The organism is Cyanobium sp. BA5m-21 (genome assembly GCF_024346235.1).
Taxonomy (GTDB): domain Bacteria; phylum Cyanobacteriota; class Cyanobacteriia; order PCC-6307; family Cyanobiaceae; genus Cyanobium_A; species Cyanobium_A usitatum.
This window is the reverse complement of the sequence record NZ_JAGQCO010000006.1, coordinates 1-55,987: the sequence shown is the minus strand read 5'-3', so window position 1 is coordinate 55,987 and position 55,987 is coordinate 1. Positions and strand designations below refer to the sequence as shown.

Here is a 55,987-nt window from a genome sequence, read left to right as displayed (position 1 = left end):
GCCGGAGAAGTTCGCTGGCCCTGGATGCTGGCGATGCTGCTGTGGCTTTCGGGCCTCTTCTGGGCCGCCTGGTGTCTGCCTGGCGCCTTGCTGGGCTGGCCTCTGGTGGGGACCCACGCGATCGGCCCAAATGCATTGATCTATGGCGCCTTTGCCGTGCAGTTGCTGCTGCTCAGCCGCCGGGTAGGGCGCTTCCATTGGATCAACCTGATCTTTCCGATTCCGGTGCTGTTCTTTCTAGGGGTGTTCATCCTCGCGATCTTCAAGCTCGAGCAAGGGCATGTTTAGTGGAAGGGAAGGCGATTCAATACCCGCTGAGGGGCCTTGGGAGGCGTGATCTACGGGTTGATACAACCTTGCGGGTCTGCTGAGGCAGCTCGTACAAGGTTGCTGTGGCTGCTCGATTAGTGGGTATTCAAAAGAGGGCTGATCACACATCTGCTGCCGATCCGCTGATAAAGCTGAATCCCAGCAATTTGATGAGCATCATAGAAAAAACGAGCAGTTTTAATGTGCAACCACATGACTTGACAGGGGAAGATGTCCAGCCTGGATGAGCATCCAGGCACCAAGACAATTTTAGCCAATACTTCAAACCACAACACAAGTTTTAAACCGGCAAAGGAGAAATCACGCGGCATTTCTCGCATCACTTGTCATCACCCTCATTGCTGCTGGAGCACTGCCATGGCCCATCAATAACTACATTCAGATGGACTGAAAGACGAAGCGCATCTTGAACATGACTACGGTCGCCGTGGTCGCCCCATGGATTCTCAATGTAATGGGATTAATTGACTCCATCCGCGGGATACGTTTTGGCAGGCAATAACTTCGCGTGACCGAGTATTGATTAAATCACAGCAGAGCATTCAACGAAGAAGGATCAGCAAAAGCATAACCGTGCCTATAGAGTCCTAGGCGGCCATCATGTAAGTTCGCATACTTCTTCGTCGAGCCTCCTATATCCACGGCGCCTCGCCGGCAACGAAGAGGTCGTGTCTCGAGCGCTGGCTGTAGCAATTGACTACCGAAAGTTGCGCGTACCAGTGCATTGGTCAGATACTATAGCTAGATTACTGGCCTCTTGTGTACTTAGCGATTTTTGACTAAGAGCTAACATGGGAAAAACTGCGGCGCTGTGCCTCACACCCTGCAGCAGATTACAAAAATCCGCACAAACTTGAGGCTATGGGTAGCTTAAATACTCCAAATAAGTGCAGATTCTTCCAGTGATAAACGAATATGATCATTTCACCACTCGCAAGAGTGCGGCTTCTGCTTAATTTTGCCCCCAGATCGATAAAGTACTGCAATGAACGATAAACTACGAATTCTTCAGCGCCAACCACGCAGGATCTCAATTACATTAAGCTACAATGTACACGAGGCTTTGATAAAAAGATCAGACGAAGAGGGCCGCTCTGTTTCCAACCTTTGTGCATTCCTACTTGAAGATGCTTTAAAGGATCAGAGAGATCTGATAGGCATACACGTCCGAGAAAATATAGTGGATGGGTTGGCCAGTAAAAAGTTGATGCTTAACGGTGATTCCGTGTCTAATGGATTTTCTCGACGACCGTAGAGCATGCGGCAATTCCAGCCAAGCAGCTTATGCAAGGTACAGGGCTCACTCAATTGCCCTCCTTAGCTTATTAGGTTCTCGCCACTCTACAGACTGAATATGTTGCTTTGCATTACCCGTTGATTTTGCAATATCGACAAAAGCCATTCGCTTTTCAATACAAGATCGGTGGCTAATCACTTCTTGCTCGTCAGGAGAAAGCAATCTCAGGCATTGCTGAATCTATCATTGCCCTGAATAAGCCTAATCGTAGATTGCTTAATCCCTCAACATCTATAGGTAGAAAAGCGATAGCCCCTGGTCGGATCAAATCTTTCCACGGCTCGCATAAGGCCCAAATTACCTGCCTGAACAAGATCAATCTTGCCAACTTGGTTACCCCTAATTCGAAATCCATATTGCTTGACAACACTAACAATGAGCCTAAGGTTACAATTCATTATCCGGACGAAAGCACGGCGCCCCCTTCGCTGTTTGACACTCGCGATGTTGTCAAAGTCTCGCCATTTTCTATTCATTCGCCCAAGCTCAACCCCCTCCCCTTCACGCAGCAGTGGAATGCCACCATTCGCCTGTTGATAATCACTCAAGCAATCAGCCATGGAGACCAGCGAAGCAACTGCGGCCATACTCCTCCAGAAGACTCAACTTTAAAATTAAATCAGCACATATGCTTACTTAGTGCCGCGTTGCGCAGCCCCCTGCAGCATTAAATTGACAAGCAGCTGCGGGTATTTTTGGCATACTTCTCACGGCAATGCGACTATTCAAGCACTTCAAATCTAGCAGCTAAATATAGCACTAAAATCCACTAAAACTTATCATCGGGCGAATCAGGCGAGGATTAAAAGCCAGCAACCATCGTGGGTTCTGGCCGACAGGTAGTCAGCCAGATATGGCCGCCACCATGGAGGCCTGATCCATACCGATCAAGGCAGCCACTACATGCCGACAAAATACCGGCAATTGCTGGAGGACCACAAGATCAGCCGCAGAATGTCGGCCAAGGGATGCTGCTGAGATAACGCGTGGTGGAAAGATCACAAGCAGCAGTTCATCTCTGCCCGCACACTCTCCACTACGTGGCCCTGATCACTGTCCAACCAATCGGGGTAACCCCACTCCGTAGGGCTCAAGGGTTGCATTTGCAACTACTTTAAGCCAGGTTAGCCGGCCTCAAAGACTCCTGAAAAGCCTCATCTTTAATGTATAGAAACGACGCAGTAGCTGCGCGCAGGAATGCTCATCACTTACCAGAATGAACATCAATTTGCGTCAACTTTGGCTAAAACAGGGGTTGGCCGTCCAGTAAAGCCATAGTAACTCAGGCAATGACTAATGTCGCCCATTAATTATAAACTTTTAGCTCTTGCCATTGCCATCGATCAACCAGGGCCCTCACGCAGCTCAGAGCTTTGGAGGATTCAGTTTCACCTAGGGGCGCTTGACCTAGGGGCGCTTGTTATGACTGTAAGCATCAAGAAAATATGTTTCTGACCCTGAATGCAGGCCCAGATCAAGAATGGGTCGCCTGAGATTCGAACTCAGGACCAATCGGTTAAAAGCCGAGTGCTCTACCGCTGAGCTAGCGACCCGCGCCCTAAGGCACTTACGAACGTATCACCCAGGGGCGACCTCCTCCAAGGGGAGCGAGGCAACCGTGAGAATGGCCTAACAACTGGCCACAGCGGATGAGCGTCTTTCCCTGGCCCAAACCCCAAATCCACGCCGAGGCCTGGGTGGCCGAAACGGCCGTGGTAATCGGCGATGTGCAGCTAGCGGTAGGAGCAAGTCTCTGGCCCACTGCCGTCGCCCGCGGCGACCTCAGTTCAATCGTGGTGGGTGAGGGCAGCAACGTGCAAGACGGAGCAGTGCTGCATGGCGACCCCGACCAGCCTGTGACCATCGGCTCCGATGTGACCATCGGCCATCGGGCTGTGGTGCATGGCGCCACCCTTAAAGACGGCTGCCTGATCGGCATCGGCGCCATCGTGCTCAATGGCGTCACCGTGGGAGAGGAGGCCCTGGTGGCCGCCGGATCGGTAGTGACTCGCGACGTACCCGCTGGAGTCCTGGTCATGGGATCCCCGGCCCAGGTGAAACGAGAGCTCACGGCTGAGGCCCGGGCCGAGCAGCGCCAGCACGCCCGCCGCTACCGCCAACTCGCCGATGCCCATGCCCAGTCCCATGCCCAAGCGAACGGATGACGACATATCCGGGTCTAGACAGGCGAATCCTGAGGTTCAGTCCGTAAGATCCTTAGATCTCGTTTGACTTCCCATGGACGGTCGGCTGATTTTGGTGGTTGCTCCGATCCTGCTCGCCGCGAGCTGGGCCGTCTTCCATATCGGTCGTGCCGCCGTAGGACAGCTGCAATTGCTGCTGAAGCGCGCCCGCGCCTGAGCATTTGAGCTCTGAGCTGCTCGTTATCGGTGCTGGCCTGGCGGGTACGGAAGCCGCCTGGCAAATCGCTCAAGCTGGGCTGGAGGTGCGGTTGGTGGAAATGCGGCCAGTGCGCCGCAGCCCAGCCCACCACAGCTCTGAATTTGGCGAACTTGTATGCAGCAACAGCTTCGGCGCCCTAAGTAGCGATCGGGCCGCAGGCCTACTTCAAGAGGAATTGCGGCGCCTGGGTTCGATGGTGATTCGCACGGCTGACGCCCACGCCGTGCCTGCAGGCGGAGCCCTGGCAGTAGATCGCGGCCGCTACAGCGCCGCCCTCACCGCCGCCCTCGAGCAGCACCCGTTGGTGACGGTGGAGCGGCGGGAGCACACCGAGCTGCCCGGCCCCGGTGAGATCGCCGTGCTGGCCACCGGTCCGCTCACTAGCGAGCCCCTGGCGGAGCAGCTGCGGGAATTCACGGGCCGGGCCGACTGCCACTTCTTCGATGCGGCCAGCCCGATCGTCGAAGGCGAGAGCATCGACCTGGGCGTGGCCTTTCGCGCTTCCCGCTACGACAAGGGCGATGCCGACTACATCAACTGCCCCATGGACCGGGAGCAATTTCTTGCTTTTCGGCAGGAGCTGCTAATTGCCGAGCAGGCCGAGCTAAAGGACTTTGAAAAGGAGAGCGCTCACTTCTTCGAGGGCTGTCTCCCCATCGAGGAGCTGGCCCGCCGCGGCGAAGACACGATGCGCTATGGCCCGCTCAAGCCAATTGGCCTCTGGGATCCCCGCTGGGGCGATCTCAATGATCGCGATGTGCGCCGCGCCAAGCGGGCCTACGCGGTGGTGCAGCTGCGCCAGGAAGACAAGGACGGCCGCCTTTGGAACCTGGTGGGCTTCCAGACCAACCTGAAATGGGGCGAGCAGAAACGGGTATTGCGGCTGATCCCGGGCCTGGAGAACGCCGAGTTTGTGCGCTTTGGTGTGATGCACCGCAACACCTTCCTGGAATCGCCCCAGCTGCTCGATGCCACCTTGCAGTTCCGCCAGCGCCCCAGCCTGCTGGCCGCGGGCCAGATCACCGGCACCGAGGGCTACGCAGCCGCGGTAGCTGGTGGCTGGCTGGCTGGCACCAACGCCGCCAGACTGGCCCTGGGCCTGGAACCCCTGAGCCTGCCAAAAACCACGATGCTGGGCGCCCTCAGTCACTTCATCGCCGAAGCGCCCAGCAAGAAGTTCCAGCCCATGCCGCCCAACTTCGGCTTACTGCCCGAGCTAGCCGAACGCGTCCGCGAGAAACGGGCCCGCTACGGCGCCTACCGCGACCGGTCCCTAGCGGATCTTGAGCCTTTCACTCGGCCCCTACAACTGCACGACGACAGCGCCGCTGCCTAAGGTCGCTTCAGCATCTCCAGCCCAACGTTGACCAGCAACCCTGCCCCCATCTGGGATGTGATCGTGATCGGTGCCGGCATCGGCGGCCTGGTCACCGCTTCCCAGCTGGCTGCCAAGGGGGCGAAAGTGCTGGTGCTGGAGAGATACCTCATCCCGGGAGGCTCCGGCGGCAGTTTCAGGCGTGATGGCTACACATTCGACGTGGGCGCCTCGATGATCTTCGGCTTCGGCGAGCAGGGGCACACCAACCTGCTCACCCGGGCCCTGGCCGATGTGGGCCAGCACTGCGACACCATCCCCGATCCAGCACAGCTCGAATACCACCTGCCCGGCGGACTCAACGTGGCTGTGGACAGGGATTACGAGCACTTTCTCAGTGATCTTAGTGCCCTGTTCCCCCACGAGGCCAAGGGCATCCGCGCCTTCTACGACGCCTGCTGGCAGGTGTTCCGCTGCCTCGATGCGATGCCGCTGCTGTCTCTGGAGGATCCGGCCTACCTAGCCAAGGTGTTCTTCAAAGCACCCTTGGCCTGCCTGGGCCTGGCCCGCTGGCTGCCGGTGAACGTGGGCGATGTGGCGCGGCAGCACATCAGCGATCCGGCCCTGCTCAAGTTCATTGACATGGAGTGTTTCTGCTGGAGCGTGATGCCGGCCGATCTCACGCCAATGATCAATGCGGGCATGGTGTTCTCCGATCGTCATGCCGGCGGCATCAATTACCCCAAAGGGGGCGTTGGCGTGATCGCGGAAAAGTTGGTAGCGGGATTGGAGAACCATGGCGGCGCGATTCGCTACAAGGCGCGTGTCACCAAGGTGCTGCTGGAGAACAACACTGCGGTGGGGGTGAAGCTGGCAAGTGGTGAAGAGCTGCGGGCCCGCCGCGTAGTGAGCAACGCCACCCGCTGGGACACCTTTGGCGCTCTGGTAGATGCCGCCCACACCCCCAAGGCCGAAACCACCTGGCGACGCCGCTACAAGCCCTCCCCCTCCTTTCTCTCCCTGCACCTGGGCATCGATGCCCAGATCGTGCCCAAGGGTTACCACTGCCACCACCTGCTGCTGGAGCACTGGGAGGAGATGGAGGCCGAGCAGGGGGTGGTGTTCGTATCGATGCCGACCCTGCTGGATCCGGAGCTGGCCCCGGCAGAGCGCCACATCGTGCATGCCTTCACCCCCAGCTCCATGGAGCACTGGCAGGGGCTCACGCCAGCTGCCTATCGCGCCAAAAAACAGGCGGATGCCGACCGGCTGATCGGCCGACTCGAAGTGATCCTGCCCGGCCTGAAGGGGGCTATCCGTCACCGCGAAGTCGGCACGCCGCGCAGCCACCGGCGCTTCCTGGGCCGCATGGGCGGCAGCTACGGCCCAATCCCAGCCCTGCGCCTGCCGGGGCTGCTGCCGATGCCCTTCAACCGCACCGGCCTCACCGGCTTATATGCGGTGGGGGATTCCTGTTTCCCAGGTCAGGGCCTCAATGCGGTGGCCTTCAGTGGCTTTGCCTGCGCCCACCGCATCGGCGCCGATCTGGGGCTCAATCCCTGGAGCCTGCCTGACTAAGGTGACTAGAGAGGGAAAAGGCGGCCCAGTGACGGTCGGCACAACCAACGAGCTCTCTCAGCCTTATGCGGGGGTAAGGCGCCAGTCCGCGCGAATGCTGTGGCGCTCATGGGCCAAAGAAGAGCGCATCAGCTGGATCAAGCGTGGCCATTCACGGTCGGCCCTGATCCTGTTTTTGATAGTCATCCTGGTTGGGATTGAAGCGGTCCGGAGGATTCAGCTGACCAAGGGCCGAAGCGTCACCAACCAGACGATCGCCCTGGAAAAACTCGAAGCCGAATTCCGGGACGCCCAGCGAATTGCAAGCGACTGGGGCTGGTGGGATGACAGCTATGCCTTCATCGAGGGCAAGAACCCCTCCTTCCCCTCCCAAAACCTGGCCACCAGCAGCCTCTTTGATCAAGGGGCCGCCATGGCGATCTACGACGCCCAAGCCCAACGCCGGGCCCTTCAGGTGGGCCTGAGCAGCCCGAACCGGCCCCCTGATCAACGGCTGGTGCGCTGCCTGGACTCCACCGCCCGCACCCGCCGCCAACTGGGCCTCGCCGGCATCCGGGTGATCTGCTCAGACGAGACCAACAAACTCTACGTCGGCTTCGCCACCACGATCGGCACCAGCGACAACAGCCGTTCCACAACAGCGACCCTCATTTTCCTCAACCCGCTGGTCGAACCCCAGTTCGGCACCCACTTGAAGGAGGAGCTCAACCGCATCCAGGTTCAGCTGCAGCCCATCCCCCCAGCTGGAGTCATCGCCACGGGGGAGCCCTTGGCTGCGCTTAAACCCAAGACCTTCGGCGAGGACGGGCGACTGATGGGCGTCAAACCCGCCAATAGCCAGGCAGAGCAGCGCAGGGAACTAAACCATCTGCTGCTGCTGCTAACCGGCGGGGGACTGATCGCCCTGGCCATGCGCTTCAGCTGGAAACTGGCCGAGCGCCGACAGAGATTGCTGCTGCGCAAGAAGGAACGCTGGGCCACCCAACGCATCCGCCGAAGTCACCGTGCACTGATTGAAATCCTTGATTTCAAAGCCCCCAAGTCGCTCCCTTCAGCAGATCACAGCCCTGCCAGCCCACCCCCTAGCAGCAACTTCATCTTCAGGGGGATGCTGCAGAAGGATCGGCGCCACCATGCCTCGCCACACGCAAGCCAACCGATCGAGGGGTCGACCACATCCGGCAGCGAACCCGCTGGTCGCCAACGAGTAGACATCCATTTGATTGCCAATCGGTTTGAACAGATTCTGGGCACCGCCCGCGATCTGGCTATGCACGATGCACTCACCGGCCTGGCCAACCGCCGCTATTGCATCGAACACCTTGAAAGAGAAATCGATCGCCTTAAGGAAGAGCAGACACTTCTTGTCCTGCTATTTATCGATCTCGATAAATTTAAAAGCATTAACGATACCTATGGCCATCGCATCGGTGATCAAGCCCTGCGCAAGGCAGCCAACCAACTCAAGGCCCTCTGCCGCCAGGGTGATTTCCTGGCGCGCTACGGCGGCGACGAATTCATTCTGATTCTGGGAGACTCTCAAAACGCCAGCAATGAAGATGATCTAGCCCTCCATGCCAAACAGGTAGCCCACCGGATCCTTGAGTCCTTTGAGAAAAGTCAAGTTGACTCCGCCTCGCCCTACCGACTCAGCCTGAGCATTGGGATCACGATCAGCGATCCACACCACTTCAGTAGTGAAGACATCATTCGAAAAGCAGACCTGGCAATGTACAAGGCAAAGTCATCCCAAGGGGAACACATTCACCTGTTCACAGCGGAAAATGAGTCCAATCCGCTCAGTGACTATCGGCTATTTACTGCGCTCCAACAGGCTTGCGAAGCATCACTTGAGCCATCGCAGCCCGACTCCTTCCGGATTTTATTTCAACCGATCGTCAACGCCGCAGGCGAAGTCCTAGCCGTTGAGGCTCTCGCCCGCTGGGATCACCCAGACCTAGGGGAAGTTCCCCCAACTCTATTTATCCCGGTAGCGGAACACTATCGAATCATGGGTCGCGTTGGCTGGCAGCTCATCGAAGCCACGTTGAAGACCTTCAAGCAGCTGATCCAAGCTCTAAAAGTAACCCCCAACCAGCTCAACCTAGCGATCAATATCAGCCCATCCCAGCTCACAGACGCATCTTTTTCAGGCCAATTAACCGACGCCATTGCAGCCCATGGAATCTCTTGCAACAACATCAATCTTGAACTCACCGAAACCGCGATCTTCAACTCCACTGCAGAGGTTAAAACTAATCTGCGCCAGTGTCGAGAAGCGGGAATGCGGATTTCACTCGATGACTTTGGAACGGGCTTCTCCTCCATGGGCCTGCTGCTATCGCTAAAACCTGACGAACTGAAGATCGATCGCAGTTTTGTAATCGGAGTTCTCAACGATTCCTATGCGGAACAAATCGTGGAACTGCTCCCTAGGCTCACGAACTCCGTATCGATGACCCTCGTCGCTGAAGGGGTGGATACCGAGGAGAGCTTTCAGCGGCTGCAACAGATGGGGGTGGCCCGATTCCAGGGCTATCTATTCTGTGAGCCCCTAAACATCGCCGCCCTGGTTGAGCTTGTGGGTGGAAAGCGACTCACAATCCCACTTCCCGCTGCATAGCCTGGGCCCAATAGCCCTAATGCAAGGAATGCCCGGCTCCCCTACCCCCAGCTCCGCCGAGCTGGCCACTTACCTCGAGCAACGCGGCGAGCTCAGCAAGCCCTGGATGCTGCAGCTACTACGGCTCACCAAGCTCAAGGAGGCCAAGGACAGCATGGACCCGGATGCCTACATGGCCAGTCTGCAGGAGGCCCACGCCGATCTGATGCGACTTGGCGAATTCTGGAAAGGTCGCGAGCAGGAAGTTTTCAGCGGCCGCTACCAGCCAGAGACCCTGATCGAACCCCTACCCGGCTCCCCCGAAGATCGATGACCGGCGCCTTGGCCGTCAGCAGCGACCGCTACCCGATGGCCGCGCTGATCCGCTTCACCCTGATCGCTCTCTACTTGGCAATGGTGGCGCCCCTGCCCCTACTGGCACCAGCAGAGCTCAAATTGCTGCTTTGGCTGGCTCTACCCCTGGGGCTGGGCTTGGTAGTGGCAGCCACCAGTGAAGCCGTTGAGCTAAGTGCCGATGGCATTCGGGTTGGCCATCCCAGCTGGTGTGCCTGGCTGCTGCGCCGCGGCTGGAGCCTGCCTTGGCAATCCATCAACGGGCTCACACCAGTAGCCACAAGCCAGGGGGGCCGGGTCTTTTACGTGAGGGGAGAAGACGGATCGGCATACCTGCTGCCGCAACGGGTCGCAGCCTTCGAGCAGTTTCTGGGCCGCTTCAGCCAGGAAACGGGCATCAACACCAGCTCAATCGGCCGCATCAGCCCACCTTGGACCTACAAACTCCTAGCCGGCCTGAGTGCCGCCATGTTGCTTGGAGAGTTGGTTTGGGCTCTTAAACCAATGAGTTGAGCTGCTGACGCGCTGGCTCTTCCTCGGCAGCAGCTTCGGGCAGGGTTTCCAGGCTGAAGCGATAGCCCTGCTGGCGCATCGTTTCGATGCCGCCTCCTTCACCCAAGCCAGCCTGCTCTAACTTGCGACGCAAGGTGAGCACTTGGGTGTCAACCGAGCGGGGACCGCCGCTGAAGGGAGGCCAGGCCATACGCAGTAGCTCCTGGCGACTGCGAACAACCCCAGGGGGCATTAGCAGGGCACAAAGCAGGGCAAATTCCCGTGGACTCAGCTCGACTGGCTGGTCGCGCAGGGTTACCTGGCGTAGCAATACGTGAACTTCAAGCGGACCAACACAGACCCGTTCCTGCAGACCGGTGCCGCCACGGCGCAGCAGGGTGCGGCAGCGGGCGGCGAGTTCTTCCAGGCCAAAAGGTTTGCGCAGCACATCATCTGCACCCGCATCAAGCAGGCTCACCACGGGCTCCGAACCGGTGCGGGCCGTGAGCACCATCACGGAGCAGCGCAGCTGGGCCGCCAGGCGCAGGGCGGAACTCTCATCGAGTAGTTCTGCGCTGATCAGCAGATCGGGAGATTGGTCCTGGCACACGTCCAGAGCTTCACGAGCCGTAGCAACCGCCGCCGCAAGATGGCCGTCCTGCCGCAGGCGCTGGGCCAGCACCGTGCGCAGGGTCGCGTGGGGATCAACCACCAAAACCCGCTGGGGCTGGCTTCCGGCCTGATTGGCGGCCCCAGAGGCCGGCAGTGGCGGGTTAGAGGAGTTGATGGAGTCCACAACTGTGTTGAATTCACCTTAACGGCAGCCGCCAGGGGATCCGCGTATCAGTCGATGCGTTTGTGTGGACACCACCAACTATGCGGAGACCACCCAATCGCGGCTTCTGCCTCCAAGGGGCAAAATAGATAAAGGTCCCACGACCCCATGACTTCGCTTCAACACCCAGACGCCATCCGCCACTTCCAGTCGCTGTGCGATGCCTGCCAGGAACTGGCCCATCGCTTCCACAGCCCTGCTGAATTGCGGCTCTACGCCGATGGCTACATCCACGCCCTGCGCCGCACTGCGGTGCTTGATCCGATCTCCCAGCGGCGACTTGAGGAGCTCACCGACCGCTGGATTCGAGATCCTTCCAGCTTTGTGGGTCCCGATGGTGACCCGCGCAGCCTTTACGAAAGCGAGCGCTACTGACTCGCTGAATTGCTAGCTGCCGCTTCAGCTAGCCAGAGCCACTTCCAGCTTCTCGCGCAACTCACCAGAGTTGTACATCTCGATCAGGATGTCGGAGCCACCGATGAATTCCCCTTTCACATACACCTGGGGAATAGTGGGCCAGTCGGAAAATGACTTGATGCCATTACGGATCTCAGCATCCGAAAGCACGTCGAAGGTTTCAAATGGAACCCCAACTGAGTGCAGTATCTGCACCACGTTGTTGGAGAAACCGCACTGGGGCATCAGCTTGTTGCCCTTCATAAAAACGAATACCGGGCTGGTGGCCAGGAGTTCTTCGATGCGTTGGCGGGTAGTGGCGTCCATGGACTCAGGCGGGAGTGGATGTTTGCAGGGCTAGGGCGTGGATTGCCTCACTGGCCAATTCCTGGCGTAGGGCGCCATACACGAGTTGGTGCTGCCTGACCTTGGTCAGGCCGTCGAACGCTGTGGAGACCACCGTGACCTGCAGATGGTCGCCGCCACCGGTGAGGTCTTCAACCTCCACCAAGGCATCGGGCATGGCCAAGGTGATTGCGGCCTTCACCTGGTCTGGATGCACCATCGAAGCGAAGAGGCAGCGAACAGGGCAAATCTAGTGGTCAGCTTCCAGGGGTTGCCGCGGCCCCTGCTGTGTAGGGAGTGGCGGCGAAGCCAATCTCGACCAGGCTCTGGAAAGCCTTGCGACCCTCCGGGCTGGCCGGGGTCATCACCTTGACCACCTCGACCAGCAGGGGCACCGCCACCTCAGGCTGGTTCTGGCGACGGAACAAGGCCGCCAAGCGCAGGTTCGCCTGAGCCATGGTTTCCAAAGCTTCCCGCCCCTTCTGGTCCATTTCACGGGGGATGCGGGCATCGAGTCCGCGGAAGGAGCCGCTCAGGTCGCGATAAAAGCCGAGCAGGCGGCGACAGGCATCGCGGGCCTGGTCGTAGAGCTTGCGGGCTTCGGCCAGATTGCCCTTAGCAACGGCGGCGTCACCGCGCACCAACAGGGCGCGCACACCCTCAAGATTGAACGGACTGCCGGTGGACTCCAGGGCCTTTTGGGGCTCCTGCTGAGCTTGCACCTTGGCCGGAGCTAGGGGCGCAGCGAGGGCCATCAAGGCCAAAGCGGAGCCACAAATCAAGCGGGATGGCCTACGCACAACCAGCAAACAAATATGCAACAACTTTAGGGGGCCAGACCCAGGGCTCCCTGGGCCTGGCCTTCAACCACCGCCATGGCGGTGGCGAGGTGGGCGGTGAAAGCACTCGCAGCCTGCCTTCCCTGGCCCTCCAAGCTGAGAGGTGGGCCGAAACAGAGCACGGCCCCATCCCCGCGGCGGGGGGGGCGATGGCCATAGGCGATGCCCACGGGCACCACCGGTACCGCCACGCCTTGGCCGGCGGCCAGCATGGCCAGGCGGGCGAGGCCCTGGTGCAGCCGCAGGGGAATCTCTTCGCGCACGATGCGCCCCTCTGGAAAAACCACTAGCTGCTCACCGGCAGCCAGTAGGTCCACGGTGTAGCGCAGGCTGGCCAGGGAGGGGCGCCCCTGACTCACAGGAAAGCAGCCCAAGCGGTGCAAAAACCAGCCCTGCAGCCCACGCATCTCATCAACCGTGACCATGAAGCGGCAATCCCGCCCCGTAATGCGGCGGCCTGCGGCGTGGGTCAACAGCAGGGCATCCCAGCGGGCCCGGTGGGTCGGAGCTAGCAGCAGCGGCCCACTGAGAGGCAGATTTTCGCTGCCAAGCACCTGGACGCTACGGAAAAAAAAGCGGAGGCCAATGTCCTGGCTAGCCACCATGGCGAGCGGTGCCAGCCAGGGGCTGATGCCATTGCAGAGCCCCTTTTCCCGGGAGGAGGGTGCCTGGGTGGACAACGCCGATGGGCCGGATTGAACCGCCAACAACCCGTTAAGTGCGACCAAGCTCAAAGCTAGGGGCTAGGCAAAGGAGCTCGGCTCGAGCGCGGGCAGTTGAACTGGCGTCCTGAGCCGGCGCAGGTTGCGGTATCCATAGGATTTGGGCGGGATCACCGCCTGCCACCACTCCCCAGCCATGGCCAGCCTCGGCGTCAACATCGACCACATCGCCAATGTGCGCCAGGCCCGCCGCGCGGTGGAGCCCGATCCAGTGAGCTATGCCCTGCTGGCCGAGCTGGGGGGGGCTGACGGCATCACCGTGCACCTACGGGAAGACCGACGCCACATTCAGGACCGCGATGTGGAGCTGCTGCGTCAAACCGTGCGCAGCCGGCTCAATCTGGAGATGGCCGCCACGCCCGAGATGGAGGCGATCGCCCTGCAGATCCGGCCCGACATGGTGACCCTGGTGCCGGAGAAGCGTCAGGAGGTAACCACCGAGGGCGGCCTCGATGTGGCGGGCCAGCAGCCAGCTCTCAGCGCTCTGGTGGGTGCGCTGCAAGATGCCGGCATCGGCGTGAGCCTGTTTGTGGACGCCGAGGCGAGCCAGCTGGAGGCCTGCCGCGCCACCGGCGCCCGCTGGGTGGAGCTGCACACCGGCGCCTACGCCGAAGCCAGCTGGAGTTTGCAGCCAGCCGAGCTGGCCCGGCTCACGGAGGGGAGCTTCATCGCCCGCAGCCTCGGGCTGCGGGTAAATGCCGGCCATGGCCTCACCTACCAAAACGTGGAGCCCATCGCCGCCATCGAAGGCATGGAGGAGCTCAACATCGGCCACACAATCGTGGCCCGGGCCCTGGCGGTGGGACTGGAAGAAGCTGTTCGGCAGATGAAGGCGCTGATACAGAATCCGCGCCGCGACCCCCTGTTCGGCAGCCGCCAGCTATGAGCACCTATCACTTCATCGCCGCCAGCGAAGCGTTCCTCACCGTCGAGGAGCCCCTTGAGGAGGTGCTGCGCGAAAGGGTGCGCCACTACGGAGAACAGGGCAAGGAAATCGACTTCTGGCTGGTGAAACGGCCGGCCTTTCTCGATGCACCCCAACTCGAACCGATCGGCAGCGCCGTGCCGAGGCCGGCGGCGGCGGTGGTGTCCACCGATGAGAAGTTCATCACCTTTCTGAAGCTGCGCCTGGAATTCGTGGCCACGGGCCGCTTTGAGGCTCCCAGCACCTCAATCCCCGACGCCCTCGCCAGCGCGTCCTAAAACAGCCCCAAAAAGCGTTTGCGCGGCCCGTCATCGGAGGCTCCCTGACCGCCATCCTGCTGGTAGCGAGGCTTGTTATCACCAATAGTGAGCAAGGCCTCCTTGTTTTTCCACCACACCCAGTCGCGGATTGGTGGGGTGTTCGCCAGTTGCTGGCGGCTGAGCCCTAGGCCGAGCTTGGCGGAGGCATCGAGCAGAACGTCGAGCATCTCCTCACCGTTGCCGCAGCGGGCCAAGGCCTCATTGGTGCGCTTAGCGCCATTTAGGGCTTTTACCAGGGCGTTTACCCGCTGGACCACCGACAACGACGCTGGATTCATCTGACTGTCACTGGGTGGGGCGACCGTACCAGCGCTGGCCGGTCGACATGAATCGCTGGGGGGCTGACAAGTGGCCGTCAGGCAGGCAAGACTGGAACTAACGCGATGGACTGATGACGTCCCCTTCACGTTCCTGCCACCACTGGGTGATCGGGGACGTCCACGGCTGTGCCGACGCGCTTGAGCAGCTGGTAGCTCGCCTACCTGCAGGCGACAAGCTCGTGCTTTGCGGTGATGTGATCAACCGCGGCCCCGAGATCCGCCGCACCATGGAGCTGGCCTGGGGCTTGGTGAGCTCCGGCCGGGCCATCTGGCTGATGGGAAATCACGAAGCCGACCTAGTGGCCGCCCTGCGGCAAGGCGACTGGACCGCTCAAAGGGCCTTGGCCGGCTGCGACACCTATCGCCAGCTCGGCGATAGCCACTGCCGCATCTGGCAGGAGCGGCTGGAGCAGCTGCCCCTCACCTACTCCGGCAAAGGCTGGCTCGCCACCCACGCTGGCTTCAATCCCGACACCTGGGAACCCGACCTCAGCATCCGCATGCCCTTCTGGCAGGCCTACGACGGTCGCTTCGGTGAGGTAGTGATCGGCCACACCCCCGGGCCCCAAGTGCGTCGCCTCGGCCAGATCGTGATGGTGGATACGGGCGCCTGCTACGGCGGCGAGCTTTCGGCCTACTGCCCCGAGACCGGAGCTATTCACGCCGTTTACGGCTTGCAAGAGCGCCGGCTCTCCTCCTTCAGCCAGGAGCTGGCAGGCTGCCTGCCATGACGACCCACAGCTGAGCATCCTTTGTGCTCACAGTTTTCCGGGGCAACCGGGCCGAACACCTAGCCGAACTCCTGGCCGCCCAGTTGCTGCTCACGCCGCCCGGGCCGCTCGAGACGGTGCAGGTGGTGGTGAATACCTGGCCCACCAGCCGCTGGCTTGGTGAACAGCTGGCCGTGGGACTCGGCGGCATCGCCGCCAACATCCGCTACCCATTTCCTGGCAGCCAGCTGCGCCAAATCGTGAATGGGGTGCTGGGCGAAAACGGCGCAGACCAGGATCCCTGGCGTGCCAGCCAGCTGGTGTGGCCCGTGCTGGAACTGCTCCCCCACCTGGTGGAGCAGCCAGAAGCTGCCTCGCTTAAGCACTGGCTAGGCCGCTACCCGCAGCACGGCAGCAACCTTGAGTTGGCCCAATGGCAACTGGGCCGCAGCATCGCCGACGCCCTCGACGACCTAGCCCTGTATCGCCCTGAGCTGCTGGCAGCCTGGTGGTGTGGGGAGGACGGCCCACCCCTGCCGCCGGAGCAGGAGTGGCAGCGGCTGCTGGTGGGGCGGCTACGGGAGCGCCTGGGGGTGAAGCCCTTCGGCCTGCAGGTGCTGGAGGCCATAGCCCAGCTGCAGATCAAGGCACCGCCGGCCGGCAGCCTGCCCGATCCCCTGCGCCTGTTTGGGCTCAGCAGCCTGGCGCCGATCCAGGTGCAGCTGCTGCAGGCCCTGAGCGTGCACACAAATGTGGACCTCTACCTGCTCACCCCCTGCCGCGACCTGTGGCAGCGCTGCACCAGCCGCCGCCAACTGCTCAGCGATGCGATCGCGCTGCAGCAGCCCCTTGATGGTGACTGGCTACTGCAGGCCCCTGGCCTGGAGGCCCGCTTCGGCCGACTCGGCGGCGAGTTTCAGCAGTTGCTCGAAGGCAGCGGCGAGAGCCTCCAGGGCCAGTGGCAGGAAAAGGATTTGTTTGTGGCCCCAGCCAGCAGCCATCGGGGCCAGGGGCCAGCGCCCCTGCTGCATCAGCTGCAGCAACAACTGGCGGATCCGGCTGCCCAACCCCTGCTGCAGCGGGCACCGGCAGACAGCTCCCTGGAGTTCCACCGCTGTCCCGGCCCCCTGCGCCAGGTGCAGGTCGTGCGGGACCGCATCCTGCAGCTGCTGGCCGCCGATCCCACGCTCCAGCCCCGCGATGTGCTGGTGATGACGCCTCAGGTGGATGGCCTAGCGCCTTTGGTGGCGGCCGTATTTGGCGATCAAGAGGCCACTGGGGTGCCCCTCAATTGGCGCCTCACCGACCGCAGCCAGCAAAGCGAAGCCAGCCTCAGCCGCAGCTTGCTGGAGCTGCTGCGGCTGGCGGGGGAGCGGCTCACCGCCTCCGCCCTGGAAACCCTGCTGGAGAGTCCGGCGCTGCAGGGGCATTTCCAGCTCAGTGGTGTCGAGATGGCGGCCCTGCATCCCCTACTGCAGCGGGGGGGCTTCCACTGGGGCCTCGATGCAGAGGAGCGCGGCGGCCTGGACAGCGGCAGCCTCAGCTGGGTGATCGATCGGCTGCTACTAGGCCTGGTGCTGCCCTGCGACCCCGGCCTGGCCCCGGCCGCCACCGCCCCCCTGGCCAGTGGCGAGAGCATCGAGCTGTTGGGCCGCTGGCTGCACCTGCTCACCCGGCTGCGCCACTGGCTGGTGGAGCTGCGGCGACCCCGCTCTTGCCTGGCCTGGAACACCTGCCTGCGGGCCCTGCTGAGCGACCTGTTCGGCGACGGCGACCAGGCTGGCGGGAGTGGCCAGGACTGGGAGCTGCCCCTGGTGCTAACCGCCATTGACGACTGGCAGCAGGCCGCCGCCGGCTGCAACCTGGAGCTGGCCGCACCCGTGGTGGCTGCCGTGCTCGATGAGCGCCTGGCTGCGGATTCGGGCCGGTTTGGCCACCGCAGCGGCGCCCTCACCATCAGCGCCCTCGAGCCGATGCGGGCGATTCCCCACCGAGTGATCGTGCTGATGGGCCTGGATGCAAACGCCTATCCCCGTCAGAGCAAGCGGCCCGGCTTCCACCTGCTGGAGCAGCAGCGCCACCTCGGCGATCCCAACCCGGCCGACCAGGACCGCTACGTGCTGCTGGAGGCCCTGCTCTCAGCCCGCGACCATCTGCTGGTGACCTGGAGCAGCCGCGACCCCCGCAGCGGCGAAGAGCTGCCACCGGCCACACCGGTACGCCAGTGGCTCGAGTGGCTGCAGGGGCAGCTGCCTTGTCGCGGAAGCGAACTGGTGATTAGTCACCCTGCCAACCCCCTCGACCGGGCCAATTTCCAAGCCAGCGGCGAGCGGCCCCCCGGCAGCTGCGACGAGCGTCTGCTGAAGGCCCGTGAGCTGCTCGATCAACCACGCCAGCAGAGCGGAGCACCGCAACCGCCCCGGCCCCTGGCGGCCAGCGAACCCCCTAGCGCGCCCCCGGCCCAACCCAGCGATGCCTATGGGGATCTGCGTGACTGGCTGCTTGCTCCCCAGGCCAGCTGGCTGGCTGAATTGGGGCTAAGGCCGCGGGAATGGGCCGACAGCCTCGACGACCTCGAGCCCCTCAGCCTCGATGAGCGCGAGCGGGCGCTGCTGCTGCGCCAGGCCCTCGAAAGTCCCACCGACGCATCTCTCCTCGATGAGCCCGCTGGATGGCTGGCTCGCCACCGCGGCCAGGGCTTGCTGCCTCCTCTAGCGGCAGGCGAACTGGAGGCCGGCGGGCTCAGCCAGCGCTGGCGCAGCCTGCACACCAGCCTCGAGGCCCTGGGTCCTGAGCGCCGCCAGCTGGCCCTCTGGCAAAACTGGCAGCAGGAGCTGCAGTGGCGGGGGAGCTCGGTGCTGGTGCTGCACACCGCCCGGCCGCGCAATCGCCACCGGCTGGAGCTGTGGCTGGCGCTGCTGCTGGCCGCCGCCGCCGACCAAGGGCCGCTGGATGGGGTGCTGGTGGCCCGGGGTGCCAAGGACTTCGGCGTGCAGTTGCGGCTGCAGGCGCCCCAGGTAGATAGCGCCCGGGCCGAACTAATGCGGCTGCTGGAGTTGCGCCAGCAATGGCGCCGGAGCTGCTGGCCGGTGCCACCGGAAACCGGCTGGGCCCTGCTCGATAAGGGTGAAGCACGGGCGATCGAAACCTGGGAAGGCGGTTTTCAGCGGCGCGGCGAGCGGCTTGATCCGGAGCAGGCCCTCTGTTTCGGATCTGAACTCAGCGGCACCGCCCTGGTGGCCAGCGGTGAGCTAGCCGCCCGGGCTGAGGAGCTGCTTGGTCCCCTGCGGGAGCGGTTGATATGAACCTGTCTGCCGGCAGCGATCAGGCTTTGGCATCTGAACAAGCCCTGCCACTCCCACAACCATTTGAGGCCAATGCCTTTCCCCTGGATCCCGGGCTGCGGCTGCTGGAGGCCAGCGCCGGCACCGGCAAAACCTTCGCCCTGGCCCAGTTGGTGCTGCGCTACGTGGCCGAGGCCGAACTGGGGCTGCGCCAGCTGCTGGTGGTGACCTTTACCGAGGCCGCCGCCGCCGAACTGCGCGATCGCATCGGCCAGCGCCTGCAGCGGGCCCTGGCAGGCCTGGAAAATCCAGATCTGGAGCCGCCCGATCCCACCCTGGCCGCCTGGCTGGAGCAGCAACGACCGCGGGCCGAAAAGTTGCGGGCCCGGTTGCTGCTGGCCCTAGAGGAACTAGATGCCGCCGACATCACCACCATCCACGGTTTCTGCCGCCGCACCCTGCAGCGCCACGCCCTGGAAGCGGGCCTGCCACCGGAGCTGCAGCTCGAAACCGACAAGGGCACCCTGGTGCGCCAGGTGGCACACGACTACTGGCAACAGCAGGTGCTGCCCCTGCCAAGCCACCTGCTGGCCGGGCTGCAGCAACAGGTTGGCGGCCCCGAAACCCTCGAGGGCCTGTTGCGCCAGCTAGATGGCGATCCAGCCCTAGGCCTGGATTCCCTGCCGGCAACCCTGCGGACCGACGCCCCCTTGGCGCCCCAGCTCGAGGCCCTATGGAACGAGGCGTGGCACAACTTCCAGCAGCTCTGGGCCAGCCACGGCCAAGCCCTGGAGGCCGGCTTTTGTGCCGCCGCCAGCCAATGGCGCGGCCAGGGCTTCAAAACCACCAGCCCCTACGTTCCCAAACCCACCAAGGACCGCTGCGCTCTATTGCGGGGCTGGATCGCTGCCCAGCCCATCGGCGGCGACTACGGCGCCACGGCAGGCAGCCAGGGCGGAGGCCAGGGCCTGCTGCGCGACTACTTCCACCCCGGCGCCTTTCTCAAAGTTGCCCGCAGCCTCGAACCTGGCGATGGGAAAGGCCCCGGCCCCTCCCTGCCCGAACGCCCCTTGCAGGAGGCGATCGCCCAGGTTTTGGATGGACCGGCCGAAGCCCTAGTGCTGCACGCCTGCCACTGGGGTCGGGCCGAACTGGGCCGGCGGCGGCGCCAGAGCGGAAGGCTGGGTTTCGCCCAACTGCTGGAGGGTCTTGATCCAGGCGAGCAGGCCAGTACCCCCCTGCTAGAGGCGGTGGGAGCCCGCTATGCGGTTGCCCTAATTGATGAATTCCAGGACACCGATCCGATCCAGTGGCGCATCCTGTCGCGGGCCTTCCAGCCTGAGCGGCACCGACTGGTGATGGTGGGTGATCCCAAGCAGGCGATCTATCGCTTCCGCGGCGGCGACCTGCGCACTTATCTGCTGGCCCGTCAGGCCGCCGCCAGCTTCGGCGGTATCAGCAGCCTTCGCGATAACTACCGCTCTAGCGAAGCCCTGGTCGCCGGCCTCAACGGCCTAATGGAGCCGGGGCTGCGCCGCAGCGACCTGGCCGTACCGGCGGTGCGGCCCCAGGCGAGCGACACCAAACTGCGCCTACCCGCCGGCCAGCACCCCCTGCAGCTGCTCTGGCTCGGCGGCAGCCGCCTGGCTGGTGAGAAACCACCCAGCCGCAGCGCCCTGGAGCGGCAACTTCCCGACCAGATCGCCTGCTTCAGCGCCGAATTGCTCAACCAGGGGCTGATGCAACAGCGGGGCGAGCAGCGCCAACCCCTAGGCCCCAACGACCTATGTGTGCTGGTGGGCACCCACCGTCAGGCTGAAGCGCAGCGCGCCGCCCTCGATCGCTGCGGCATAGCCAGCAAGCTAGTGAGCCAGGGGGATGTGTTTGAAAGCGCCGGCGCCTCGGCACTGCAACGGTTACTCGATGCCCTTGCCGAACCCGGCCGATCCCAGCGCCTGCGGCTGCTGGCCGCCTCTCCCCTGCTGGGCTGGAGCGCCCAGCAAATCGCCTCCGCCAGCCCCGAAGCCTGGAGCAACCTGGCTGCGCGCCTAGCCCAGCTGGCCGTTGAACTACCCCGCCGCGGCCTGCTTGGGGTGCTGGCGAGCCTGCTGGAGCAAAAGGGGCTGGCCCAGCTATCCCTCGGCGGCCGGCTGCTGGCGGATTTGCAGCAGTGCGGTGAATTGGTGGCCGTGCGGCTCCATGCCGACCAACTGGGTCCCGCAGCCGCAGCCGACTGGCTGCGGCGTCTGCGGCTCGATCCCGACCGGGACATCCCCGACGCCCACCAGCCCCACAGCGACGTGGTGGATGAGGCCGTATCGGTGCTGACGGTGCACCGCAGCAAGGGCCTGGAATATCCAGTGGTGATCTGTCCCTACCTTTGGCAGGCCGGCGCTGAGAGCCGCAGCGGCCAGTCCATCGGCGTGCGCTGGCACCCGGGCGGCCCTGAAGGCGGGCAGCCCGAAGCCGTGCTCGACCTGCACCTGAACAACAACTGGGGCCCGGGCCAGGGCGCCAGCCAGCAGCAGCTTGGGGCCGAGCTGCAGGAGCGGGAGCGACTTGCCTATGTAGCTGCCACCCGGGCCAAGCTGCTGCTGGTGCTGGCCTGGGGCCCGGCCTTGGGCCAGCAGGGCAATCCGCTGCACCCCTGGCTGTTCGACCAGGAGCAGCCCCCCGCAAGCGACCACGACCCCTACATCGGCCGCAGTGATGCGGAGTGGCGCCAGCGGCTGGAGCAAGCAATCGCTTGCCGCCAGCTGCCCCTCACCCTGGTGCAGCCCCCCGCCAGCGGCCAGCGCAGCCAGCTGAAACCAGGCCCGGCAGCTGCTGGCCTATCCCTGCAGCGAGGCCCCGTACCCAGCCATGGCTTCGACAGCAGCTGGGGCCGCAGCAGCTACACCAGCTGGACCCAGGGCAGCCACAGCGCCGCCCCCGCAGCCGTGGAGGAGGGCCGCGAAACCGATGCCCTGGTGACCGAACTAGAGGCAGCAACGGCGGCCAACGCCATGGGCGCCGATTCCCAGGACAGCCCTCTGGCCCCCTTCCCCCGGGGCGCCCAGGCCGGCGACTGCCTGCACCGCATCCTTGAGCAGCTCGACTACTGCCAACCCTTGGCAGCCCAGGCCGAGCTGGTGGGCCGCGAGCTGCAGCGGGCCGGTATCGCTGCGCAGCACGGCGAAGCGGTGCTAGTTGGGCTTGAGCAGCTGCGGCATACGCCCCTGGGCGGCCCCTGCAACGACTTCAGCTTGGCCCAGCTTGAGCGCGGTGCCCGCCTCAATGAGATGAACTTCGATCTGCCCCTCGGCCTGGTGCGCACCCCAGACCTGGCACGCCCCTTTGCCGACCATCATGAAGGGTGGTTTGGCAGCGCCTACGCCGAGCAGCTTGCCCAGCTGAAAGTGGAAAGCCGGGGCTTTCTCACCGGCTCGATCGACCTGGTATTTCGACAGGGCGAGCGCTGGTGGGTGGCCGACTGGAAGAGCAACTGGCTGGGCGAGCGCGACGACCAGGGGCAGCCGCTGCACTGCGGTCCACGCCACTACGGAGCAGCAGCCATGGCAGAGCTGATGGCCGCCAACCACTACCCCCTACAGGCCCACCTGTACCTGGTAGCCCTGCACCGCTACCTGCGCTGGCGCCTGCCCGGCTACCGACCCGAGCAGCACCTGGGCGGCTACGTCTACGTGTTCCTGCGAGGGGTGCCCGGACCCACCACGGCCAGCGCTGTGCCCGGCATGTTTGTGGAGCAGCCGCCCTTGGCCCGCCTGCTCCAACTGGACCAGGCCCTAGGGGGCACTCCATGAGCGGCCCCACCCCCCTGGAGCAACCTCGCTGGCTCCAGAGCCTGGCAGCGGCCCTGGCTGAAGCCCTGCCGCGGCTGCATGGCAGCAGCCCCGATCCATTGCTGGCGGAACTGATCACCAACCTGGCTGCCGCCCTGGCGGAGGGACGCCTGGAAATCAGCCTGCCCAGCACCGAACATCGTCGCGCCCTGGAGGCTTCACCCCTGGGCGCCGAGCCGGATGGTCCCCTGGTGCTGGAGGGCGACCGGCTGATGTGGCGCCGCTGGCAGCGCCAGCGCCAGCAGGTGCTGCAGGCACTGATCGAGCGGGCCCAGTTTCAGCTCCCAAATGCGAGTCCCGGCGCAAGCTGCAGCGACGGGCTGGATCCTGACCAGCAGCGGGCCGTCACGGCGGTGCTGCAATACGGCCTGGTGCTGCTTGAGGGCGGTCCGGGCACCGGCAAAACCAGCACCGTGGCTCGCATGTTGGCTGCGGTGCTAGCCCAGCAACCAGGCAGCCGCATTCAGCTAGCAGCCCCCACGGGCAAAGCGGCGAGTCGGCTGCGGGCAGCCCTAGCTAGCAGCAGCCTGCAACTTCCCTGCAGCACCCTGCACCGGCTGCTGGAGAGCCGCGGCGAGCGCTTCGGCCGCAACCGCCAGCACCCCCTTGCCCTCGACCTGCTGGTGGTGGATGAGATGTCGATGGTGGATCTCCCCCTGATGCAGGCCCTGCTGGAGGCCCTGCCCCCCAGCTGCCGGCTGGTGCTGGTAGGGGACGCGGCCCAGCTGCCACCGGTAGGCCCCGGACCAGTGCTGCTGGAGCTGCAGGCTCCCGAACGCCGCCAGGCCCTGGGCGGAGCCGCCATAGAGCTGCGCACCACCTACCGCAACAACGGGGCCATCGCTGCGGTAGCAGCGGCCCTACGGGAGGCTGAGCAGCCCCTCGAGGCCCTGCTCACACCACTGAACTCTGACGACAACCTGCGCTGGCTGCAGGCCAACCCACGCCAGCTGCCAGCAGAGCTGCTGCAACGACTGCGGCAGCACCAGCACCAACTGCAGCAATGCTGCCTGGCGGGCGATCTGGACGATCCCACTTTCACCGCGAGCCTGCTGGCGGGCCTGGATAACTACCTAGTGCTGACACCAGTGCGCCAGGGCCGCTGGGGGGTGGAAGCTATCCACCAAGCGCTGCTGGGGGAGGCTGCCGCCCGCTCGCCCCAGTTTTGGCCAGTGGGCACGCCCGTGCTGTGCCGCCACAACCTCAGCGAACTGGGGCTCGCCAATGGCGACGTTGGGCTGGTGGTGGAAAGGGAAGCCAAGCGGGGGCGGGAACGCCGCCTGCTGTTTGCAAACCAGGGCGGTAGCGAGCCTCTCTGGATTCACCCGGCCCAGCTACCCAAGGCCGAGCCAGCCTTGGCCCTCACGGTGCACAAGGCCCAGGGCAGTGAGGCCCAAGAGGTATGGGTGCTGATGCCCGACACCGGCAGACCCCAACGGCGCCTGCTCTACACAGCCCTGACCAGGGCCAGAGAGCGGGCCTGCCTGATCACCCCGTTGCGCGGAGCGGCGGCGGCTGTCAGCCTGAAATCGTGAAAATCCCTGAGCCCCTAAGTCCCGCCGGCCGGGTGCAACGCCCTTGGGGCTGGTTTGAACAGCTGGCCAGCGGAGATCAATACCTGGTCAAACGCCTACTGATCCGCCGCGGCCAGCGGCTGAGCCTGCAGCGCCACCAACACCGCTGTGAGCACTGGGTGGTGGTGGCCGGCGACGGTGAACTGCAGGTAGGGGAGGAGGCCATCACCGCAACGGCAGGGACCAGCGTCTTCATCCCCCAAGGGGCAATTCACCGGGCCCAAGGGGGTCTGGCGGATCTGGAGATCGTGGAGGTGCAGCGTGGTGACTGGCTGAGCGAAGCCGACATCGAGCGCCTTTCGGACGACTTCGGCCGGAAGTGAAGCGGACCGAGGGGTGATAAAATTTGTTTTCAGCCTTTTTCAAGGGCAGGGCAGTTTTGTTAATTGCGGGTCTGAACAACTGAACATCGGGTAAAGCAGTGCAGCTTCAGTTGCCCCGCAACGGCCCATCCGTTCAGTATTTCTTGGCTCAATTGGGTTTCTGCCGGCCTGCGTTCAAGGACTTCACCAAGCCCTGATCAACCAGGCCATTTTCATCCCGTGACCGAACACGCCAACGGCGGCAGCTTTGCTTGCTCCGTCGACATTGACGCGCCCGCCCAAACAACTGAAAAGAACGCATCCGAAAACAACACCGCTGAGATCAACTCAGCCGAGATCAATTCAGCCGAAAACAACTCAGCTGAAATCAAGACAGAAGCAACCTCTGCCTCGGGCTTTGCCCGCTTCGGCTTTGCCCCAGAACTGCTGAAGGCCCTTGAAGCCATCGGCTATCAGGAGCCCTCACCAATTCAGAAGGCCGCCATCCCCGAGCTGATGCTCGGCCGCGACCTGGTGGGACAGGCCCAGACAGGCACCGGCAAAACCGCTGCCTTCGCCCTGCCAATGCTGGCGGCCCTCGACCCCGAGCAGCGCAAGCCCCAGGTGTTGGTGCTCGCCCCCACCCGGGAATTAGCGCTGCAGGTAGCCGAGGCCTTCAACAGCTATGCCAGCCACCTACCCGGTGTGCGCACCCTGGCGATCTACGGCGGCGCTGATTTCCGCGACCAGATCCATCAGCTCAAGCGCGGCGTACAGATCGTGGTGGGCACCCCCGGCCGGGTGATGGACCACATGCGTCAAGGCACCCTCGATCTCTCCAGTCTTCGCGCCCTGGTGCTGGACGAGGCTGATGAAATGCTGCGCATGGGCTTCATCGACGACGTCGAATGGGTGCTCGAACAACTACCTGAGCAGCGTCAAGTGGTGCTGTTCTCTGCCACCATGCCGCCCGAAATCCGGCGCATATCACAGAAATATCTCAACGCGCCCGCTGAGATCACGATCAAGCAAAAGGCCGCCGATGCCACCCGCATTCGTCAGCGTTTCTTGATGGTGCATGCGCCCCACAAGCAAGCAGCCCTGGAGCGGGTACTGGAGGCAGAGACCAGTGAGGGTGTGATCATTTTTGCCCGTACCAAGGCGATCACGCTCACCGTGGCCGAATCGCTTGAACAGCACGGTTACGACGTTGCCGTGCTCAACGGCGACGTGCCCCAAGCCCAGCGAGAGCGCACGATCGAGCGGCTTAAGAGCGGCCAGGTGGACGTACTGGTAGCAACCGATGTGGCTGCCCGCGGGCTCGATGTAGAGCGGATCAGCCTGGTGATCAACTACGACATCCCCTTCGATTCGGAGGCCTATGTCCACCGCATTGGCCGGACCGGTCGAGCTGGCCGCAGCGGCGACGCTATCCTGTTCCTGACCCCGAGGGAGCGCCGTTTCCTGGGCGGCATGGAGCGGGCCGTGGGCAAGCCGATCGAAGAGATGGAGGTGCCAAGCAATGCCACCATCAATCAAAACCGGCTCGACCGGATGCGCACCAAGCTCACCAACTGCTTGCAAACCCCAGCCAGCAGCGAGCAGGAACGGGCCTTACTCAGTGAAATCCTGCAACGGGTTGCTCAGGAGCAGGGCTCCAGTCCTGAGCAGCTAGCCCTGGCGGCCCTAGAGCTGAGCCTGGTGGGCAAACCCCTGCTTTTGCAGGGCGAAGAGAACTTCCAACAAGTGCGTCAGAACGGTCCTGGCCGCGATGGAGGCCGCGATGGCGGTAGGGATGGCGGTCGCGACTTCGGCCGGGACCGGGGAAGGGGCCGGGAAATGGGTCGGGAGGTTGGCCGTGATGTAGGCAGGGGAGCTCCCAGGGGCGAACGCCCCGTGGGTCCGCCAGAGGACAACATGGAGCGCTTCCGGGTGGAACTGGGCTGGCGCGACCGCATCAAGCCCGGCAACATCGTGGGAGCCATTGCCAATGAGGCTGGTCTGAACGGGCGATCCATCGGCCGTATCCAGATTTTCGACACCCACAGCACCGTGGACCTACCCAAGGGCATGCCCGAGGATGTTTTCCAGGGTCTGCGCCAACTTCGGGTGATGAACAAACCCCTGCAGCTTTCCAGGTTCCAGGGATGAACTCCTCGGGCTTCCGCCCTTTTGCTCCATGAACCCCAGCCCCCCGCGCCCGGTTCTAATCGGACTGCTTTGCCTGGGGCTGGTGTCCTTGGTTCCCGCCAGCCGCTCTATCAGCGTTGCCGAGGTAGTGAAAGCCTTCTGCCTGTCGGCTTACCAGGCGGACCTGCAAAGGGAGGGCAAAGTTGCACCCGCTGCCCAACTCGACCGCACCTGCGCCTGCGTTGGTGAGCGAGTTGCAAAGGGCAGCGACGTGGAGGAAGCCCATGACGCCTGCGGGCGAACCCTGGACCAGCGCTCCGTGAGCAAGCCCAGCACCTAGCTCCGGGCGATGATCCGCCAGGCCAAAGCGCTTCAGGCGCAAAGGCTGGTTACGCCTCCCACACTCAGGCTGGTCAAATCAGTAATAGACAACCGTTCCACGGCGGCGATCAACGTCGATTGAACCTCTGCACTTTCGCAAGCAACCAGGCTCTGCAGCAGGTCAAAACGATCCTGGGTGGCAAGTTCGCCATCCTCACGCCAGGCGAGGCTCCAAGGCACAGGTGCTGTGATCATGGGTCCGCGTTGATCAGAGTTTGCTGACATTGGGACGACATCCGGGATCACCGGTTGAACCTCAGAGTCTCTTCAGAACCGCTTTACGGTTCTCCATGAAACGCCCCGCGAGTGCTAGCTGGGGGCCTGGCCACCCGGTATCATTTGCCGTGATTCAAAGGGTACGGCCTCTCTTTTGGCACCCCTAGTTCCCACTAGGACCACTAAGAACCGCAGCTTCGACCGAATCAGTTCCAGGATTTGCTCCAGTAATGACTATCTACGTTGGCAATCTTTCGTTCCAAGCTGAACGCGAGGACTTGCTTGATCTCTTCGGCCAATACGGAGAGGTGCGCCAGTGCAGCCTGCCCCTAGACCGAGAAACCGGTCGCAAGCGCGGTTTCGCTTTTGTCGAATTAGCCGACGATGCGGCCGAACAAAAGGCTATTGACGACCTTCAGGACGTCGAATGGATGGGGCGCATGATTCGTGTCAACAAAGCCACTCCCCGTGAAGGCGGCGGTGGCGGTGGCGGTGGCAATCGTGGTGGCGGCAATCGTGGTGGCGGTGGATATGGCGGCGATGGCGGTGGTGGCGGCAACCGCTGGTAAATCCAACCCCATCAGCCTGTACTGCAAGCTCTCTAGCTCCGCCCTGAGCGACACCAACCCTGCCGCGGAAGCGCCACGGCAGGGTTATTTTTTGCAGAGCGTCTAGCGGTGAAAGCGGTTGAAGACTCTGCTCTGCTCCATGGCATTTCCTGCAGGCCTGCGTCAACAACTTCATTAACTCGTTCGAGCCCGGCCACTCTAGGCAGCGGCAAGCCCCCATTTGTGAAAGGTTCGCTTGGTGCAATAGCTTTCAGGGGATGAGAACCCCTCCGGCCAAGCGGCCCCGCAAGCGGAGTAAACGCGGTGCCATGCTCCTGGCGATCGGAGTCGGCATGGGCGGAGGCCTGTTGCTGGCGGGGCCCCTCTCCGAACTGCTCAGCGACACCGCCTCAGGAGCAAATAACGCCATCACCAATCCGTTCGCGGCCTGGAGCGGCATCACCACCCAAGACATCCTGCTGCTCGGCACCGATGTGGGAGGTGGCAACACCGATGTGATCGCCAGCCTGCGAGTGGATGGGGGCATCACCCGGATCACCCAGATACCTCGGGACACCTACATCGAGGCAGAAGGCTACGGTCCCCACAAAATCAACTCCCTCTACAGCCTCGGGGGCACCGATCTGCTCAAACGGGAATTGGCCCGCAAGTTGGGTCGACCGATCACCCACCACCTAGTGGTGAACTTGTCTGCGATCCGGCGCATGGCCGACGCCCTCGGCGGCATCGAGGTGGACGTGCCGAAACGCATGGCCTACACCGACAACAGTCAGGGCCTATACATCGACTTGCAACCCGGCCTGCAAAATCTCAAAGGCCAAGACCTAGAAGGCTTCCTGCGCTTTCGCCACGATGAGATGGGCGACATCGGCCGACTGGAGCGCCAGCAAATAGCCCTACAGGCCCTCTTTCGCAAGCTCACCAGGCCAGAGCATCTGGTGCGCCTGCCAATCCTGCTGGCTGCAGCAGGTAAGGATCTGAAAACCGATCTGGGCCCCATGGAGCTGGGTGGCCTTATCACCGCCATGGGCACGACCCAGCTTGAAACCAAGCGACTGGGCGGACGGCCCTTCTATCGCGATGACATCAGCTATTGGGAAGCGGAGTGGCCCCAGCCGGTCCTGGATGGCTCCAACGAAGCTGAAAGCAGCGGCGATGGCCGCTATCGCTTCCTCTTCTGATCTGCTGCAGGATCAATGTCTGGCCGCGACTCGCCGTTGCTCCGCTGAGACAGGGTGATCAGGGCCAGAACCAGGGCCACCCCGGCAAGCAAGGGGGTGGAGGCGGCTACGGTCACCCCGAGGGCAGCCGTAAACCAGATCGAAGCCGCACTGGTGAGTCCGCGCACCTCAGGCAGGCCCCTCTTGTCAGCAGCAGGAGGCACCAGGATCTCGCCCGCCCCCAAGAAGCCAATTCCGGTGGCTACCCCCTGAATCACCCGGCTGCGGGCCTGGGGGTCGTCACCTGCCGCCAGCACCATCAGGCAGGCACTGAGACCGACCAACACATGCACCCGCAGGCGGTTGGGATGGCTGGTATTGCCGTGGTGGGCGCGGTTGATGCCCACGGCCAGGCCGCAAAGCACCGCCAGACCCAGACGCAGCAGGATCTGAAAATCAAGGGTGAAAGGCAATGATCCGGATCCAACCACCCCAATCATCGATCGCACTGGACGGGAACGCCAGAATCACCGCAAGGCTGTGATCCCTGTCCCGCGTGCTGAGCCACCCCGCCCTGCGCGCCGCCCTCAAGATCGGTTTGGCCGCCGCCCTCGCCGGCGCCTGGGCAATCAGCTTCCGCGATGTGCGCTTCGTCTGGTATCCGCTGTTGGCGGTGGTGATGTGTATGGACGAGACCGATACCCGGGTCCTGGCAGCGGCCCAGGGCCGGGTGCTGGGCACGATCGCCGCCGGCATCGTCAGTTTTCTGGTGCACACCCTTCTAAGTGGCTGGGTGGGGCTGACGGTGTCGTTGCTGGTGGTGGTGCCCCTGCTGCGGCTGATGCGCTGGCAGGCCGGCCTCGCCACCGGAATCGTGATGTGCTCGATGCTGTTTCTGGTGGCCGATTACGCCGAGCTCAACTGGCTCTACGTCGTCAACCGCACGGCCGACACTCTGGTGGGAGTGGCGGCCACCCTGCTGGTGAATGCCCTGTTCTGGCCCATCAACCGGCTCGCGGAGATGGGCCAACTGGAGCGGCAGCTGCGGAGTCTGCTGGGCCAACGCCTGGAGGCGATCCGCCGCCAGCTCAAAGATCCAGCAGCCGGCGACGGGCGAGCCAGTCAGCCGATCGTGGGTAGTCGCCTCTGCCAGCAACTCAACCAGCTGGTGAACGATGAGTTGCGCAGCAACCCCCGCGGCGCAGCCAAGCAGCATCACTGGCGCCAACGCAGCCTGCTCTGGGAGCGCATCAACCACCACAGCCTGCAGCTGCAGCGTCTTGGGCAGCTGTTACCCCCGGGGGCCCTGGCCTCGACCGCGACACCGTGGCTGGAGCGGCTGCCGGCACTGCTCGGCCCAAGCCCGGCGCCAGAGGTGCTGGGCCTGCCGGAACGGAAAAGCCTGCAGGAGCTCGCCCTGGCGCAGGGGCTTCCCCCCTTGTTGTTGCTGGCCCTCGACGATGAGTTGCAACGGCTCACCCGCAGTGCCCAGAGCCTGGCCCTGGCCAGCCGAGGACATGGAGTCCGGCCATGAAAGCTCCTCCCCTGATCACGCGAACCGACTTGCGGCTGGCCCTCACCGCCGGGCTCTCAGCTGGATTCGTGATCGTGCTGGGCCTCACCGATCCGTTCTACGCCCCGTTGGCTGTGGGGGCGGCCCTGGGAGGCACCGTGGGCGCCACCCGCTTGCTTGGAACCCAGCGGGTGCTGGGCACCCTTCTTGGGGGAGTGATCGTGGCGATCGGGTTCAACACCATGGGCCAAGCCCTGCCCCTGCCCCTGGGGGTGGCTGTAGCCCTTGCCCTGACACGGATCTTCGGAGGATCCCTCGGCCTGCGTTCCGGTTACAAAGTGGCCGGGCTCGTAGTAGCCATGGGCTGGACAGTTCACCATACCAATCTGGCCAGCTGGATTCCCACCCGCCTGGTGGTGACCCTGATAGGGGTGTTGGCCGCGTGGCTGGCGGTGAGCCAGATCTGGCCCAGCAGGGCCCTAGAGCAGCACCAGGAACACTCCCAGCGACTGTTCGGCGAGATCGCCAACCTGCTGCGTGAACGAGCCAGACTGTTGCTGGAGCAGCGGGAACTGGAGGCCAGCGCCCGTCTGCAGCGACGCAACCAGCTGGTTAATGCCACCCTCCAACTCCAGAACAAGCGCCAGGAGGCCAGCCAGGAGCTGGGCCGGGACGGCATGGGAGAAAGGATGCAGCGCCTCTGGGACCTGCAGGAGCAATGGCTCAGCGCCGTTATCAGCCAGTACCGAACCATGCTGCGCCTGCCGGTGGTGCCGTTGACCAGTCCCGGCCTGAAAGCCCTAATGGAAGCGGAACACTTTCTCCTCAAAGACCTAGCCGACCAACTCGATGGCTGGGCCAAGCACTGGCCCAGCGCCCCACCGCTGGGGGCCAATGCCGCCGCCGGTACGGACCTGGAGCGGCTGGAGCAGGCTGAAAAGTCAGCCTTCCAGGATCCCCTTGCCACAGCGGTGTTGCTGGGCAGCAGCGGTGGACGCCGGGCGATCACATGCCACCAACTGGTCGAAGCCAGCCGAGGCTTCGAGGCCGCTTGGGCTGCCGTGCCCTGAGCTGCCGTGCCCCGAGCTGCTGTGCGGGAAAGTGCACACCCCACCTAGGCAAGAGGACGTTCCATTCAGCAGACTGACCTACTTGAGGGGGCTAAACGGAACCACCGTGGCAATCCGCAACCGCGCCCTGACCCTGGTGCTGCTCGGCATCCTTCCGGCCCATGGGGCCCCGGCTGCCCTAGCAGCGTCGCTCCCAGCCCGCAAGTCCCCACCCCAGTCCACCGCGCTGATTGAGCGCAGCTGGCAGCGCCTGGATGCGGAGCTGCGGGCACTCGACCAGCTGCTCCCCACCGAGCCCGAGCCCCCGGTGGGCGACGTGCTCAGCACCCCGGAGCTGCCCGCCAACCTGATCCGGGCTAACCAACCCGCCGCCGGTCCGATCCAACCCGCCGACACGGTGACCGGTCCGCCGCTGGATCTGCCCAACCCCCAGCAGCTTCAGGCTGGCGGCGTTGCCAGCCTCAGCCTGGAGCAAGCCCTGGCCATCGCCTTCGCCAACAGCGCAACCCTGCAGGCCCAACGCGAGCAAGTGGCCGCCGCCTTGGCCAGCGTCCAGGCCGCCATGGGGACCTACTGGCCCACCATCAGCGCCTTTGCCAACGGTGGCTACGAGGGCAGCCGCACCACCACCACCGCGAAAAAGCCGAACGACAACCTGGGCTTTGGCCCCCAGTTCTCACCCACAGGGCTGCTCGACTCAACTGGAAACCCCACCGCCGGCCCCTTCTATGTGCCCAACGGCGGTTCCGTGGCGGCGACCTCCGGGGAATGGGGCGTTGAGGGGGACTGCAGCTCAACTACGCCCTGCTCGACTTTGCGCGCACGCCCACGGTTCGGGCGGCACGCGCAGTCCTTGAACGGCAGCGCAACACCTACGCCAACCAGCTCCGCTCCCTGCAACTGCAGGTGAGTGAGGCCTACTACTCCCTGCAGCAAGAGGAGCAGCTGGTGCGCGTCTACGACGCCAACCTGCGCAACGACTTGGTAGTCCTGCAGGACACGCTCGACCTCAAGCAGGCGGGTCTGGTGCCCAGGCTCGATGTGCTGCGGCGCCGGGCCATCCAGGCCGCCGATGAAGAGACCCTGATCCAGGCCCTGGCCGACCGGGCGGTGGCGCGCCGCCAACTGGCGGTGCTGCTCAACCTGCCCGCCAGCGTGACCCCCAGTCCCAGCGACCCGATCGTGGTGCAGCCCCGCTGGCCCCTCGATCTGGAGGCCAGCCTGCTGGCGGCCTACCGGGGCAATCCGGAGCTGGAGGCGATCCTGGCCACTCGAACGACTCTGCTCCAGCAGAGCCAGGCCACCGCTGCGGGCCTGCTGCCACGGTTGTCGCTGTTTGCCAACGCCGGCGGCAGCGGCTCCCAAACCAGCCTGGGCGACTTCGAGCTAGGTGGAGGGGGCTGCTGCGGCTCCACCGCCCTGCCCCTGAGCACCCCCAACGGTTGGGACTGGTCGGTGGGTTTGACCTTCACCTGGCTGCTGTTTGATGCCGGCACCACCGCAGGCCAGGCCCGTGCCCTGACCAAACAGGCCGCGGCCACCGCCCAGCAGTACGCCGCCACGCGCAATGACATCCGCCTGCGGCTCGAACAGGCCTTCTTTAACCACGAAGCCAGCCTGGCCAAGCTGAGTTCAGCCCGCAGAGGCGTGGCGGCTGCCCTGGAGGCCTTCCGTGACGTGCGGCTGCGCTACCTAACCGGCCTCGACAGCGAGCTCAATCTCTCCAATACCCAAGACCGCCTGATCAACAGCCTGGTGCGGCGGATCAACGCCACGGTCAACGTGAACATCACCTACGCGAAGTTGCTGAAGGAGCTGCTGCCGATGCCCCGGGATCCCAACGCGCCGATCCAGCCGCAGCTGCAGATCAGCAGCCAACCCTGAGCAGAGGAAATAACAATGGCCCTGGTGGACTCAGGCGCTTGGCCGCGACGACCACCAGCGCTCGACGCGATAGAGCAGCACCACCACCAGCACCACCAGCCAGAACCACAGCTCCGGCGGGTTGGCGTTGAACAGGATCAGCAGCAGCACCACCTCGCTGACCAACCAGGGGAACTCTTGCCGCAGCAGGGGGTTGCGGATCCGGGGAAAGGACGGCGACTTCAAAGGGGAGCTCATGGAACGGTGTTGGGCTGGCGCAAGAAAGGCAGGTTCCAGCGTTGATCGATCCAGGGAGTGCGGTAGCCACCGGTGAGCGAACGCAGGCCGGGGATCACGTAGCTGATCGGCGAGCGCCACTCCACGTAGGCATGGGTCGACACCGTGAGGCCCTCGCGGATTGGGAAGACGCCGCTCCCCCCCGAGAGAGTCCAGCGATAGTCATCGACGCTGGAGGGATCCCGTTCCAGCTCAATTTCGCTACGCATCACCGGGCCGTTCTTGGTGAGTTCCTGGGCCAGCTGGGCGTTGCCGGTGGTCGTGGCGATGTCGTCCTCGGTGGCGGGCAGGGTGAGCACCTGCGTCACCTTGCCCACGATGCCGCCAAAGCGGCCGCGCTGGTTCCACTGCGGCACCACCTCCACGGGCAGCCCCAGCGGCAGGCGGCGGGCATCGGCGGGCGCGAAGTAGGACACCACCCGCAGCGGGCGGTCTTTGGCGCTGGGTTGCTCAGGCCGACCGATCGTCCCAAGCCGCTGGCCGGTGCCCACTGTCTGGCCGGCGATCACCTGCAGATCCAGCACCGTGCCGTCCCGGTCGGCATGCACCTTGCCGTCGAAGCTGATCTTGGCCTCGGTCACCTGGATCTGGCGCTTGAGATCGTCGATCTGATAACGGCGCTGCAGGGCCTGGGTTTCGATGCTGAGCTTCACCTGCTGGTAGTTGGTCACCACGTTCTTCTCGTTGATCTTCACGTCATCGAGATTCACGCTGGTGCTGGTGAGCCCCTGCTCCGCCGACACCACCTCAGAAGACAGCGGAGCCACCACCTCGCGCTGGGCCAGCCAATCAAGGTTGCGCAGTTTGCTGGCGTAGGTCGACTGCAATTCGCCGTAGCGACGGCGATCGTCGGAAAACTTGGCCAGAGACGTATCCAGGGCCCGCTTTTCGGTGAGCAGACGCAGGGCATCGCGCTCGTCGAGCTGGGCGTTATGGCGCTCCAACTGACGCAGGTTGCCGCGCTGCTGGTCGAGCTGGCGCTCCAGCACCGGCAGATACAGCTGCATCAGCACCTGGCCGCGCGCCACCGGCTGCCCCTCCTTGACGAACAACTCCCGCACCTGGCCGCCGGCACGGGCGTTGAGGATGCCGGCGTTGTCGGGGTAGATCAACACGCCCATGCCTTCCACCTCGGTGGGCACTGGCCAGAACAGGGCCCACAGCACCAGCACACCGCCCACCCCCGCCAGGCTCACGCCCACCTGATTGTGATCGCTCAGCCCTTGCCCGCGGGGCTTGGGCGCTGCTGCGGGGGGGCTGGGCTGAGTCATGGCGCCCAGCTTGCAGGATTAAAAGGCACCTGTCAGGCCCAGCTGCTGCAGGCGCCGCGTTGCCGCAGCTGCCTGCGCTCCCCCCGACACCAGGACCTGGGCCAGCAGGGGCGCCAACACCGGCACCTGGCTGAACCCCGCACTAAAGCCAGTGAACATCCACAAATCCGGCGCATCTGCCAGCGGACCCACCAGGGGCAAGCCCTCGCTGCAGAAGGCCACGGCCGCTTGGCGCAAGCAACCAGGCAACGCCGCTAGCGGTGCCCCCCAGGCTTGCGCCGCCAATTCTTGGCGCAGTTGCCTTTCCACCTCCAGAGGCGGCGGCTCTGGGCCCAGCTCCAGGCCTGGCCGCACCAGGGTGTGCTGGCCAAGCAGGGCCCCTTCTGCCCGGGGCACCAAACCGCCATCCACCAGCCACTCCGGCTGGCTCAGGCCAGCGGCGCGCCGCTCCAGGGCGACCCGCCCAAAGCTGACCGGCAGCCAGGCAGCCGCGCTGCCCAGCGGCGCCGGGAAGGAGGCCAGCTGCAGCGCCGCCGCCCAGCTGCTGCGCAAGCGCTTAGGCAGGGCCGGCCAGAGCTGGCGGCAGTGAGCACCTGCCGCCAGCACCAGCTGGGCAGCCGGCAGGCTGGAGCCATCACTGAGGGTCAATTCCCAGCCTGCCCCAGCCTGCGGCTCCAAGCGCTCCACCCGGCCCGTTTTGCACCTCACTCCGGCCGCCGCCAGCACCAGCGGCAAGCGCGCCGTCAGCACGGCGGAATCCACCTGGGCGAAGGGCAGCGGCCACCAGGCACTAACGGGGCGCCAACCGGCGGCAGCCCCGTGCAAACGCAAGCGGCAGGGCCGCCAGCCCAGGTCACCATGGCGTTCTTGCAGAAACCGCCAGCGCTTAGAGGCCCCGGCCGCCAAACGAGCTAAAGGGGTTGGAGCCAGGGGCCATCCCGGCAGAGCGCCATAACTGAGCTCTGAAGCGGAGCAAAGCCCATTGCTGGCGGGCGCATCGACGACCGTCACCGACGACCCCAACTCCCGCAACGCCAAGGCCAACAGACCACCAGCTACCCCACCGCCAACGATCACCACATCGGCGGGGGCCGAAGCCGTCACACCAGCAGGGTGAAAGAGGTGACGACCTGATGGAACATGTCCTTCACCTTGGCCCAACGAATCTCGTTGGTGCTGGCCGCAAACGTATATAGCCGGCCGCGATCGAGCACAACGGTGGCCAACTCGTGGCGGTCGCGGTCTTCAAGGTGCACGGCATATTCAAGGTCGTAAAAGGTGCGGGGACCTTCCTGCCGCTCGGACGCTTCCACCAGCTCAGCCTGGCGGCCACTGCCCTCAGGGGCAATCACGGTGCGGCGCAGCTGCTCGCCGACCGCCACAGCGCTGCCCAGCTTTTCCAAGTCGTTGGTGGGGTTCACCTCCGAGATCACCAGGCTGAGGGTTTCATCGCTGTTGATCAGGTCGTGGAACACCACCTGGGGGCCGCCACTCACCTGCACCCGCGTCCAACCGGTGGGATAGAGGAAGGCATAGCGGCCATCGGGGCTCTGGAAACCATTGAGCCCGGCTGCCGCAGCACTGCAAGCAACCAGCAGCCCCGCCAGCACCAAGGCAACCAGACGAGGCATAAAGGCGCGTAGGCCAGCCCGATTGCAAAAACCAGCCTGATTGCAAAAAACAGCCATGGCTCAAGGCGCGTTGCGTGGCGCCATTCTGCTGGGCAGCCGAGCCCCCAGGGGTCAGCATGGGCTCCTGATCTCCAGTCTCCCCATGCCACGCCAATCCACCTGGGTGGACCGGCAGCAGCGTCGTCACGACTCCCGCTTCTTCCGCCTGCTGGACGGCTCCTTTCTGTTCCGCCTGGCCCTATCTGGTGCAGCGGCCATGGCGCTGCTGCTGGTGGTGAACAGCTATGCCACCTGCCGCAACAACCGCTGGGCCCCGGGGTGCCTTTGGCGGGATGCGGAGGCCCTGATCAGCGTCGGCAATGTGGAATCTCTGAGCATCGTGACGGCCGCCTTCCTCTACGTCCTGGAAGCTCAAAAACGGCGCCAACGCGACAACATCGAGGCCTACGAGCTGCTGATGAACTGCAATGCCTCCGGCGTCAAATGGCTGGTGGGGCGTATTTCTGCTCTAGAGATCCTGAACAGTTCCGGGCTCCCAATCGACGGCCAGCAGCTAGCGGGCTTTGACCTACGCAATCTGCAGGCTGCCAACGGCCACTGGCACAACGTCAACCTGGAAGGGAGCGTGCTGCGCCGAGCCAACCTGGCAGGCACCGATCTGAGCGGATCCAACCTGCGCGGTGCTGATCTGCGCGATGCCGACTTGCGCGGCGCGATCCTTGTAGGTGCCGATCTTGAGGAAGCCCTGCTGGACGGTGCCCTGCTGGACGGTGCCCTGCTGGAAGGTGCCCAACTTGATGGGGCAGAACTTGATGGAGCACAACTTGATAGGGCCAGCCTCGATAGCGGTGCCCCTAATCCCAGCTGATCGAGCTGGCTGCCTAAGTTCTGAGCAATTGCGGCGGACTGCTGAGCGGCTTTACCCGCCCCCTGGCCAGGCTGATCGACCAGTTCGAGCGCTTACCTGGCATTGGCCCCCGCACGGCCCAGCGGCTTGCTCTGCACCTTTTGCGCCAGCCTGAGGAGCAGGTTCGCAACTTCGCCGACGCCCTGCTGGCGGCCCGCAGCCAGGTGGGCCAGTGCAAGTGCTGCTTCCACCTCTCGGCCGAGCCGATCTGTGAGATCTGCCGCAACGAAGAACGCGGCAACGGCCAGCTTTGTGTTGTGGCCGATTCCCGCGACCTGCTGGCGATGGAGCGCACCCGGGAGTTCAAGGGGCACTACCACGTGCTCTGCGGCTTGATCTCACCAATGGATGGCATCGGCCCCGAGCTGCTGCAGATCCAGCCCCTGGTGAACCGGGTCGACAAGGAGTCCATCACTGAAGTGATCCTGGCGCTGACTCCGAGTGTGGAAGGGGACACCACCAGCCTCTATTTAGCCCGGCTGCTCAAACCATTCACCACCGTGAGCCGCATTGCCTACGGCTTGCCCGTCGGCAGCGAGCTGGAATACGCCGACGAGGTAACCCTGGCCCGGGCCTTTGAAGGTCGGCGCCAGATGGAGTAACGCCCATGACGCGCTACAGCGCCATCCACCCCACGGAACGGCTACCTGAGTGGCTGCGGCGTCCGGTGGGCAATGCCTCAGCCCTGGAAAACGTGCAGGGATTGGTGAAGCAGCAACGGCTGCACACCATCTGCGAGGAGGGCCGCTGCCCCAACCGAGCCGAGTGCTACGCCGCTGGCACCGCCACCTTTTTGCTGGGAGGCTCGATCTGCACCCGCAGCTGCGCCTTCTGCCAGGTGGACAAGGGCCAGCCCCCCCAGCCCCTAGACGCAGGCGAGGCCGAGCGGGTGGCCGAGGCAATTGCCGCGCTCCAGCTCTCCTATGTGGTGCTCACGGCCGTGGCCCGCGACGACCTGGCCGACCACGGCGCCCACCTATTCACCACCGCCATGGGGGCGATCCGCCAGCGAACACCCGGAGTGGGCATTGAAGTGCTCACCCCCGACTTCTGGGGCGGCCATCGCGACGAACAGGAGGGGTTGGCGGCCCAACGCCAACGGCTGGCCGCAGTGCTGGCGTCGCAGCCCGCCTGCTTTAACCACAACCTCGAAACCGTGGAGCGCCTTCAGGGGGAGGTGCGCCGGGGCGCCACCTACCGCCGCTCCCTGGCCTTGTTGGCCGCTGCCCGCGAACTGGCGCCCGCCATCCCCACCAAGAGTGGGCTGATGCTGGGGCTGGGCGAAACCGAAGCCGAGGTGCTGCAGACGATGGGCGACCTGCGATCAGTCGATTGCCAGCGCCTCACCCTGGGCCAATACCTGCGCCCATCCCTTGCCCACATTCCGGTGGCTCGCTACTGGACTCCAGAAGAATTTGATCAGCTGGGAGCCATCGCCCGAGAGCTGGGGTTTGAGCAAGTGCGCAGCGGGCCACTGGTGCGTAGCAGTTATCACGCAGCCCCTCAACCGACCAGCAATCGATAGGCGGCATCAAGGCGATGGAAGGCCGTCACCTCTCCACCTAGATCGGGGTGGTGATTTTTAGCCAGTCGCCGGTAAGCCCGCCGGATCTCGGCAGGGCTGGCACCGGGCGCCAAGCCCAGTAGTGCTAGGGCTTGCTGGCGAGGATCAGCTGCGCTGGCGGTTGTGCCAGAGCTGTCTGGGCTGCGTCGCAGCAACTCCTCCACGACCCGCATTGGGGCCTCCTCCAGCCACTCCGGAGCGCGCGGACCATAGAGCGCAAAGGCCGCTCGCACAGCCCAACGCCAGCGGCAGTGGGGTCCCCGCAAGGCCTCAACCAGCTCAGAGCCCAGGCCGGGGCAGCGGCGGTTTAGCTCCTGTTCCAGCTCGAGTCGCGGATCCCACCACTGGCTGCGCAACTCCTCCACCAAACCCCGCAAGCCAGCGGGCGGCCCCAGGCGCAGCTCCTGCCAGCGGGGATGGGATGCCATGGCAGCTCCCCAGCGCTCCAGCCGGGCCGCGGTGATCCCGTGGGAAGCAGCGGAGGTGACGCGGCTGCGGGCCCGATTGGGTGACCAGGCTTGCTGGGGCGACCAATCGTGCTGCTGCGACCAAGCGTGCTGGTCCAACTGCTGCCTCAGAGCCCGCACCTCCCGGCGCAGGCTCTCGTTTTCGGCCAGTAGCTCCTCCAGATTGGCCGTAACCGGAGGGGAGGTTGCAGAGGGGCGCCAGTGGCGGGGATCAAAACCCATCCGACCCCCTACCTCAACCCAGGCCGCCATTGTTGCGGAGCATGGCGATGCCAGCAGCGGCATACTTGCCCCAACGCCGCTCCAAGCCAGTGGCAAGCCCCATCTGGAGCCTGTAAGCGTTTGAGCGGCGCGGCACGATCTCCCAAACGCCTGCTGGCACCCCTACTGCTGCTGGCAAGCCATGGGCTGCTGCCGCATTCAGTTTTGGCCGAGCCAGCGCCAACAGCCAGCTGGCTCGACCTCGACTTCAACCTGCAGGCCCAGCCCCTGGCCAACCCCAGCGGTGGCGAGCGTCAAGGCGCCAGCTGGATGCAGCAGCTCACCTTGGGTGCAACATTCAGCAGCGGGCTGGCCAAGGAGCCGCAGCAGTGGCAGGAGGCCGACCACTGGCGCACCAACCTGCAGCTGATGCTGTTCAGCGGTGATGCCAACTACGCAGAGAGCCTCGGCGCCGCCTTCCCCCTGCAGAGCACGGCCCACCCCACCGGCCTCTGGCTCACCGAAGCCAGCGTGGAGCGCCAGCCAGGCCAAGGCGGTATCGGCATCAAGGCCGGGGTGTTCTCGCTCAATCCCGGTTTCGTGAGAGCACCGGTGCTTGATGCCTACGTGCACTCAGCCCTGAACGACACCCTCAACCTCAGTGTTGATGGGCTGCCAATCAACCCCTACACCGCGCCTGGCCTGCAGCTGAGTTGGCGACCGGAGCCTGCCGGCCGCTGGGGCGAATGGCACTACGGCGCCTTTCTGCTGGATCCCGAATACAGCCTGGCTTCCCTATTCGGCGTCAACCCCGACCAGCAGCGCCTAAACGGCCACCTCCAGATAGTGCAGTGGCGCTATGAACGCTTACCGGGAGCGGCGGCGATGCAAAAGCCAATCCGCGCCGGCGACCAGCAAATCACCCGCCAGCTGCCGCCGCCCCTCCTACAAATCGCCAGCGGCTACGTCGACAACCGCAGCACAGGCAACCTGGATGGCGCCGCCATGGCCACCCTCACCATGGCGGCGCCGCTACCGCTGGGGCTCGACAACCGCTTCTGGCTGGGCGTAAACGCCGGCTTTGAGTGGGACACCAACCCCATACCCCTATTTATCGGTGGGGGCTGGCTCAGTCAGGGGCTAGTGCCAGGCCGCCCCCTCGACGTGCTGGCCCTAGGGATCGGCAGCAGCCGCTTCAGCCCCAGCCTCTCGCCTGGCCAAAGCAGTGAAACCGTGCTCGAGCTCAACTACAGCTGGCTGGTGAACGCCAACCTCAGCCTTCAGCCGGTGCTGCAACTGATCCTCAACCCCGATGGCAGCAACGCCGAACCGATCCTGGCGGCCGGCATCAGCTTGCAGCTGCAGTTTTGAAGCAGCTGCAAGCTGATGCCGGCTTCGAAGTTGATCAACCCAGGCCCAGCCGCCGTCCACTGCGGCGCAACACCTCTGTGCAATCGGCCCGCATCAACAGACCAGCGCCTCCCCAGATCAGCCGGGGGGCCAGATCGGCAACACCGGCATCGAGCTCCCGCAGGGGGCTGAAGCCCAGCTGGCGGAAGTAGCGCACCAGTCGGCGGTGCTGGGCCTCGCTGTCACGGATGGCCAGGATCGTGGCCTGGCGGCAGGGGGTTGCCTCCAGGGCCCAGGCAAAGGTGGCCGCCCAGATCAGCGGGCCCACCGCAGCAACCTGGTCACCCTGCACCCGCATCGTGTCGAGCCGCAGGCCAGCGGCCGCAGGCAGGGCCCAGCCCTTCATCTCACCCAGCAGCACCAACCTCTCCCCCTCCCTGCGCGCCACCCCCAGCCGCAGGCTCCAGGCCACCCCAGCTGGCCGGCCCACCTGCAGGCGCAGCAACAGACCGCGCCGACTGGCCTCGGCCTCCAGCTCGACCAGACTCGGTGCTGGCAGAGGGCTGGTCATGGCCGCCACGGCTCAGCCAGCCGCACCGCCTCTGGGGGCAGGGCGCCGTAGAGATGGGGGAACAGCTCCCCGCCCGTGCTGCCGGCGTTCGGGGCAGCCGGCTCAAAGCGCACCTCCAAACCGGCAGCGGCAAGGCGCTGGGGATCAATCGTGAGCAACAACACCTCAGCGGCGGGCAGATCGGCGTACAAGCGGCTAGCGGTGGCCGGCACCTGGTGCGCTGAGCTGAGGTGGATGAAGCCCACCGATTCCAAAGCCAACCCACGGGTGGAGCGGCAATAGGCGCCAGCCGCCCGGGCCGCCTGCCACTCCTGCCGCAGCGCCAGGTGATACAGCAAGCCAGGTGAGCGCCAAGGGGTCCGCGCCGCCCACGGAAACTCCTGCACCGCCCCCAGCTCCGGGGAAGCCAAAAACCGACCCAGCCAGGCCTGGAGCGCCGCCAACTGCGGCTCGGCGTCAAAGCCCGCCGGATCCACCAGGCGGAACTGGCGCACGAAGGGCAGCAAGGCCCAGTCGGCCAGGCAAGGGCGATCGCCGAGCAGCCAGCCTCCTGCCCCCAGTTGCTCGTTCCAGCGGCGCAGGATCGTGAGGCCAGCAAGCCGGTTGGTGCTGGCTGGCTCCCCTGGATAGCGATCTGGGTATTTGAACCGATCGAGATACTGCTTGAAGGGGCCGTCGTTGGCGGCGATCAGTGAATCCATATCGGCCAGCTGGGCAGGGCTCCAGCCCGCCAACCAGCCGAGGGGGTCGCGGCGCTCCAGGGCCCAGCGCATGATTGCCAGGCTTTCATCCAGCACCTGAGCCCCCAGCACCAGCACTGGCACCGTGCCCTTGGCGGAGGCCTCAAGCAGCTCGGGTGGCTTGGCCTTGAGGCTCACCTCGCGCAACTCCAAGTCCTGGCCAGGCTGCAGGCCCGCGGCAGCTAAAGCCAGCCGCGCCCGGATCGCGTAGGGACAGCGGCGGAAGCTATACAAAATTGGCTGGTGATCAGCCAACGGGGCGCCCACCGAGGTGGCACTCACCCCGCTGGCGGGCTCGCTCCATCTGGCGCTGACGCTCGGCGAAGCGCTGCCGATCAGCGTCGCTGAAGCGCTCGAGGCAGTGGCGGCAGCTCACCCCGGCCACGTAGCTGGCCAGCGCACGATCGGCAGGCGAAAGCGGCAGGCCGCAGGCATGGCAAACGCTGTGCTCACCGGGCTCGAGCTGGTGGTTGACGGCTACCCGCTTATCAAACACAAAGCACTCGCCCCGCCAGCTACTTAGCGGCTCGGGGATCTCCTCGAGGTAGCGCAGGATGCCCCCCTCAAGGTGGTGCACCCCGGCAAAACCCTGCTGCTGCAGGTAGGCCGTGGCCTTCTCACAGCGGATGCCACCGGTGCAGAACATCGCAATCGCCCGGGGCTGGCGCTGCTCAACCAGCGGCCTGAGCTCCCGCTCCACCCACTGGGGAAACTCGCGAAAAGTTGCGGTGCCCGGATCAATCGCACCCTCAAAGCTGCCGATCGCCACCTCGTAGGAGTTGCGGGTGTCAATCACCAGGGTGTCGGGGTCGGCGATCAAGGCATCCCACTGCCCAGGGGGCACGTGGGTGCCTACCTCCGAGGCCAAATAGGGACTCACCTGGGGCTCACCCATGGTCACGATTTCGCGCTTGAGCCGCACTTTGAGCCGGTGGAAAGCCTGAATCTCCGAGCGGCTGAACTTGGCTTCCAACCGCTCCAGGCCTGCCACCTGCCGCAGCCGAGCCAGCAGCGCCTGCACGCCAGCATCTGCTCCGGCAATCGTGCCGTTTACCCCCTCAGCCGCCAGCAGGATCGTGCCGCTTACCCCCTCGGCTGCCGCCAGGTCGCCCAGCTCACGCTGCAGGTCTGGCAGGCCCTCAAGGGCGGCGAAGCGATAAAACGCCGCCACCAGCACACTCATCCGCCCACCTGCACGCCGGCAGCGGCCAGGAGCTCCCGGTCGGCCTCGACTGCTGGATTGGAGGTGGTGAGCAGGGTGTCGCCGTAAAATATCGAATCAGCACCAGCGAGCAGGCAAAGAATCTGGGCTTCCCGACCCAGCTGCTCGCGGCCTGCACTGAGCCGCACGCGCGCCTGGGGCATCAAGATCCGGGCCGTGGCCACCATCCGCACCAGCTCTAGGGGGTCGACCGGCGGCAGGTCTTCTAAGGGGGTGCCCTCCACCGCCACCAGGGCATTGATAGGCACGCTCTCCGGGTGTGGATCCAGGTTGGCCAGCACCTGCAGCAGCCCGGCCCGGTCGGCGTCGGTTTCGCCCATGCCGATGATGCCGCCACAACAGAGGGTGATGCCGGAGCGCCGCACCCGGGCCAGGGTCTCCAGCCGCTCCTGGTAAGTGCGGGTGGTGATGATCCGGTCGTAGTGCTCGGGGCTGGTGTCGAGGTTGTGGTTGTAGGCGGTGAGACCGGCCTCAGCTAGGCGCTCGGCCTGGGAATCGCTCAGCATGCCGGCGGTCACACAGGCCTCCAGGCCCAGCTCGCGCACGCCGCGCACCATCTGCAGCATTGCCTCAAAGGGAGCGCCGTCGCGGATTTCACGCCAGGCCCAGCCCATGCAGAAGCGATGGGCCCCGGCTTGCTTGGCGGCCCGGGCCCGCTCCAGCACCGGCTCCACCTCCAGCTCCGGCCGGCCCGCCACATCGCTGCTGTTGTGCAGCGACTGGGGGCAGTAGGCGCAGTCCTCTTCGCAGCCGCCGGTCTTGACGCTGAGTAGGGAGGCCAGCTGCACGTGGTAGCCGGGGTTGGCGGCGCGGTGCACCTGCTGGGCCTGCCAAAGCAACTCCATCAGCGGCTGCTCCAGCAGCGCCTGGATTTCAGAACGGGACCAGTCGTGACGCGTGATCAAGGCGAGTTCAGCAGGGTTCGACACCACCAAAGCGGCGCTGGCGGCCCTGGTAGTCGAGCAGGGCATCCAGCAGGGCTGCCTGATTGAAATCGGGCCAGAGCACATCGGTGATGTGGATTTCGGCGTAGGCGAGCTGCCAAAGCAGGAAATTGCTGATGCGCCTCTCGCCACTGGTGCGGATCAACAGATCCGGATCGCACTCACCAGCGGTGTGCAGCTCGGCGGCAAGCTGCTGCTCATCGATTGCGGCAGGATCTAGTTCCCCAGCCACGCAGCGCCGCGCCAGCCGCTGGGCAGCCCGCACCAGCTCGGCTCGGCCGCCGTAGTTGGTGCAAACGTTGAAGTGAATGCCCGTATTAGCTGCCGTGCGCTCGGTGGCATCAGCAATCAGGCGCCGCAGACCCTCCGGCAGGGGCTCAAGATCGCCAAGGAAGCGAATCCGCACCTGCTCCTGCTCCAGGGATTGAAGCTCGCGGGCCAGCACCCGCTCAAACAGGGCCATCAGAAAGCCCACCTCCTCGCAAGGGCGGCTCCAGTTTTCGGTGGAAAAGGCGTAGGCGGTGAGGGCGCCGATGCCCCAGTCGCTGCAGAGCCGCAAGGTGCGCTTAAGGGCCTCAACCCCCTCCCGGTGACCCATCACCCGGGGCAGGTTGCGCTGCTTTGCCCAGCGGCCATTGCCGTCCATGATCACGGCCACATGGACCGGTAGGCGCGCGGGATCTAGGCCAACCGGAACGGGCTGGGAGGCTTTCGCAGTGGTGGTCGCCAGGGCGCGACTCATCCGCGTGATTCCGGCGTGTCCTTCGCCACGCTACGCCCAACAGGCAAGGCCAGGGCCTGGCTGAGCAGGTCGTGCAGACGGCTACTGGTAATTGGCCGCTCCAGGCGGCCCTGACTCGCCAGCGACAGGGTGCCGGTTTCCTCCGACACAACGATCGCCAGGCACTGATCGAAGCGCTCGGTCAGCCCTAGAGCCGCCAGATGGCGGGTGCCATAGCGGTTGATGCCCTGACGGGATAGGGGCAGGATCACACCTGCAGCGACGATGCGGTTGGCCTTCACCAGCACGGCACCGTCGTGCAGCGGCGTGTCAGCTGCGAAGAGGTTGAGCAGCAAATCCACCGACAGCTTGGCGTCGAGGCCAATGCCGGGATTCAAGAAGTCTTCGGGACGCAGGTCGCTGCCCAGATCCACCACGATCAAGCCACCCCGTCGGGCCTGGGAAAGACGGCCGGCAGCCTCACTCAGAACCGCCACCGATCCCGACCCCAGTTGATCTTGGCTGCGGCTGCCAAACAAAACTCCGATGCGGCCGGTGCCAAGCAGCTCCATCAGCCTGCGCAGCTCCCCCTGCCAGAGAATCGCCAGGGCGAGGCTGCAGGCCAGCACCAGTGCATCAACAAGCTTGCTGGTGAGCGGCAGGTTGGCGTAGCGCTGCACCACCCAGGCCAGGGCCACCAGCAACAAATAGCCCCTTAACAGCCAGAGGGTGCGGGCTTCGGTGACCCGGCCGAGCACAAGCACGCCCAAGCCGAAGGCAAATAGCAGATCAAGGAGCAAGCGCAAATCGATCAGCCGTAGCAACTCACCCAGTTGCGGCCCGATCACGCGTACTCCAGTCGACTAACTCACCTTACCGATCGCAACCGAGTTGGCAAAACGTCGTAGCGCAGTAGGTCTTCCGGCTGCTCGCGGCGCTGCACCAAATCAGCGACCCCGTCGTGGACCAGCACCGCCGCTGGCCGAGGGATGCGGTTGTAGTTGGAGCTCATCGAGGCGTTGTATGCGCCGGTGGCAAACACAGCCAACACATCGCCACTGCCAGCTGGCGGCAGGGCCAGATCCTTAAGCAGCACGTCGCCAGATTCGCAGTGCTTACCAGCAACGGTGACGGTTTCGGTGGCCTCGGCCGTGGGGCGATCGGCCAACACCGCCGTGTATTGAGACTGGTAGGTGATCGGCCGGGGGTTGTCGCTCATGCCGCCGTCCACCGAGAGGTAGGTGCGGATGCCGGGGATGTCCTTGCGGCTGCCCACCTCGTAGAGGGTGACCCCGCCGCTGGCCACCAGGGAACGCCCCGGTTCACAGAGCAGGCGGGGCAACTCCAGCCCCCGCTCCTGACAGGCCGCCGCCACCGCCTCGGCCACGGTGCGCACCCACTCACTGATGCTCGGCGGATCGTCGCTGGTGGTGTAGCGAATACCCAGGCCACCGCCCACGTTGAGATCAACCACCGGGTGACCCAGGGAGCGGGCCAAGGCCAGGGCATCGGCCATCACGCCAGCTAGGTCGCGATGGGGCTGGAGCTCGAAAATCTGGGAGCCGATATGGGCGTGCAGTCCGGTGAGCTGGGCCCAGGAACAGGTCGCCAGGTGCTGCAGAACCGCTTCGAGCTGGTCGGGATCAAAACCAAACTTGCTGTCGAGGTGGCCGGTGCGGATGTACTCATGGGTGTGGCACTCAATACCCGGCGTAAACCGCAGCATCAGCTGCACCGGTCGCTGCAAGTCAGGGGCAAGGGCAGCCAGCAGCTCAAGATCGCGCCAATTGTCAGCCACCACCGTGACGCCCTGCTCAGCTGCGAGGGCCAGCTCTTCGCGGCTCTTGTTGTTGCCGTGCAGCACGATGCGTTCCGCCGGCATGCCCCCCTGCAGGGCGGTGAGCAACTCGCCAGCAGAAACCGCATCAAGCCCCAGGCCTTCGGATGCCACCAGGGCAGTTATGGCCAAAGAGCTATTGGCCTTGGAGGCGTAGATGGCTAAGGACTGCCCTGGGTAGTGCTCGGCGAGGGCTTCCCGGTACGCCCGGCAGGTGCCCCGCAAAGTGGCTTCATCGAGCACATATAAAGGTGTGCCGTAATCGCGGGCCAGGTCGCTCAGCAGGCAGCCACCAACCACCAGGCGCCCCTCACTGTCGAGGGCAGTGGTGAGGGGGGTGAGATTGCGATTAGGACTATGGGGATCCCTATCGCGTTCAAAGGGATTCAGCAGCGCAACGGGCTCATGGGAGGTCAGCATGACTGTGGCCGCGCGGGTCAAGTGAGCATGAATGTAAGGAACTACTTGGCGGCGCTGCACCTGACAGCCCTGGCTCCTGAGCACCTGGAGGCCTGCTTAAACCTCGACCAGGCCAGCCTCGGCGGCCTGTGGAACCGCGCCCAGTGGCAGAGCGAGCTGGCGGAGCAGCGGCGCCCCGGGGTGGGTCTTTGGCAAGGGCAGCAGCTAATGGCCTTGGCTAGCGGTTGGCTGGTGGTAGATGAACTGCACATCACCGTGGTGGCGGTGGATCCCGAGCAGCGGCGCCGGAGCTTAGGCCAGCAGGTGCTGAAGGCCCTGCTGCTGGAGGCCGGGCAGCAGGGAGCCATGCACGCCACCTTGGAAGTAAGCCCGGCAAACACTGCGGCAGTGGCCCTATACCGACGACTGGGCTTCCGTGATGCAGGAGTGCGTCGCGGTTACTACCGCAATGGCGAAGACGCCCTGATCCAATGGCTGCGGTTATCTGACATGAATGATGCGTAGCCATGGTGTGGATAACCGGCTTTTCTTATTGCTAATGACCGGCAATTCAGCAATTTGCATTGTTGCCTTCGAACGCCTTAGAGCCAGCCACCGCAGGGGATCTGCCTTTGATGCGGCGTAAACCACACCTCACCTGTTAACCCTGGTAGCTTGGAAGCACTTGTACCAGGCCTAGGCCCATGTTCGAGCGGTTTACCGAGAAAGCCATCAAGGTGATCATGCTGGCCCAAGAGGAGGCCCGCCGCCTTGGCCACAACTTTGTGGGCACCGAACAGATCTTGCTTGGCCTGATCGGTGAGGGCACTGGCGTTGCCGCCAAGGTGCTCAAGTCGATGGGGGTAAACCTGAAAGATGCCCGCGTTGAGGTTGAAAAAATCATCGGCAGAGGCTCCGGCTTCGTCGCCGTGGAGATCCCTTTCACTCCTCGCGCCAAGCGAGTGCTTGAACTCTCCCTAGAAGAAGCTCGCCAGCTTGGTCACAACTACATCGGCACCGAGCACCTGCTGCTTGGCTTGATCCGTGAGGGTGAGGGTGTAGCTGCTCGGGTCCTGGAAAACCTTGGAGTTGACCTAGCCAAGGTGCGCACCCAGGTGATCCGCATGCTGGGCGAAACAGCCGAAGTCGCCGCCGGTGGCGGCAGCGGCAAGGGCTCCACAAAAACACCAACTCTCGACGAGTTCGGCAGCAACCTCACCCAGCAGGCCGCCGATGGCAAGCTCGATCCGGTGGTGGGTCGTCAGAACGAAATTGAGCGGGTAATTCAAATACTTGGTCGTCGCACTAAGAATAATCCGGTCCTAATTGGCGAACCAGGCGTAGGCAAAACAGCCATCGCAGAGGGCTTGGCTCAGCGGATCAATTCTGGTGATATTCCAGACATCCTCGAAGACAAGCGAGTACTCACCCTGGACATCGGCCTGCTGGTGGCAGGCACCAAATATCGGGGTGAATTTGAGGAACGCCTCAAAAAAATCATGGAGGAGATTCGCAGCGCCGGCAACGTGATCCTCGTGATCGATGAGGTGCATACCTTGATCGGCGCAGGTGCAGCAGAAGGTGCAATCGATGCCGCAAACATTCTCAAGCCTGCCCTCGCCCGGGGCGAACTTCAGTGCATCGGTGCCACCACCCTTGATGAGTACCGGAAACACATCGAGCGCGACGCGGCCTTGGAGCGTCGCTTCCAGCCGGTCATGGTGGGCGAGCCTTCCGTTATCGACACGATCGAAATTCTGCGCGGTCTCAAGGATCGCTACGAAGCTCACCATCGCCTCAAGATCGCCGATGAGGCCCTGATTGCGGCAGCCACCCTGGGCGACCGCTACATCTCTGATCGCTTCCTCCCAGACAAGGCAATCGACCTGGTTGATGAGGCCGGCAGCCGAGTGCGGCTGATGAATTCCAAGTTGCCGCCGGCGGCCAAGGAAGTCGATAAACAGCTGCGCGCTGTCCAGAAAGACAAGGAACAGGCCGTGCGCGAGCAAGACTTCACCAAGGCTGGTGAGTTGCGCGATAAGGAAGTAGAGCTGCGCGAGCAGATTCGCTCGATCCTGCAGACCCGCAAAGATGAAGAGCCAGCATCCGAGGCCGTGGCCGCTGAGGCCGGTAGTAGTGCACCCGTAGCGGTTTTTGAAGGCGCCGCCGAAGGCGGTCGCACGCCCATGGTTACGGAGGAGGACATCGCCCACATCGTTGCCTCCTGGACTGGTGTGCCTGTTCAAAAGCTCACTGAAAGCGAGACAGCCAAGCTGCTGAACATGGAGGAGACCCTCCACCAGCGTTTGATTGGCCAAGACGAAGCCGTTAAGGCCGTGTCCCGTGCCATCCGCCGGGCCCGAGTGGGGCTGAAAAATCCCAACCGCCCGATTGCCAGCTTCATCTTCTCCGGCCCCACCGGTGTTGGTAAAACCGAGCTCACCAAGTCGTTGGCGGCTTACTTCTTCGGCAGCGAAGAAGCCATGATCCGGCTTGACATGTCCGAATTCATGGAGCGCCACACGGTCAGCAAGCTGATCGGCTCCCCTCCCGGCTACGTGGGCTTCAATGAAGGTGGCCAGCTAACCGAGGCTGTGCGCCGTCGTCCCTACACCGTGGTGCTATTCGACGAGATCGAAAAAGCTCACCCTGATGTGTTCAACCTGCTGCTGCAGTTGCTCGAAGACGGTCGCCTGACCGATTCCAAGGGCCGCACGGTGGACTTTAAGAACACCCTCATAATCATGACCTCGAACATTGGTTCGAAGGTGATTGAAAAGGGCGGCGGCGGCCTTGGCTTTGAGTTCGGCGGTGGTGACGCGGATGAAACCAACTACAACCGCATTCGCTCGCTAGTTAATGAGGAGCTGAAGCAATACTTCCGCCCCGAATTCCTCAACCGCCTCGACGAAATCATTGTCTTCCGTCAGCTCAACCGCGAGGAAGTCAAAGACATTGCCGAGATCATGCTCAAAGAAGTGTTCGGCAGGATGTTGGAGAAGGGTATTTCCCTATCCGTTACTGAAGCCTTTAAGGAACGGCTGGTCGAGGAGGGCTACAACCCCTCCTACGGCGCCCGTCCCCTACGCAGAGCAGTGATGCGGCTGCTTGAAGATTCGCTGGCTGAGGAATTCCTCACCGGACGGATTGGCGATGGCGACTCCGCCCTGGTGGATGTCAATGAGGACAAGCAGGTATTTATCCGCAAGCAGGCAGCCCTGCCGGCCGAGCCGGAATTGGCTGCGGCTGGAGTTTGAGGGGATTCGGGTCTACCCCGTACCATCACTTGGGGATGAAAGCAGCAGCGGGATGAGCAACTCCCTGAGCCAACACGCCATCGCACCTGCAGAGGTGTTGAGGGGCCCTGGAGCTTGGCTCCAGGGCATACCGCGGCTAGCGGACCTGGGCCAGCGCCCCCTGGTGCTAGGTCGCAGCGCCGTAACAGCCCAGCTGAGGCAGCAACTGGTTGCCGACCTACACCAGGCTGGGCTCCAGCCCCACTGCGCCGAGTTGCAGTTCGACTGCTGCGAAGAAGACCTGAAAAAGGTCTCTGCGATTTGTCAAAAGCAAGGCTGCGATTCAGTTGTGGCCATTGGTGGCGGCAAGGTGCTCGATGCCGGCAAGTTGCTGGCCCACCGGCTGAGTCTGGCCTGCATCACCGTGCCCACCAGTGCGGCCACCTGCGCGGGCTGGACTGCCCTGGCAAACATCTATTCAGTTGAAGGTGCCTTTCTGGGCGATGTGGCCCTGGCCCGCTGCCCAGATCTGTTGATCTTTGACCACGACCTGGTCCGCCAAGCCCCAGCCCGCACCATGGCAAGCGGCATCGCCGACGCCATGGCCAAGTGGTACGAGTCGTCGGTGAGTAGTGGCGCCAGCGGCGATGGCCTGGTGCAGCAAGCGGTTCAGATGGCCCGGGTGCTGCGCGACCAACTCATGCTGGAAGCTGAATTTGCCCTCCAGGATCCCCACGGCGCCGCCTGGGAGCGGGTGGCTGAAGCCTGCGGGCTCAGCGCTGGCTTGATCGGCGGTATTGGTGGAGCCCGCTGCCGCACCGTGGCTGCCCATGCCGTTCACAACGGCCTCACCCAACTGGAGGCCAGCCATGGCCGCCTACATGGCGAGAAGGTGGGCTTCGGGATCCTGGTGCAGCTGCGGCTGGAGGAGGTGCTCGGCGGCAACCAGCTCGCCGGCCAATCCCGGCGCCAGCTGCTGCCCCTGTTCCGCAAGCTCGGCCTGCCGGTGAGCCTGGAGGAGCTTGGTCTGGCTGAGGCAGGCCTGCACCAGCTGCAGCAGGCCTGCGCCTTTGCCTGCCGCGATGATTCCGATCTGCACCACCTGCCCTTTGCCGTAGGGCCCAACGACCTACTGGCCGCCCTGGTGAGCACCTGCAGCAGCGAGCGCCAGCCCGCGTGAACAGGGAGCCCACAGCCCAGCAATCCCTAGTGGCGGCAGCGGCCAGCAGCCTGCTGGATCCCCAGGGCAGGGCCCTGGCAGCGCAGGTGCAGTGGTGGCCCCTGCCTGAACTCAGCGAGGAGGGGCCCTGGCCTGTGGCCGTGCTGGGCGAAGGGCCACCGGTGTTGCTGCTGCATGGCTTTGATAGTTCCTTCCTGGAATTCCGGCGTCTGGCCCCCCTGCTGGCCAGCGGCGTGCAGCTATTCATCCCCGACCTTTACGGCTTTGGCTTCTGCCCAAGGCCCACCGGCGGCGATTACAGCCCCAGTGGCGTGCTGCGCCACTTGGAGGTTTTGGCGGGGGAAATTGGCAGCCGCAATTCCGCCCCCCTCGGCCTGATCGGCGCCTCGATGGGTGGCTCGGTGGCGGTGGAGCTAGCCCGACGCCTGCCCGAGCAGGTGAATCGGCTACTGCTGCTGGCTCCCGCCGGCCTAACTGGCCGTCCCATGCCCCTGCCGCCCCTGCTCGATGGCCTAGGGGTGCGCTTTCTGGCCCTGCCAGGGGTGCGCCGGGGCCTTTGCCGCACCGCCTTCGCCGATCCGGACGCCGCCGTGGGAGCTGCCGAACTGGAGATCGCATCGCTGCACCTGCAAAGCCCTGGCTGGGCTGATGCCCTGCGGCGCTTTGCCCGCTCCGGTGGCTTCGCCGGCGGCGGCGCCCCCCTGCCCAACCAACCAATCACGGTGCTGTGGGGAGCCAATGACCGCATCCTGCGGGCACCCCAGAAGCGGGCGGCCCTGGCCCTGTTAGGAGAACGGGTGCGTGAGCTGGATGCCTGCGGCCATTTACCGCACCTCGACCAGACCGCCACCGTCGCCTCCACCTGGCTCGGCGCCCCTTCCCAGCAATGAGCAGCAGCGACGACAAACCAGGCGGGCCGGTGATGCAGCTGCTGGCCAGCGGCCTGCAGCTCTGGGTGCGCCAGCAGTGCCAGTCCATCGGCAGTCTCGATATCCAGCTGCAAGGAACTGGCCTGCAACTACTGCGCGGTCGCCTGGCCGGCGTGCAACTGCTGGCCCGCCGGGTGATCTACAAAGACCTCCACTTCGAGCTGGTGGAGCTAAACAGCGGCCCCATCCAGGTGCACAGCGGCAACCTGCTCAAGGGCCAACCGCTGCAGCTGGAGCGGGCCTTCGAGATCCACGGCCAGGTAAGCCTCACCGCCGACGGCCTCACCCGCTCCCTCAGCGCCCCCCAGTGGCGCGCTTTAGGCGATGGCCTAGGCGAAGCCCTGCTTGGCATCGTGCCCCTGGTGGAACTGCGCATGTGCCGCGACAGCCTGGTGTTTGCAGCCCGGGCCCTCGGCACTCCAGACCTGGTCGAGCTGGCCACCACCGTTGTGGCAGCCAGGGGCAGCATCGAAATCAACTCCGTAGTCGGCAACGTCAGCAGCAGGCTGCCGATGGATCCCAGCATCCACATCAGTGATGCCCGCATAGAAGCAGGCATGGTGCAGCTGATTGGCACAGCCCAGGTGAGCCCTTAGCCCTGCACTAGCCCTGCAAAAGCGGTAATACCAGGGTTACCAGCGAGTAAACCACAGCCGGCACAAACAGATAGCTGTCGATTCGATCCAGGATCCCGCCATGGCCAGGGATGGCATCACCGGAATCCTTTAGGCCTGCATCGCGCTTCATCATCGATTCGGTGAGATCACCCACCAGGGCAAACAGGGCCACCACCGCACCGAGCACCGCACCGATCAGCCAGCCCCAGCTCCAGCCGATCAAGGTGCCGCCGAAAGCACCCACCGCCACAGCACAGGCCACCCCGCCCAGGGCACCCTCCACCGTTTTGCCAGGGGAGATTGGCGAAAGCGGATGGCGCCCCAGCCGGCGGCCGATCACGTAGGAGCCGATGTCGGTAGCAACGATCAGGAAGCAGGCCAGCAGGGTGAGGGCGAGCCCGGCGCTGGCGGGCCAGGGCTGGCCGGCCAGGTTGGGCGCCAGAGCATCGCCGGCCAGGTCGCGCAGACGTATCCAGTAGCTGGGCAGAAAACCCAGGTAAAACAGCCCGAAAATTGAAGCGGCGATGTCGGCGATGGTGCCGGTGACCGGCTGCAACAGCAGCCAGCCGCAGATCACCGCCCCAGAGGCCGGCAGCACCGCTGCGGCCACATCGCCGGCAAACCAACCGCCACCCAGTAAGCCACTGCCACTGGCCAGCTGGGTGGTGACCAGCAGCAGCTGCACCGCCACCAGGGTGGTTTTGGTGGCGGGCCGGATCCCCTTGAACTGGGCCATCCGGAAGAACTCCAGCAGCCCCAAGTGCACGATCACCCCTACGGCCACCGTGAACCACCAGCCCCCAAGCATCACCACCACGAAGCCAAAGCCCCCAGCCAGCCAGCCGCTCAGCAGCCGGGGCAGGGAGGTGGCGGTGCGGGGTTTAGCTGGCTGGGTAGGGGGTATCAACACGCGGCGATCAGGAGGGCTCAGAGCTAGCTGGGCGCTCGGCAGCAATCAAAAACAGTGGTTCGGCCGCAGCCAATTTGGCCTGGCTGCCGCGCCGTTGCATGCGATGCACGGTGGCCTGCACCACCTGCACATCGCGGGCCGCCAGCTGGCCCAGGGTATCGGTGGCATCCACCAAGCCCTCCAGGCTGGCGGTGCTAATCACCAAACGCCCGCGGGGCACCAGCGCTTCCCATACCGCCAGCAGCACATCACCCAAGGGCCGTCCCACCTCCAGCAGCACCCGATCTGGGTGGGCGGGCAGCTGGTCCAGATCATCTGGCGCAGCGCCAGCGTGAATGTGCAGGTTGGTGATGCCAAAGCGGCGTCGGTTTTGCTCCAACAACTCGATGGCATCGGGGTCGCGCTCAAGGGTATGCACCGCACCCCTGGGCATCAGCCGGGCGATTTCCAGGGCCAGGGCACCGGTGCCGCCGCCCACATCCCACACCAGGGAATCGGCGCGGGGGCGCAGATGGGCCAGCAGCATCACCCTCAGCTCCATGGGGGTGGGGCTGAAGCCCGGAGCGTCTTCAAAGGCACTATCAGGCAGCCCAGGGGTGACGAAATCCCACTGGTAGGTCGGCTGCTGGGAAGCTTGGCCTAGATCGGCCGCGGCATTGGAATCCATCGGCCTCCTATCCGGCCACAACCCTCACCGTATCAGCGATCTGGCCTGGCCAAAGGTGCTGCTGCTGTCGCAGCCAGGTAGCCCTAGCCAGATCGATCCGCTCGCCGGGCACCAGCAGGGGAATACCCGGCGGATAGGGACACAGGGGTTCGGCGGCGATCCGTCCAGCTGCCGCCGCCAAAGCCACGACTTCCGCCGGAGCGCGCCAGGCCACGGCCAGGGGCAGTTCCGGCTCCGCTACCAGCGGCAGCGGTGGCGCGCTGAAGGGTGGCAGGGGTGGTCCCCCCAGGGCACGCCGCAGGCGCAGCAGCTGGTGGGGCAGGCGCCACACCAGCCCAGGGGGCGGCGCCATACCCAAACAAAAAGTGAGCGACCCCGGTTCCGGCAACTCGGCGATCACACCCCGCTGCATCAACCAGGCATCGGCCTCCAGCCCATTGATTCCCATGGCAGCGGTGTGCAGCACCAACCGCAGCGGGTCGTCATTTGCAACCAGGGGCAAGCCCAGCGCACGGCAGCGGCGCTGCAGGCGCTCGCCGCAGCGCCATGCCGCTTGCCAGCGGCGCCGGCCCGCCGAGCTGGTGAGGTCATCGAGGGCAGCTTCTGCGGAGGCCAGCAGCAGGGCGCTGGGGCTGGAGG

Annotated in this window: 57 protein-coding genes, 1 tRNA gene and 1 pseudogene (1 of these 59 cut by a window edge); 34 read left to right on the top strand and 25 right to left on the bottom strand. The window is 64.3% G+C overall.

Going from position 1 to position 55,987, the window contains the following annotated elements; genetic code table 11:
* A protein-coding gene (locus tag KBY72_RS03260) for a glycosyltransferase (protein WP_315859517.1) crosses the window boundary here: on the top strand, positions 1-288 show its 3' end. It extends 531 nt beyond the left edge of the window; 288 of the gene's 819 nt are visible here — the last part of the coding sequence; its start codon lies beyond the left edge, outside the window; it ends in the stop codon at positions 286-288.
* 1,027 nt (positions 289-1,315) lie between these two features.
* Positions 1,316-1,585 (top strand): ribbon-helix-helix domain-containing protein, encoded by a 270-nt coding sequence (locus KBY72_RS03255; RefSeq protein WP_254931290.1) that lies wholly within the window; start codon positions 1,316-1,318, stop codon positions 1,583-1,585.
* A gap of 266 nt (positions 1,586-1,851) precedes the next feature.
* Here KBY72_RS03255 and KBY72_RS14500 read toward each other — a convergent pair whose 3' ends face one another.
* Both KBY72_RS14500 and KBY72_RS03250 read right to left on the bottom strand, forming a co-directional pair.
* On the bottom strand, positions 1,852-2,025 hold the full coding sequence (locus KBY72_RS14500; protein ID WP_254931292.1) for a sigma factor: 174 nt from the start codon (positions 2,023-2,025) through the stop codon (positions 1,852-1,854).
* 1,083 nt (positions 2,026-3,108) lie between these two features.
* Positions 3,109-3,180 (bottom strand) — tRNA-Lys (locus tag KBY72_RS03250).
* 96 nt (positions 3,181-3,276) lie between these two features.
* Between KBY72_RS03250 and KBY72_RS03245 the strand changes: the two genes are divergently transcribed.
* From KBY72_RS03245 to KBY72_RS03215, 7 genes are all read left to right on the top strand, one after another.
* The gene (locus KBY72_RS03245) at positions 3,277-3,792 is read left to right on the top strand and encodes a gamma carbonic anhydrase family protein (protein WP_254960323.1); all 516 of its coding nucleotides are present in this window, start codon (positions 3,277-3,279) and stop codon (positions 3,790-3,792) included.
* Positions 3,793-3,865: 73 nt separating this feature from the next.
* Positions 3,866-3,988, top strand: a complete 123-nt coding sequence (locus KBY72_RS03240; RefSeq protein WP_106632785.1) for a photosystem II protein Y — start codon at positions 3,866-3,868, stop codon at positions 3,986-3,988.
* Positions 3,989-3,992: 4 nt separating this feature from the next.
* Positions 3,993-5,366 carry an FADH(2)-oxidizing methylenetetrahydrofolate--tRNA-(uracil(54)-C(5))-methyltransferase TrmFO gene (gene trmFO, locus KBY72_RS03235; RefSeq protein WP_254960322.1) on the top strand — a complete coding sequence of 458 codons (1,374 nt, stop codon included), beginning with the start codon at positions 3,993-3,995 and terminating at the stop codon, positions 5,364-5,366.
* A gap of 27 nt (positions 5,367-5,393) precedes the next feature.
* Entirely contained in the window at positions 5,394-6,923 is a 1,530-nt protein-coding gene (crtH, locus tag KBY72_RS03230; RefSeq protein ID WP_254960321.1) for a carotenoid isomerase, read from the top strand.
* A 94-nt stretch (positions 6,924-7,017) separates the two neighbouring features.
* Entirely contained in the window at positions 7,018-9,546 is a 2,529-nt protein-coding gene (locus KBY72_RS03225) for an EAL domain-containing protein (protein ID WP_254960320.1), read from the top strand.
* A gap of 28 nt (positions 9,547-9,574) precedes the next feature.
* On the top strand, positions 9,575-9,859 hold the full coding sequence (locus KBY72_RS03220; protein ID WP_254960319.1) for a hypothetical protein: 285 nt from the start codon (positions 9,575-9,577) through the stop codon (positions 9,857-9,859).
* A complete protein-coding gene (locus KBY72_RS03215) occupies positions 9,856-10,392 on the top strand; it encodes a hypothetical protein (RefSeq protein WP_254960318.1) in 537 nt (178 codons plus the stop codon). Before KBY72_RS03220 ends, KBY72_RS03215 begins: the two co-directional genes overlap by 4 nt.
* Here KBY72_RS03215 and KBY72_RS03210 read toward each other — a convergent pair.
* Positions 10,376-11,137, bottom strand: coding sequence for a response regulator transcription factor (locus KBY72_RS03210; RefSeq protein WP_254960348.1), 762 nt, complete (start codon positions 11,135-11,137; stop codon positions 10,376-10,378). The genes KBY72_RS03215 and KBY72_RS03210 overlap by 17 nt on opposite strands.
* 177 nt (positions 11,138-11,314) lie before the next feature.
* On the opposite strand from KBY72_RS03210, the gene KBY72_RS03205 reads away from it, so the two are divergent.
* Positions 11,315-11,581, top strand: a complete 267-nt coding sequence (locus KBY72_RS03205) for a DUF6761 family protein (RefSeq protein WP_254936090.1) — start codon at positions 11,315-11,317, stop codon at positions 11,579-11,581.
* A gap of 24 nt (positions 11,582-11,605) precedes the next feature.
* Here KBY72_RS03205 and grxD read toward each other — a convergent pair whose 3' ends face one another.
* From grxD to KBY72_RS03185, 4 genes are all read right to left on the bottom strand, one after another.
* Positions 11,606-11,929 (bottom strand): Grx4 family monothiol glutaredoxin, encoded by a 324-nt coding sequence (gene grxD / locus KBY72_RS03200; RefSeq protein WP_106632779.1) that lies wholly within the window; start codon positions 11,927-11,929, stop codon positions 11,606-11,608.
* 4 nt (positions 11,930-11,933) lie between these two features.
* Positions 11,934-12,167, bottom strand: coding sequence for a BolA family protein (locus tag KBY72_RS03195; protein ID WP_254960317.1), 234 nt, complete (start codon positions 12,165-12,167; stop codon positions 11,934-11,936).
* 37 nt (positions 12,168-12,204) lie between these two features.
* Entirely contained in the window at positions 12,205-12,702 is a 498-nt protein-coding gene (locus KBY72_RS03190) for a hypothetical protein (RefSeq protein ID WP_254960315.1), read from the bottom strand.
* Between the two features lie 71 nt (positions 12,703-12,773).
* Positions 12,774-13,493 (bottom strand): lysophospholipid acyltransferase family protein, encoded by a 720-nt coding sequence (locus tag KBY72_RS03185; protein ID WP_254993065.1) that lies wholly within the window; start codon positions 13,491-13,493, stop codon positions 12,774-12,776.
* A 151-nt stretch (positions 13,494-13,644) separates the two neighbouring features.
* Here KBY72_RS03185 and KBY72_RS03180 point away from each other — a divergent pair, with 151 nt between their 5' ends.
* Together KBY72_RS03180 and KBY72_RS03175 are read left to right on the top strand one after the other, a co-directional pair.
* Complete coding sequence (locus KBY72_RS03180; RefSeq protein WP_254960313.1) at positions 13,645-14,394, top strand: pyridoxine 5'-phosphate synthase; 750 nt, start codon at positions 13,645-13,647, stop codon at positions 14,392-14,394.
* The gene (locus KBY72_RS03175) at positions 14,391-14,711 is read left to right on the top strand and encodes an MgPME-cyclase complex family protein (protein WP_254960312.1); all 321 of its coding nucleotides are present in this window, start codon (positions 14,391-14,393) and stop codon (positions 14,709-14,711) included. The genes KBY72_RS03180 and KBY72_RS03175 overlap by 4 nt, the downstream gene beginning before the upstream one ends.
* On the opposite strand, the gene KBY72_RS03170 is transcribed toward KBY72_RS03175, so the two are convergent.
* A complete protein-coding gene (locus tag KBY72_RS03170) occupies positions 14,708-15,031 on the bottom strand; it encodes a hypothetical protein (RefSeq protein ID WP_254960311.1) in 324 nt (107 codons plus the stop codon). The two genes, KBY72_RS03175 and KBY72_RS03170, sit on opposite strands and share 4 nt — an antisense overlap.
* 113 nt (positions 15,032-15,144) lie before the next feature.
* Between KBY72_RS03170 and KBY72_RS03165 the strand changes: the two genes are divergently transcribed.
* The 7 genes from KBY72_RS03165 to KBY72_RS03135 all read left to right on the top strand — a co-directional run bounded on the left by KBY72_RS03165 (position 15,145) and on the right by KBY72_RS03135 (position 27,255).
* Positions 15,145-15,804: a metallophosphoesterase gene (locus tag KBY72_RS03165; RefSeq protein ID WP_254960310.1), complete on the top strand. Its 660-nt coding sequence runs from the start codon at positions 15,145-15,147 to the stop codon at positions 15,802-15,804.
* A 23-nt stretch (positions 15,805-15,827) separates the two neighbouring features.
* Positions 15,828-19,088 (top strand): exodeoxyribonuclease V subunit gamma, encoded by a 3,261-nt coding sequence (locus KBY72_RS03160; protein WP_254960309.1) that lies wholly within the window; start codon positions 15,828-15,830, stop codon positions 19,086-19,088.
* Positions 19,085-22,870 carry a UvrD-helicase domain-containing protein gene (locus KBY72_RS03155; protein ID WP_254993064.1) on the top strand — a complete coding sequence of 1,262 codons (3,786 nt, stop codon included), beginning with the start codon at positions 19,085-19,087 and terminating at the stop codon, positions 22,868-22,870. The genes KBY72_RS03160 and KBY72_RS03155 overlap by 4 nt, the downstream gene beginning before the upstream one ends.
* Positions 22,867-24,444, top strand: a complete 1,578-nt coding sequence (locus tag KBY72_RS03150; protein WP_254960307.1) for an ATP-dependent RecD-like DNA helicase — start codon at positions 22,867-22,869, stop codon at positions 24,442-24,444. Before KBY72_RS03155 ends, KBY72_RS03150 begins: the two co-directional genes overlap by 4 nt.
* Entirely contained in the window at positions 24,441-24,806 is a 366-nt protein-coding gene (locus KBY72_RS03145; RefSeq protein WP_254960306.1) for a phosphomannose isomerase type II C-terminal cupin domain, read from the top strand. The genes KBY72_RS03150 and KBY72_RS03145 overlap by 4 nt, the downstream gene beginning before the upstream one ends.
* A gap of 219 nt (positions 24,807-25,025) precedes the next feature.
* Positions 25,026-26,936, top strand: coding sequence for a DEAD/DEAH box helicase (locus tag KBY72_RS03140; RefSeq protein WP_254960305.1), 1,911 nt, complete (start codon positions 25,026-25,028; stop codon positions 26,934-26,936).
* Positions 26,937-26,964: 28 nt separating this feature from the next.
* Entirely contained in the window at positions 26,965-27,255 is a 291-nt protein-coding gene (locus KBY72_RS03135) for a hypothetical protein (RefSeq protein ID WP_254960304.1), read from the top strand.
* 32 nt (positions 27,256-27,287) lie between these two features.
* On the opposite strand, the gene KBY72_RS03130 is transcribed toward KBY72_RS03135, so the two are convergent.
* Positions 27,288-27,491, bottom strand: a complete 204-nt coding sequence (locus KBY72_RS03130) for a hypothetical protein (RefSeq protein WP_254941943.1) — start codon at positions 27,489-27,491, stop codon at positions 27,288-27,290.
* Positions 27,492-27,742: 251 nt separating this feature from the next.
* Between KBY72_RS03130 and KBY72_RS03125 the strand changes: the two genes are divergently transcribed.
* Together KBY72_RS03125 and KBY72_RS03120 are read left to right on the top strand one after the other, a co-directional pair.
* Entirely contained in the window at positions 27,743-28,081 is a 339-nt protein-coding gene (locus tag KBY72_RS03125) for an RNA recognition motif domain-containing protein (RefSeq protein WP_254960303.1), read from the top strand.
* Positions 28,082-28,389: 308 nt separating this feature from the next.
* Positions 28,390-29,262: an LCP family protein gene (locus KBY72_RS03120; RefSeq protein ID WP_254931856.1), complete on the top strand. Its 873-nt coding sequence runs from the start codon at positions 28,390-28,392 to the stop codon at positions 29,260-29,262.
* Here the strand turns inward: KBY72_RS03120 and KBY72_RS03115 are convergent.
* Positions 29,244-29,714 carry an MgtC/SapB family protein gene (locus tag KBY72_RS03115; RefSeq protein WP_254931857.1) on the bottom strand — a complete coding sequence of 157 codons (471 nt, stop codon included), beginning with the start codon at positions 29,712-29,714 and terminating at the stop codon, positions 29,244-29,246. The genes KBY72_RS03120 and KBY72_RS03115 overlap by 19 nt on opposite strands.
* Positions 29,715-29,797: 83 nt before the next feature.
* Between KBY72_RS03115 and KBY72_RS03110 the strand changes: the two genes are divergently transcribed.
* The 4 genes from KBY72_RS03110 to KBY72_RS03095 all read left to right on the top strand — a co-directional run bounded on the left by KBY72_RS03110 (position 29,798) and on the right by KBY72_RS03095 (position 33,708).
* A complete protein-coding gene (locus tag KBY72_RS03110) occupies positions 29,798-30,775 on the top strand; it encodes an aromatic acid exporter family protein (RefSeq protein WP_254931858.1) in 978 nt (325 codons plus the stop codon).
* Entirely contained in the window at positions 30,772-31,824 is a 1,053-nt protein-coding gene (locus tag KBY72_RS03105; protein WP_254931859.1) for an FUSC family protein, read from the top strand. Before KBY72_RS03110 ends, KBY72_RS03105 begins: the two co-directional genes overlap by 4 nt.
* Before the next feature lie 106 nt (positions 31,825-31,930).
* Positions 31,931-32,734, top strand: a complete 804-nt coding sequence (locus tag KBY72_RS03100; protein ID WP_254993063.1) for a TolC family protein — start codon at positions 31,931-31,933, stop codon at positions 32,732-32,734.
* A complete protein-coding gene (locus KBY72_RS03095) occupies positions 32,629-33,708 on the top strand; it encodes a TolC family protein (protein ID WP_254960347.1) in 1,080 nt (359 codons plus the stop codon). The genes KBY72_RS03100 and KBY72_RS03095 overlap by 106 nt, the downstream gene beginning before the upstream one ends.
* Before the next feature lie 30 nt (positions 33,709-33,738).
* On the opposite strand, the gene KBY72_RS03090 is transcribed toward KBY72_RS03095, so the two are convergent.
* From KBY72_RS03090 to psbP, 4 genes are read right to left on the bottom strand one after another with little or no spacing between them, the layout of a single operon-like run.
* On the bottom strand, positions 33,739-33,945 hold the full coding sequence (locus KBY72_RS03090) for a hypothetical protein (RefSeq protein WP_254931861.1): 207 nt from the start codon (positions 33,943-33,945) through the stop codon (positions 33,739-33,741).
* On the bottom strand, positions 33,942-35,255 hold the full coding sequence (locus KBY72_RS03085; protein ID WP_254931862.1) for an NHLP bacteriocin system secretion protein: 1,314 nt from the start codon (positions 35,253-35,255) through the stop codon (positions 33,942-33,944). The genes KBY72_RS03090 and KBY72_RS03085 overlap by 4 nt, the downstream gene beginning before the upstream one ends.
* A gap of 18 nt (positions 35,256-35,273) precedes the next feature.
* Complete coding sequence (locus KBY72_RS03080; RefSeq protein WP_254960300.1) at positions 35,274-36,359, bottom strand: FAD-dependent oxidoreductase; 1,086 nt, start codon at positions 36,357-36,359, stop codon at positions 35,274-35,276.
* Positions 36,356-36,886, bottom strand: coding sequence for a photosystem II reaction center PsbP (gene psbP / locus KBY72_RS03075; RefSeq protein WP_254941218.1), 531 nt, complete (start codon positions 36,884-36,886; stop codon positions 36,356-36,358). The genes KBY72_RS03080 and psbP overlap by 4 nt, the downstream gene beginning before the upstream one ends.
* Before the next feature lie 142 nt (positions 36,887-37,028).
* On the opposite strand from psbP, the gene KBY72_RS03070 reads away from it, so the two are divergent.
* From KBY72_RS03070 to lipA, 3 genes are all read left to right on the top strand, one after another.
* Positions 37,029-37,754: a pentapeptide repeat-containing protein gene (locus tag KBY72_RS03070; RefSeq protein ID WP_254960298.1), complete on the top strand. Its 726-nt coding sequence runs from the start codon at positions 37,029-37,031 to the stop codon at positions 37,752-37,754.
* 62 nt (positions 37,755-37,816) lie between these two features.
* Positions 37,817-38,395 carry a recombination mediator RecR gene (recR, locus tag KBY72_RS03065; protein ID WP_254960346.1) on the top strand — a complete coding sequence of 193 codons (579 nt, stop codon included), beginning with the start codon at positions 37,817-37,819 and terminating at the stop codon, positions 38,393-38,395.
* 5 nt (positions 38,396-38,400) lie between these two features.
* On the top strand, positions 38,401-39,318 hold the full coding sequence (gene lipA, locus KBY72_RS03060) for a lipoyl synthase (RefSeq protein WP_254960297.1): 918 nt from the start codon (positions 38,401-38,403) through the stop codon (positions 39,316-39,318).
* Here the strand turns inward: lipA and KBY72_RS03055 are convergent.
* On the bottom strand, positions 39,297-40,046 hold the full coding sequence (locus KBY72_RS03055) for a J domain-containing protein (protein ID WP_254993046.1): 750 nt from the start codon (positions 40,044-40,046) through the stop codon (positions 39,297-39,299). The genes lipA and KBY72_RS03055 overlap by 22 nt on opposite strands.
* A 120-nt stretch (positions 40,047-40,166) precedes the next feature.
* Here KBY72_RS03055 and KBY72_RS03050 point away from each other — a divergent pair, with 120 nt between their 5' ends.
* Positions 40,167-41,396 (top strand): carbohydrate porin, encoded by a 1,230-nt coding sequence (locus KBY72_RS03050; protein ID WP_254960294.1) that lies wholly within the window; start codon positions 40,167-40,169, stop codon positions 41,394-41,396.
* A gap of 34 nt (positions 41,397-41,430) precedes the next feature.
* Here the strand turns inward: KBY72_RS03050 and KBY72_RS03045 are convergent, their stop codons facing one another.
* The 7 genes from KBY72_RS03045 to lysA all read right to left on the bottom strand — a co-directional run bounded on the left by KBY72_RS03045 (position 41,431) and on the right by lysA (position 47,830).
* The gene (locus KBY72_RS03045) at positions 41,431-41,946 is read right to left on the bottom strand and encodes a hypothetical protein (RefSeq protein ID WP_254960292.1); all 516 of its coding nucleotides are present in this window, start codon (positions 41,944-41,946) and stop codon (positions 41,431-41,433) included.
* A complete protein-coding gene (locus KBY72_RS03040; RefSeq protein WP_254960290.1) occupies positions 41,943-42,968 on the bottom strand; it encodes a DUF952 domain-containing protein in 1,026 nt (341 codons plus the stop codon). Before KBY72_RS03040 ends, KBY72_RS03045 begins: the two co-directional genes overlap by 4 nt.
* Entirely contained in the window at positions 42,934-43,869 is a 936-nt protein-coding gene (locus tag KBY72_RS03035; RefSeq protein WP_254960288.1) for a rhodanese-related sulfurtransferase, read from the bottom strand. The genes KBY72_RS03040 and KBY72_RS03035 overlap by 35 nt, the downstream gene beginning before the upstream one ends.
* Positions 43,866-44,753 carry a biotin synthase BioB gene (gene bioB, locus KBY72_RS03030; protein ID WP_396121813.1) on the bottom strand — a complete coding sequence of 296 codons (888 nt, stop codon included), beginning with the start codon at positions 44,751-44,753 and terminating at the stop codon, positions 43,866-43,868. The genes KBY72_RS03035 and bioB overlap by 4 nt, the downstream gene beginning before the upstream one ends.
* Positions 44,754-44,820: 67 nt before the next feature.
* The gene (locus KBY72_RS03025) at positions 44,821-45,594 is read right to left on the bottom strand and encodes an isoprenyl transferase (RefSeq protein WP_254960286.1); all 774 of its coding nucleotides are present in this window, start codon (positions 45,592-45,594) and stop codon (positions 44,821-44,823) included.
* A complete protein-coding gene (gene cdaA / locus KBY72_RS03020; RefSeq protein ID WP_106632743.1) occupies positions 45,591-46,421 on the bottom strand; it encodes a diadenylate cyclase CdaA in 831 nt (276 codons plus the stop codon). Before cdaA ends, KBY72_RS03025 begins: the two co-directional genes overlap by 4 nt.
* 20 nt (positions 46,422-46,441) lie before the next feature.
* Positions 46,442-47,830: a diaminopimelate decarboxylase gene (lysA, locus tag KBY72_RS03015; RefSeq protein ID WP_254960284.1), complete on the bottom strand. Its 1,389-nt coding sequence runs from the start codon at positions 47,828-47,830 to the stop codon at positions 46,442-46,444.
* Positions 47,831-47,857: 27 nt separating this feature from the next.
* Here lysA and rimI point away from each other — a divergent pair, with 27 nt between their 5' ends.
* From rimI to KBY72_RS02990, 5 genes are all read left to right on the top strand, one after another.
* Entirely contained in the window at positions 47,858-48,334 is a 477-nt protein-coding gene (gene rimI, locus KBY72_RS03010; protein ID WP_254960283.1) for a ribosomal protein S18-alanine N-acetyltransferase, read from the top strand.
* A 179-nt stretch (positions 48,335-48,513) separates the two neighbouring features.
* The gene (locus KBY72_RS03005) at positions 48,514-51,066 is read left to right on the top strand and encodes an ATP-dependent Clp protease ATP-binding subunit (protein ID WP_254960282.1); all 2,553 of its coding nucleotides are present in this window, start codon (positions 48,514-48,516) and stop codon (positions 51,064-51,066) included.
* Positions 51,067-51,118: 52 nt separating this feature from the next.
* Positions 51,119-52,225 (top strand): iron-containing alcohol dehydrogenase family protein, encoded by a 1,107-nt coding sequence (locus KBY72_RS03000; protein WP_254960280.1) that lies wholly within the window; start codon positions 51,119-51,121, stop codon positions 52,223-52,225.
* On the top strand, positions 52,222-53,115 hold the full coding sequence (locus KBY72_RS02995; protein ID WP_254960279.1) for an alpha/beta fold hydrolase: 894 nt from the start codon (positions 52,222-52,224) through the stop codon (positions 53,113-53,115). The genes KBY72_RS03000 and KBY72_RS02995 overlap by 4 nt, the downstream gene beginning before the upstream one ends.
* Positions 53,112-53,750, top strand: a complete 639-nt coding sequence (locus KBY72_RS02990) for a DUF2993 domain-containing protein (RefSeq protein WP_254960277.1) — start codon at positions 53,112-53,114, stop codon at positions 53,748-53,750. The genes KBY72_RS02995 and KBY72_RS02990 overlap by 4 nt, the downstream gene beginning before the upstream one ends.
* Positions 53,751-53,757: 7 nt before the next feature.
* Here KBY72_RS02990 and KBY72_RS02985 read toward each other — a convergent pair whose 3' ends face one another.
* The 3 genes and pseudogenes from KBY72_RS02985 to KBY72_RS02975 all read right to left on the bottom strand — a co-directional run.
* A complete protein-coding gene (locus tag KBY72_RS02985; RefSeq protein ID WP_261347168.1) occupies positions 53,758-54,678 on the bottom strand; it encodes a phosphatidate cytidylyltransferase in 921 nt (306 codons plus the stop codon).
* A 10-nt stretch (positions 54,679-54,688) separates the two neighbouring features.
* Positions 54,689-55,348 carry a precorrin-6Y C5,15-methyltransferase subunit CbiT gene (gene cbiT / locus KBY72_RS02980; RefSeq protein WP_254960276.1) on the bottom strand — a complete coding sequence of 220 codons (660 nt, stop codon included), beginning with the start codon at positions 55,346-55,348 and terminating at the stop codon, positions 54,689-54,691.
* A 7-nt stretch (positions 55,349-55,355) separates the two neighbouring features.
* A pseudogene (locus KBY72_RS02975) lies at positions 55,356-55,987 on the bottom strand (lysine decarboxylase); the annotation flags it as partial.

Coding starts and splice junctions, on each gene's coding strand:
- KBY72_RS03255 (WP_254931290.1), top strand. CDS start 1,316: ATGAACGATAAACTACGAATTCTTCAGCGCCAACCACGCAGGATCTCA.
- KBY72_RS14500 (WP_254931292.1), bottom strand. CDS start 2,025: ATGAATTGTAACCTTAGGCTCATTGTTAGTGTTGTCAAGCAATATGGA.
- KBY72_RS03245 (WP_254960323.1), top strand. CDS start 3,277: ATGAGCGTCTTTCCCTGGCCCAAACCCCAAATCCACGCCGAGGCCTGG.
- KBY72_RS03240 (WP_106632785.1), top strand. CDS start 3,866: ATGGACGGTCGGCTGATTTTGGTGGTTGCTCCGATCCTGCTCGCCGCG.
- KBY72_RS03225 (WP_254960320.1), top strand. CDS start 7,018: ATGCTGTGGCGCTCATGGGCCAAAGAAGAGCGCATCAGCTGGATCAAG.
- KBY72_RS03220 (WP_254960319.1), top strand. CDS start 9,575: ATGCCCGGCTCCCCTACCCCCAGCTCCGCCGAGCTGGCCACTTACCTC.
- KBY72_RS03215 (WP_254960318.1), top strand. CDS start 9,856: ATGACCGGCGCCTTGGCCGTCAGCAGCGACCGCTACCCGATGGCCGCG.
- KBY72_RS03205 (WP_254936090.1), top strand. CDS start 11,315: ATGACTTCGCTTCAACACCCAGACGCCATCCGCCACTTCCAGTCGCTG.
- grxD (WP_106632779.1), bottom strand. CDS start 11,929: ATGGACGCCACTACCCGCCAACGCATCGAAGAACTCCTGGCCACCAGC.
- KBY72_RS03195 (WP_254960317.1), bottom strand. CDS start 12,167: ATGGTGCATCCAGACCAGGTGAAGGCCGCAATCACCTTGGCCATGCCC.
- KBY72_RS03190 (WP_254960315.1), bottom strand. CDS start 12,702: ATGGCCCTCGCTGCGCCCCTAGCTCCGGCCAAGGTGCAAGCTCAGCAG.
- KBY72_RS03180 (WP_254960313.1), top strand. CDS start 13,645: ATGGCCAGCCTCGGCGTCAACATCGACCACATCGCCAATGTGCGCCAG.
- KBY72_RS03175 (WP_254960312.1), top strand. CDS start 14,391: ATGAGCACCTATCACTTCATCGCCGCCAGCGAAGCGTTCCTCACCGTC.
- KBY72_RS03170 (WP_254960311.1), bottom strand. CDS start 15,031: ATGAATCCAGCGTCGTTGTCGGTGGTCCAGCGGGTAAACGCCCTGGTA.
- KBY72_RS03165 (WP_254960310.1), top strand. CDS start 15,145: ATGACGTCCCCTTCACGTTCCTGCCACCACTGGGTGATCGGGGACGTC.
- KBY72_RS03155 (WP_254993064.1), top strand. CDS start 19,085: ATGAACCTGTCTGCCGGCAGCGATCAGGCTTTGGCATCTGAACAAGCC.
- KBY72_RS03150 (WP_254960307.1), top strand. CDS start 22,867: ATGAGCGGCCCCACCCCCCTGGAGCAACCTCGCTGGCTCCAGAGCCTG.
- KBY72_RS03135 (WP_254960304.1), top strand. CDS start 26,965: ATGAACCCCAGCCCCCCGCGCCCGGTTCTAATCGGACTGCTTTGCCTG.
- KBY72_RS03130 (WP_254941943.1), bottom strand. CDS start 27,491: ATGATCACAGCACCTGTGCCTTGGAGCCTCGCCTGGCGTGAGGATGGC.
- KBY72_RS03125 (WP_254960303.1), top strand. CDS start 27,743: ATGACTATCTACGTTGGCAATCTTTCGTTCCAAGCTGAACGCGAGGAC.
- KBY72_RS03120 (WP_254931856.1), top strand. CDS start 28,390: ATGCTCCTGGCGATCGGAGTCGGCATGGGCGGAGGCCTGTTGCTGGCG.
- KBY72_RS03105 (WP_254931859.1), top strand. CDS start 30,772: ATGAAAGCTCCTCCCCTGATCACGCGAACCGACTTGCGGCTGGCCCTC.
- KBY72_RS03090 (WP_254931861.1), bottom strand. CDS start 33,945: ATGAGCTCCCCTTTGAAGTCGCCGTCCTTTCCCCGGATCCGCAACCCC.
- KBY72_RS03085 (WP_254931862.1), bottom strand. CDS start 35,255: ATGACTCAGCCCAGCCCCCCCGCAGCAGCGCCCAAGCCCCGCGGGCAA.
- psbP (WP_254941218.1), bottom strand. CDS start 36,886: ATGCCTCGTCTGGTTGCCTTGGTGCTGGCGGGGCTGCTGGTTGCTTGC.
- KBY72_RS03070 (WP_254960298.1), top strand. CDS start 37,029: ATGCCACGCCAATCCACCTGGGTGGACCGGCAGCAGCGTCGTCACGAC.
- lipA (WP_254960297.1), top strand. CDS start 38,401: ATGACGCGCTACAGCGCCATCCACCCCACGGAACGGCTACCTGAGTGG.
- KBY72_RS03055 (WP_254993046.1), bottom strand. CDS start 40,046: ATGGGTTTTGATCCCCGCCACTGGCGCCCCTCTGCAACCTCCCCTCCG.
- KBY72_RS03045 (WP_254960292.1), bottom strand. CDS start 41,946: ATGACCAGCCCTCTGCCAGCACCGAGTCTGGTCGAGCTGGAGGCCGAG.
- KBY72_RS03035 (WP_254960288.1), bottom strand. CDS start 43,869: ATGAGTGTGCTGGTGGCGGCGTTTTATCGCTTCGCCGCCCTTGAGGGC.
- bioB (WP_396121813.1), bottom strand. CDS start 44,753: ATGGAGTTGCTTTGGCAGGCCCAGCAGGTGCACCGCGCCGCCAACCCC.
- KBY72_RS03025 (WP_254960286.1), bottom strand. CDS start 45,594: ATGAGTCGCGCCCTGGCGACCACCACTGCGAAAGCCTCCCAGCCCGTT.
- lysA (WP_254960284.1), bottom strand. CDS start 47,830: ATGCTGACCTCCCATGAGCCCGTTGCGCTGCTGAATCCCTTTGAACGC.
- rimI (WP_254960283.1), top strand. CDS start 47,858: ATGAATGTAAGGAACTACTTGGCGGCGCTGCACCTGACAGCCCTGGCT.
- KBY72_RS03005 (WP_254960282.1), top strand. CDS start 48,514: ATGTTCGAGCGGTTTACCGAGAAAGCCATCAAGGTGATCATGCTGGCC.
- KBY72_RS03000 (WP_254960280.1), top strand. CDS start 51,119: ATGAGCAACTCCCTGAGCCAACACGCCATCGCACCTGCAGAGGTGTTG.
- KBY72_RS02990 (WP_254960277.1), top strand. CDS start 53,112: ATGAGCAGCAGCGACGACAAACCAGGCGGGCCGGTGATGCAGCTGCTG.
- cbiT (WP_254960276.1), bottom strand. CDS start 55,348: ATGGATTCCAATGCCGCGGCCGATCTAGGCCAAGCTTCCCAGCAGCCG.